The sequence below is a fragment of the Natroniella acetigena genome, assembly GCF_023227745.1.
GTDB lineage: Bacteria > Bacillota > Halanaerobiia > Halobacteroidales > Halobacteroidaceae > Natroniella > Natroniella acetigena.
The window spans coordinates 1-45,216 of record NZ_JALKBX010000017.1; the positions used below are offsets into that span (position 1 = coordinate 1).

The 45,216-nt window shown below is 34.6% G+C and carries 46 protein-coding genes and 1 pseudogene; 40 read left to right on the forward strand and 7 right to left on the reverse strand.

Annotated features, from left to right (window positions below; all coding sequences use genetic code 11):
* Window positions 1-418 precede the first annotated feature (418 nt).
* Window positions 419-1,345, forward strand: coding sequence for an ATP-binding cassette domain-containing protein (locus MWH25_RS05650; protein WP_248626664.1), 927 nt, complete (start codon window positions 419-421; stop codon window positions 1,343-1,345).
* Window positions 1,342-2,097, forward strand: coding sequence for an ABC transporter permease (locus MWH25_RS05655; protein ID WP_248626666.1), 756 nt, complete (start codon window positions 1,342-1,344; stop codon window positions 2,095-2,097). Before MWH25_RS05650 ends, MWH25_RS05655 begins: the two co-directional genes overlap by 4 nt.
* 185 nt (window positions 2,098-2,282) lie before the next feature.
* Here MWH25_RS05655 and MWH25_RS13120 read toward each other — a convergent pair whose 3' ends face one another.
* From MWH25_RS13120 to MWH25_RS05665, 3 genes and pseudogenes are all read right to left on the reverse strand, one after another.
* A complete protein-coding gene (locus MWH25_RS13120; protein WP_428832797.1) occupies window positions 2,283-2,621 on the reverse strand; it encodes a DDE-type integrase/transposase/recombinase in 339 nt (112 codons plus the stop codon).
* Between the two features lie 207 nt (window positions 2,622-2,828).
* Window positions 2,829-3,323, reverse strand: a pseudogene (locus tag MWH25_RS13125) (transposase); the annotation flags it as partial.
* Window positions 3,209-3,523: a hypothetical protein gene (locus MWH25_RS05665; protein WP_248626670.1), complete on the reverse strand. Its 315-nt coding sequence runs from the start codon at window positions 3,521-3,523 to the stop codon at window positions 3,209-3,211. The pseudogene MWH25_RS13125 and the gene MWH25_RS05665, both read right to left, overlap by 115 nt.
* 776 nt (window positions 3,524-4,299) lie before the next feature.
* On the opposite strand from MWH25_RS05665, the gene MWH25_RS05670 reads away from it, so the two are divergent.
* On the forward strand, window positions 4,300-4,494 hold the full coding sequence (locus MWH25_RS05670; protein ID WP_248626671.1) for a YwbE family protein: 195 nt from the start codon (window positions 4,300-4,302) through the stop codon (window positions 4,492-4,494).
* Window positions 4,495-4,623: 129 nt separating this feature from the next.
* On the opposite strand, the gene MWH25_RS05675 is transcribed toward MWH25_RS05670, so the two are convergent.
* Both MWH25_RS05675 and MWH25_RS05680 read right to left on the reverse strand, forming a co-directional pair.
* Complete coding sequence (locus MWH25_RS05675) at window positions 4,624-5,808, reverse strand: cation:proton antiporter (protein ID WP_248626672.1); 1,185 nt, start codon at window positions 5,806-5,808, stop codon at window positions 4,624-4,626.
* Window positions 5,809-7,015: 1,207 nt separating this feature from the next.
* Window positions 7,016-7,516, reverse strand: a complete 501-nt coding sequence (locus tag MWH25_RS05680; protein ID WP_248626673.1) for an ECF transporter S component — start codon at window positions 7,514-7,516, stop codon at window positions 7,016-7,018.
* A 778-nt stretch (window positions 7,517-8,294) separates the two neighbouring features.
* On the opposite strand from MWH25_RS05680, the gene nuoE reads away from it, so the two are divergent.
* The 7 genes from nuoE to MWH25_RS12900 all read left to right on the forward strand — a co-directional run bounded on the left by nuoE (window position 8,295) and on the right by MWH25_RS12900 (window position 14,600).
* Entirely contained in the window at window positions 8,295-8,789 is a 495-nt protein-coding gene (gene nuoE, locus MWH25_RS05685; RefSeq protein WP_248626674.1) for an NADH-quinone oxidoreductase subunit NuoE, read from the forward strand.
* A gap of 70 nt (window positions 8,790-8,859) precedes the next feature.
* Entirely contained in the window at window positions 8,860-9,216 is a 357-nt protein-coding gene (locus tag MWH25_RS05690; protein ID WP_248626675.1) for a (2Fe-2S) ferredoxin domain-containing protein, read from the forward strand.
* A gap of 294 nt (window positions 9,217-9,510) precedes the next feature.
* Window positions 9,511-11,310, forward strand: coding sequence for an NADH-quinone oxidoreductase subunit NuoF (gene nuoF / locus MWH25_RS05695; protein ID WP_248626676.1), 1,800 nt, complete (start codon window positions 9,511-9,513; stop codon window positions 11,308-11,310).
* A 22-nt stretch (window positions 11,311-11,332) separates the two neighbouring features.
* Complete coding sequence (locus tag MWH25_RS05700) at window positions 11,333-13,045, forward strand: NADH-dependent [FeFe] hydrogenase, group A6 (RefSeq protein ID WP_248626677.1); 1,713 nt, start codon at window positions 11,333-11,335, stop codon at window positions 13,043-13,045.
* Between the two features lie 201 nt (window positions 13,046-13,246).
* Entirely contained in the window at window positions 13,247-13,549 is a 303-nt protein-coding gene (locus MWH25_RS05705; protein WP_248626678.1) for an ArsR/SmtB family transcription factor, read from the forward strand.
* A 267-nt stretch (window positions 13,550-13,816) separates the two neighbouring features.
* On the forward strand, window positions 13,817-14,242 hold the full coding sequence (locus tag MWH25_RS12895; RefSeq protein WP_282706896.1) for an aminotransferase class V-fold PLP-dependent enzyme: 426 nt from the start codon (window positions 13,817-13,819) through the stop codon (window positions 14,240-14,242).
* A gap of 7 nt (window positions 14,243-14,249) precedes the next feature.
* The gene (locus tag MWH25_RS12900) at window positions 14,250-14,600 is read left to right on the forward strand and encodes an aminotransferase class V-fold PLP-dependent enzyme (protein ID WP_282706897.1); all 351 of its coding nucleotides are present in this window, start codon (window positions 14,250-14,252) and stop codon (window positions 14,598-14,600) included.
* A gap of 307 nt (window positions 14,601-14,907) precedes the next feature.
* Here the strand turns inward: MWH25_RS12900 and folD are convergent, their stop codons facing one another.
* Window positions 14,908-15,771, reverse strand: a complete 864-nt coding sequence (gene folD, locus MWH25_RS05715; RefSeq protein ID WP_248626680.1) for a bifunctional methylenetetrahydrofolate dehydrogenase/methenyltetrahydrofolate cyclohydrolase FolD — start codon at window positions 15,769-15,771, stop codon at window positions 14,908-14,910.
* A gap of 712 nt (window positions 15,772-16,483) precedes the next feature.
* Between folD and MWH25_RS05720 the strand changes: the two genes are divergently transcribed.
* The 6 genes from MWH25_RS05720 (at window position 16,484) to MWH25_RS05745 (ending at window position 22,024) form a co-directional block, all read left to right on the forward strand.
* Entirely contained in the window at window positions 16,484-17,878 is a 1,395-nt protein-coding gene (locus MWH25_RS05720; protein ID WP_248626681.1) for a CCA tRNA nucleotidyltransferase, read from the forward strand.
* A 308-nt stretch (window positions 17,879-18,186) separates the two neighbouring features.
* The gene (locus tag MWH25_RS05725) at window positions 18,187-18,702 is read left to right on the forward strand and encodes a chromate transporter (protein ID WP_248626682.1); all 516 of its coding nucleotides are present in this window, start codon (window positions 18,187-18,189) and stop codon (window positions 18,700-18,702) included.
* Between the two features lie 39 nt (window positions 18,703-18,741).
* Window positions 18,742-19,395, forward strand: coding sequence for a hypothetical protein (locus MWH25_RS05730; RefSeq protein ID WP_248626683.1), 654 nt, complete (start codon window positions 18,742-18,744; stop codon window positions 19,393-19,395).
* A gap of 276 nt (window positions 19,396-19,671) precedes the next feature.
* Window positions 19,672-19,836, forward strand: coding sequence for a DUF362 domain-containing protein (locus tag MWH25_RS05735; RefSeq protein ID WP_248626684.1), 165 nt, complete (start codon window positions 19,672-19,674; stop codon window positions 19,834-19,836).
* Window positions 19,837-20,232: 396 nt separating this feature from the next.
* On the forward strand, window positions 20,233-21,039 hold the full coding sequence (locus MWH25_RS05740) for a patatin-like phospholipase family protein (RefSeq protein ID WP_248626685.1): 807 nt from the start codon (window positions 20,233-20,235) through the stop codon (window positions 21,037-21,039).
* Entirely contained in the window at window positions 21,011-22,024 is a 1,014-nt protein-coding gene (locus tag MWH25_RS05745) for a YlbL family protein (RefSeq protein WP_248626686.1), read from the forward strand. The genes MWH25_RS05740 and MWH25_RS05745 overlap by 29 nt, the downstream gene beginning before the upstream one ends.
* On the opposite strand, the gene MWH25_RS05750 is transcribed toward MWH25_RS05745, so the two are convergent.
* Window positions 22,021-23,310 carry a nucleotidyltransferase gene (locus MWH25_RS05750; protein ID WP_248626688.1) on the reverse strand — a complete coding sequence of 430 codons (1,290 nt, stop codon included), beginning with the start codon at window positions 23,308-23,310 and terminating at the stop codon, window positions 22,021-22,023. The genes MWH25_RS05745 and MWH25_RS05750 overlap by 4 nt on opposite strands.
* Before the next feature lie 270 nt (window positions 23,311-23,580).
* On the opposite strand from MWH25_RS05750, the gene pta reads away from it, so the two are divergent.
* The 24 genes from pta to MWH25_RS05870 all read left to right on the forward strand — a co-directional run bounded on the left by pta (window position 23,581) and on the right by MWH25_RS05870 (window position 45,097).
* A complete protein-coding gene (pta, locus tag MWH25_RS05755) occupies window positions 23,581-24,579 on the forward strand; it encodes a phosphate acetyltransferase (RefSeq protein WP_248626689.1) in 999 nt (332 codons plus the stop codon).
* A 62-nt stretch (window positions 24,580-24,641) separates the two neighbouring features.
* Entirely contained in the window at window positions 24,642-25,835 is a 1,194-nt protein-coding gene (locus tag MWH25_RS05760) for an acetate/propionate family kinase (protein WP_282706898.1), read from the forward strand.
* Window positions 25,836-25,932: 97 nt separating this feature from the next.
* Complete coding sequence (locus tag MWH25_RS05765) at window positions 25,933-26,409, forward strand: YceD family protein (protein WP_248626690.1); 477 nt, start codon at window positions 25,933-25,935, stop codon at window positions 26,407-26,409.
* Between the two features lie 39 nt (window positions 26,410-26,448).
* The gene (gene rpmF / locus MWH25_RS05770; protein WP_248626691.1) at window positions 26,449-26,616 is read left to right on the forward strand and encodes a 50S ribosomal protein L32; all 168 of its coding nucleotides are present in this window, start codon (window positions 26,449-26,451) and stop codon (window positions 26,614-26,616) included.
* A 374-nt stretch (window positions 26,617-26,990) separates the two neighbouring features.
* On the forward strand, window positions 26,991-27,569 hold the full coding sequence (fapR, locus tag MWH25_RS05775) for a transcription factor FapR (RefSeq protein ID WP_248626692.1): 579 nt from the start codon (window positions 26,991-26,993) through the stop codon (window positions 27,567-27,569).
* Window positions 27,570-27,573: 4 nt separating this feature from the next.
* Window positions 27,574-28,572 carry a phosphate acyltransferase PlsX gene (plsX, locus tag MWH25_RS05780; protein ID WP_248626693.1) on the forward strand — a complete coding sequence of 333 codons (999 nt, stop codon included), beginning with the start codon at window positions 27,574-27,576 and terminating at the stop codon, window positions 28,570-28,572.
* A 5-nt stretch (window positions 28,573-28,577) separates the two neighbouring features.
* Complete coding sequence (locus MWH25_RS05785; protein ID WP_248626695.1) at window positions 28,578-29,573, forward strand: beta-ketoacyl-ACP synthase III; 996 nt, start codon at window positions 28,578-28,580, stop codon at window positions 29,571-29,573.
* A gap of 16 nt (window positions 29,574-29,589) precedes the next feature.
* Window positions 29,590-30,537 (forward strand): enoyl-[acyl-carrier-protein] reductase FabK, encoded by a 948-nt coding sequence (gene fabK, locus MWH25_RS05790; protein WP_248626696.1) that lies wholly within the window; start codon window positions 29,590-29,592, stop codon window positions 30,535-30,537.
* A 45-nt stretch (window positions 30,538-30,582) separates the two neighbouring features.
* Entirely contained in the window at window positions 30,583-31,512 is a 930-nt protein-coding gene (gene fabD / locus MWH25_RS05795; RefSeq protein ID WP_248626697.1) for an ACP S-malonyltransferase, read from the forward strand.
* 65 nt (window positions 31,513-31,577) lie between these two features.
* A complete protein-coding gene (fabG, locus tag MWH25_RS05800; RefSeq protein ID WP_248626698.1) occupies window positions 31,578-32,327 on the forward strand; it encodes a 3-oxoacyl-[acyl-carrier-protein] reductase in 750 nt (249 codons plus the stop codon).
* Window positions 32,328-32,505: 178 nt separating this feature from the next.
* The gene (locus MWH25_RS05805) at window positions 32,506-32,736 is read left to right on the forward strand and encodes an acyl carrier protein (RefSeq protein ID WP_248626699.1); all 231 of its coding nucleotides are present in this window, start codon (window positions 32,506-32,508) and stop codon (window positions 32,734-32,736) included.
* A gap of 91 nt (window positions 32,737-32,827) precedes the next feature.
* A complete protein-coding gene (locus MWH25_RS05810; protein ID WP_248626700.1) occupies window positions 32,828-33,799 on the forward strand; it encodes an NAD(P)H-dependent flavin oxidoreductase in 972 nt (323 codons plus the stop codon).
* Window positions 33,792-35,036: a beta-ketoacyl-ACP synthase II gene (gene fabF / locus MWH25_RS05815; RefSeq protein ID WP_248626701.1), complete on the forward strand. Its 1,245-nt coding sequence runs from the start codon at window positions 33,792-33,794 to the stop codon at window positions 35,034-35,036. Before MWH25_RS05810 ends, fabF begins: the two co-directional genes overlap by 8 nt.
* Window positions 35,037-35,053: 17 nt before the next feature.
* Entirely contained in the window at window positions 35,054-35,752 is a 699-nt protein-coding gene (gene rnc, locus MWH25_RS05820) for a ribonuclease III (protein WP_248626702.1), read from the forward strand.
* A gap of 65 nt (window positions 35,753-35,817) precedes the next feature.
* Window positions 35,818-37,041, forward strand: a complete 1,224-nt coding sequence (locus tag MWH25_RS05825) for a BaiN/RdsA family NAD(P)/FAD-dependent oxidoreductase (RefSeq protein ID WP_248626703.1) — start codon at window positions 35,818-35,820, stop codon at window positions 37,039-37,041.
* A gap of 240 nt (window positions 37,042-37,281) precedes the next feature.
* Window positions 37,282-37,452 carry a YgaP family membrane protein gene (locus tag MWH25_RS05830; protein WP_248626704.1) on the forward strand — a complete coding sequence of 57 codons (171 nt, stop codon included), beginning with the start codon at window positions 37,282-37,284 and terminating at the stop codon, window positions 37,450-37,452.
* A 139-nt stretch (window positions 37,453-37,591) separates the two neighbouring features.
* Window positions 37,592-38,101 (forward strand): hypothetical protein, encoded by a 510-nt coding sequence (locus tag MWH25_RS05835; protein WP_248626705.1) that lies wholly within the window; start codon window positions 37,592-37,594, stop codon window positions 38,099-38,101.
* A 222-nt stretch (window positions 38,102-38,323) separates the two neighbouring features.
* Window positions 38,324-38,743, forward strand: coding sequence for a HutP family protein (locus tag MWH25_RS05840; protein WP_248626706.1), 420 nt, complete (start codon window positions 38,324-38,326; stop codon window positions 38,741-38,743).
* Between the two features lie 35 nt (window positions 38,744-38,778).
* Window positions 38,779-39,150: a chorismate mutase gene (gene aroH / locus MWH25_RS05845; RefSeq protein ID WP_248626707.1), complete on the forward strand. Its 372-nt coding sequence runs from the start codon at window positions 38,779-38,781 to the stop codon at window positions 39,148-39,150.
* Window position 39,151: 1 nt separating this feature from the next.
* The gene (gene hisC, locus MWH25_RS05850; RefSeq protein WP_248626708.1) at window positions 39,152-40,249 is read left to right on the forward strand and encodes a histidinol-phosphate transaminase; all 1,098 of its coding nucleotides are present in this window, start codon (window positions 39,152-39,154) and stop codon (window positions 40,247-40,249) included.
* A 35-nt stretch (window positions 40,250-40,284) separates the two neighbouring features.
* Window positions 40,285-41,298: a 3-deoxy-7-phosphoheptulonate synthase gene (aroF, locus tag MWH25_RS05855; protein ID WP_248626709.1), complete on the forward strand. Its 1,014-nt coding sequence runs from the start codon at window positions 40,285-40,287 to the stop codon at window positions 41,296-41,298.
* Window positions 41,299-41,310: 12 nt separating this feature from the next.
* The gene (locus MWH25_RS05860) at window positions 41,311-42,405 is read left to right on the forward strand and encodes a prephenate dehydrogenase (RefSeq protein ID WP_248626710.1); all 1,095 of its coding nucleotides are present in this window, start codon (window positions 41,311-41,313) and stop codon (window positions 42,403-42,405) included.
* Window positions 42,406-42,422: 17 nt separating this feature from the next.
* The gene (gene aroA / locus MWH25_RS05865; protein ID WP_248626711.1) at window positions 42,423-43,709 is read left to right on the forward strand and encodes a 3-phosphoshikimate 1-carboxyvinyltransferase; all 1,287 of its coding nucleotides are present in this window, start codon (window positions 42,423-42,425) and stop codon (window positions 43,707-43,709) included.
* Window positions 43,710-44,266: 557 nt separating this feature from the next.
* Window positions 44,267-45,097: a sigma-70 family RNA polymerase sigma factor gene (locus tag MWH25_RS05870; RefSeq protein WP_248626712.1), complete on the forward strand. Its 831-nt coding sequence runs from the start codon at window positions 44,267-44,269 to the stop codon at window positions 45,095-45,097.
* The last annotated feature ends 119 nt before the right edge of the window (window positions 45,098-45,216 follow it).

Here is a 45,216-nt window from a genome sequence, read left to right on the forward strand (position 1 = left end):
CACTCACAGACGAAAGGGTGAGCAAACTGAGAACACAAACATCAACCTAAGTTAGAGCACCAGACTTCGACCCTACAGGCGAAATAGTGCTAGGATATTATGTATAAAAGTCAGAATTTTAATTTCAAATAGAATTATTTTTTTATCAATCAATTTAATAATTGACAAATTAATTTAATGTGTTATAATTTGATTAAGTAATTACTTAATCAAATTATCGGGAGGTGATTTTAAATGTGTGAGTCTAAATGCGAGCATCCTGAAAGGTTAAAAGGTAAGCCGAGTGAATGTTCTCCTGAACAGATAAAAAAGTGTCATGGTGAAGAAAAAGATCATTCTTGTAAGTCAGAGTAAAAATTCATTTAGGGTCTGCTTTATAAAGTAGACCCTAAATTATTATGTTAGGGAGGTTATAATTTTGCAAAATATAATAAGGGTAGAAAATTTGACAAAAAAATACGAAGAATTAATTGCTGTTAATGATATAAGTTTTTCAGTAGAAAAAGGAGATATTTTTGGTTTTTTAGGTCCCAATGGAGCTGGTAAGACAACTACAGTTAGAATGTTAACAGGTGTTTTCCCATCTGATAATGGAGAAATATATTTAGCTGGTTATAATTTAAAAGATAATCCATTTCAAGCAAAGCAAAAAATTGGGGTAGTTCCAGAACTAGCTAATGCTTATTTAGATCTTACTGCTTTAGAAAATATTTTATTTATGGCTAATTTATATGGGTTATTGGGAAGTAAGGTTGAAAAGAAAGCAGAGGAGTTATTAAATACTTTTAATTTAGAAGATAGAATGAATGATAAGGTGAAAAAGTTTTCTAAAGGAATGCAACAAAGAGTTATTATTTGTATGGCATTAATTAATGATCCAGAAATTATATTTTTAGATGAACCGACTAGTGGATTAGATGTAGAGAGTAGAAGATTAATAAAAAATATAATTTTAGAATTAAATGATAAGGGAAAGACAATATTTTTAACGACTCATAATATTAATGAAGCAAATAGTCTTTGTAATAAGATTGCTATAATCAATAAAGGAAAAATTGCTGCCATTAATACTCCTGAGAATTTAAAACGAACTATTAAAAGCAGTCAATCTATTAGAGTTAGCTTTGATAAAGATATTGCTTTTAAATTTAAAGACTGGGATGTGGTTAATAAAGTGAAAAAAGAAGGAGATAAATATAGAATTTATACAGATACTCCAGATGAACTAATATTTAAATTAACTAATTTAGCTCGAAATCACAAAACTAAAATTAGGTCAATCAACACTTTAGATCCTAGTTTAGAAGATGTATTTATAAAATTAACAGGAGGAGATAAAACATGAGAAGTAGAATAATTAAATTAAAGCTAAAACAAATTTTTGCTATAGCTAAAAAGAATATGAAAATCTATTATTTTGAACCACCTGTTTTGATTTTTGGGCTGTTATTTCCAGCTTTTTTATTTTTAGCTTTTTACCAAGGGCGTCAAATGCCGATTGACGATTTATTTCCAGGTTTATTAGGGATTATTTTCTTTTTTGGTGGTTCATCCGTTGGTCCTTTTATAGTTCCATGGGAAACTAGAACTAAAACTCTAGAAAGGGTTCTTTGTGCTCCTATTTCTGTTTCAGTTTTAATTTTAGGTGATATAGTTGGAGGTTTTATTTTTGGTGTCATATTCTCTTCTCTAATTTTGATAATAGGTATGTTATTTTTTGAAATTACTATTAAAAGTATGGTTTTATTATTATTAGCGATTTTTATTTCTGCATTTTGCTTTGCTTCGTTGGGTACGATTTTTTCTGCTTTACCAACTGATAAGCCATCTAATGTGATGATGCTTTCTAATTTAATTCGCTTACCAATTATATTTATAAGTGGTGTATTTGTTCCAATTAATCAACTTTCAAGTATGGCAAAGTTAGTTGCTCCTTTATCTCCGGTAACTTATGTAACAGATTTAATGCGTTATCTTTTAATGCAAGAAAGTTATTTTTCTGTTACGTTAAACTTTACTATATTATCAATATTTAGTATTATATTATTTAGCTTATCAGTTTATTTCCATAGAAAAACTTTATTAAAAAGAATATGAGAGAAAATATGAATAATAAGACTCAGAAATGAATGGAGGTGGATAATTTGGAGAAAATAGTTTCAGATTTGAAAGCAATAGCGGATACAAATAGATTAAAAATATTATCATTATTCACTAGCGTTGCATCGTTTTTTATAAAAAGTTCTTGAAAAAATAAAACTCCTTTGATTAAATGCGACAACTTACTTGACAAACACCGAAATCAAAGGACCTTTACAATGTAAAATATTATGATAGTGCTTTTGATAGACTTCTTCTCGTTTTAAGGTGTCATGAAAGCTTTCAATATGAGAGTTTTCTTCAGGAGTATTAACAGCAATTCTTTCATGATCAATACCTAACTCTGTAATGTATTTTTGAAACTCTCTACTTCTAAACTGTGTACCATTATCATTTCTTAAAATTAAGTTATCAATATCGCATGAATTTATTGCTTCTTTTAAAGCTTTAAGTGCTTCCTTAATACGACATCTAAGACTTACATGATGACCTACTATTTCTCTAGTATAAACATCGATAATATCAAACCACTCTCATCTATATACATCTGAACCATATCCATCTCCCATAATTGATATGGTTTTTATGGTTTTCACGGACAGTCTTTCTTTCAACCCCTCGCTAAACCTTAAGCGATCTGTTATCATTCTGTAGCCTGCAAAAGAATATTTAGCACAGTATTCTTTTACAAGTTCAACAACTTCTTTTTCTCTAAGCTCAGCATCTTTTTGAGATTCACTTTGATTTCGGGCTTTTCTTAGGTCTTCACCAAATTTCATAGGTTTATCTAGACCAATAGTACAAAATAAGTGGGTAAAAGATTGTAGTACCCAAATTCTTTCTATGCCTTTGATAGAACGAATCTGATACTTATCCAATCCTAAAACTTGATTTTCCATCTCGAAAGAGAATTTCAATAGGCCAGCGCTTACTATAATATTCTAGAATTGTTACTGTATCTAATGAAACATCAGTGCTTAAGAAAGCTTTAAGTGAATTCTTTTGCTTAAAAGAATCTTTAGGTCAAGTTAAAATAACAACGAGTCAAACAAAGCATAGGATTTATTTGGTGGTACAGGCATAGATTCTGCAATATCCATAACAGCATCTATTTTACTCTGTTTTTGCTTATTAGAACGATGAAAACTTGCCTGTTCAATAGGTGATTTTGCCTGTGACGAAGGCTTAGTCTTTTGACAGATAGTATCATCATGAATAATAAAAAGTGGTCAATAGTAGTTCGATGGTTATCACTATATTCTGTAATATCTGTTGTTTTAGCAGAAAATTCTTTTGAAAGAGATGCTAATAGAAATTCTTTTATATGCTTTAAAGCTAGTTTAAAATAGTAAAAATCTAAATTATATTTATTAAAGAACTTGTTTACTAATTCTTTATCTGGTAGAATTAAGTTATCAGGCATTTTCAACATCCTTTCTGGCGAGAATTTTGTTATGGTAACTTTATTCTACACCAGAATACTGGGAATGTCCTGTTTTATTTTGCGATTGTAAATTTATGGATTGAAATTTGCTCGTTTATTGATAACTAATTAAATAGGAAAATTCTTTTACATCTTTTTCTGTTAAAAAACTTGTATTATATTCATAATTCTGCTATTATTATTCACAAGGGACACCTCTTTTATAGTATTGGTTGTAGATACTATTTTAACAGAAAAGAGGGTCCCTTTCATTGCTTCTCATTTACTTTTTATGGTTAATTAACATAGAGCTGTTTTGTTTTATTAATTTTTTAACGATACCTTTGTGTTTAGGAGGCAACTTTTGATTTTCCTTAGGTTTCTTTTTAGGTCTGCTATTGAGAGTGTCAATTTAGTTAGTGATTTTATTATTACCAGATTGACACATTAACAGATATGAACGAAAAAGATAGACTGGATCAAATGTTTTTTTGCCTTTAGGCTCATAGGTATGAAAAAGTATTTCACGAACAAGAGTTAAATTAGATAAAAAACTTTAAAATTGTTCATGAGAACGTTGTGTTTTAAACATGAAATCATCTCAATTTAAAGCAGTTATACTTTTATTGTGGTGATTGAGAGATAAATGTTAATTGAAAATTAATGCTCATTTCAAAAAAATGAGGGTGAGTGTAAATAGGTGTTCTTATAAAGAGTTATACTGTAAGGGTTTAATTTAGCTGAGAGCACTAATTTAGTAAACGGAGGTGATGTTAATGGATGGAAAACGTCGCAAAGATATAAAGCCTGGACTTAATGTTTCAGTTGTACAAAAACAAGATCAGCGTTCAGGAAAACTAACTGATGGTATTGTTAAGGATATTTTGACTAATTCTGCTACTCATCCCCATGGGATTAAGGTGCGCCTTAAAAGTGGAGTAGTTGGCAGAGTAAAAGAGATTAAGTCTTAAGGTTTGACTAAATGATGTTAATATTTTAATTTATAGTTTGTTAAAATTAAATGAAAGAATAATGAGAGAGTCCTAGCTAATAGCTAGGACTCTCTTTAAAGAGACTGCTTTGTATACAAAAATCTGATTTTATGAAAGAGTATCATCGGTGACTAATAATTTGGGAGCAGAATATTCTATTCCAAAGGCTCCCAATGGAGCAGTTAAAATTATTGATAATACTGCTAAAGCTAAAATCAACTCTCCTTGAGGAACACCTTCTGTCAGTGGCACAGCTCCTATTGCTGCTTGAACTGTGGCTTTCGGTAAATAAGATATTCCACAAAAGAACCTTTCTTTAAAATTAAGATAACTATTCGTTGTTGCTAGTAAGACTCCGATAATTCTAGCGGATAATCCAATGAAGATAATTAATGCTCCTATAGCACCTGCATTGTAAGCTACTTCTATCTGCACAGCAGCTCCGATCAAAACAAAAAGGAATATTTCAGCAGGAACCCATAAATTATTTAATACTTTTGAAAATTCATCTGCTAAGCTTTCATTCTTTTCTAGTAAAATATAACCGATTGTCATAACTGCTAATAGGCTAGCTACTCCTAAATAATTACCCAATACATTTGCTAAAATGGAAACTCCAATTAAGATAATTGTTTTGTGAGGTATTTTTAACGTATTATAAAGATCAAACAATTTAACTAAAATAATTCCTAGAATAATCCCTAATAAGATTCCACCAATTATTTTAATGGGGATCTGTGATAGATTGGCAATAAGGGAGGCTTCACCACTTCTATAGATACCCAAAAAGATACTAAAAACTGTAATAGCCAAGACGTCATCAATTGAAGCACTGGCTAAAATTAAAGTAGGTATTTCTTTTTCTTTTCCATAGTCTTGCTCCTTTAATTTTAACATTGAAGGAACAACAACTGCTGGAGATACTGCTGCTATAATAAAGGCGAGCATTCCAGCTTCAATCCAGTTGAAATCAAGAATATAGATCGCTAAAAAGGTGATAGTAGCTCCTTCAAATAATACAGGGATAAAGCTTAATTTAAAAGCAGTATTGCCAATCTTTTTTATGGTATTCTTACTAATCCCTAACCCTGCTCTAAGTAGAATAATAATCAGTGCTATCTCCCTAATGTCTTGAGATATATTTAATAAGCTATCATCTAATAGATAAAAGCCTGATGGTCCCAATAATATCCCTGTCAATAACATACCTATTAAAGGTGGTAAATTAAGCTTCTCAAAGATAAATCCTAAAATTAAACCAATGATTAAAATTAGTGAAATGCTGAATAACAATAAAACCCCTCCTAAGCAATAGTTAATTATAATGTATATATAATAATAATTACTGCACATTATATGTAAAATATAGTAAAAAGACAAGCTTTTATATTTTGTTTCCTGTGATAGAAGTTAAAGTTCACTCGCAAACCATTGTGGCGAATTTATTGTAGCAAGGGTTTCCCTTGCTAATGCCCTGTGTAAGATTAGATGGTGTTGACTTTTTTAATAAATCCTTATTCACCTGAGTAGTAGTAATTCTTTTTTTAGTAGTTAAATCAGACATTATTAACACTTCCTAAATTAATTATAACAATTAAACATGATTGTTTCAACTTGTTTAATTTTATTATGAAAATTTCTATATAGTTATAGGCTATATCAAGCGTATAGGTCTAAGGGAGTTTAAATTGAAACATCAAATGAAGGAATTAAAAGAAGAAAAGAAAGAATTAGTAGCTTAGAATGAGAGATTAAAGCACGAAATTAATTCAACTAATGAGCGAAGTGGGTAAAATTCTCCAGCTAATTATTTATCTGTAATTTTTTAAACTATTTTAAATAAAAATGAATTTTTAATAAAATTTTGCATACAATTAATAATAGAAATGAAAAAAACATAAGCTAAGTAATGGCAGTGGAAAATAATAAAAATATTTTGATAAATATCATTTTATTACAAAAAAACTATTGAAATTATATAGAATTAATTGTATAATATTAGCATAAGGAGATGATAAATTTAGTAATTTTTAATATAATTTTCTATAACTTATATATATTCATCACTTTACAATAAAATCAAATAAAAAATGCGACCAATCTCCTTTTTGATATAATATCTTTTAGTAAGAAGAATCAAGAAAAGAAAGGAGAATCAGTCGCATGAATATTATGTCGAATAATTAAAATAGTATTTATTCTATCATCAAAAGATTTTCTAATCATTATCGTGATCTTTTCACTAAGAAGCCTTTTAAGATGTTTTTTTGATTATAATTTCAATCATAACTTCTAATATGGTATTTAATGGTGCATCAGATTGAGTACTTTCATAAATCCATTGAACATATTCTATTTTACTATGAATTCTAACTTTTAAGATACTTTTACCAAATTTCATAGGTTAATTTAAGCTAATAGTACAGAGTAAATGAACTAAAGTTTGTAATACCCAGATTCTTTCTATGCCTTTAATCGCTCTAAATTGATAAGATCATAATTAAAGATTGAAATCAAGATCAAGTTTATTTACAGCTTTTCTTAAAAACAAAGCCAATAGCCCTCCAGCAAGTGCAGTTAGTAATTGAGGCAATTGCATCATCTTGGCTACAGGTGGTGGCACATCAATTAAGAAGTTTACTGCACTGGCTAAAACGAAGAATTTAGAAATTGCAGCTAATCCGATAGAAAAATACCCATTCTTTTTCCTAAGGAAGTAATAAACTGTTACTAATGTGATATTTCCTGCGATAATAAAAGGGATCATTGACCCTAACGGGGCAGGTAAAATCCCTCTTATAAAAGCAATCCAGGGAGTCAAACCGCCAATTAAGCTTCCTGTCATCCATCCTAGTGATGAAGCAGAGAAAAATAGCATCATATTAATTAGCGGACCAGTTATAAATTGTGGAAAACCAATGAATTGAATTACTAATGTTAAAGCTAATAAGATACCTGATCTAGCAAGCCATTTCGTATAGTTCGAGTTATTTTTACTCATACTCTTGCTCCTTTCATAAAGATGTGTATTTTTGATTCTTCTTTATTTAATATGGGTCTCTGACTAATGTTGTGAAGAAAAATATGTAAATTTTAAAAAATGAAAATGTATTTGCTAGGTTTTTCTCTAATTATTTAAGTAACCAAACCTAAAAAAAAGAGAAAGGAACCTAATAAATATAATTTTATAATATCACAAAATTACTTGATTTACCAGATCTAATTTCTTTTACCAGTTATAATTGCTATTGATTTATTAATTCTAGATGATTATATGTCTTTATAGCAGAATCTAAAAAGAAAGAGTAGGAATGTTCTAACTGTGGTTCTAGCACTGATAAAGTTTACGATCGAAGGTGGCAAAATATAAAGAATATTCCCATTAGAGAAAATTAAGTTATGATCAGACTTGAAAAGAAAAGATATTTCTGTTATAATTGTAATAGTAATCCACAAATACATAATTATATGGAGTAACTAATTTAGAAAATCTAAGAGATAGAGTATTTCTAGTTTTTATGTAAAGTGAAGATGAAAATAAAGTTTAAAACCCATTATAATTATTTTGCAATAATCGTTAATTACAATGAACTAAATTTTTCACAACATTAATTAAAGGCTTTATCTTTTTAACTATTTTTTAAAAATCAAAAATTTCAGAATAATATGATTATTAGATATTTTCATTTTTAGAATGAGTTTTATTTTTTATTTAATGATACTAGGTGGTAGATAATAAAATTATTTTTTGAATTTTAAAGGCTAAAGGGGGGAAGTTAATGGATTGTTGTACATGTAATGAAAGTGATAAAAGCAGACAAGAGTATTTGGCTCCTTTACAGACAATCTTAGATGGTTATGAAGGGAAAGAAAAGGATTTAATTCCAATTTTACAGGAGAGCCAAGAAGAATATGGTTATTTAGCTGAAGAAGTACTAAAAGAGATTGCCAGTAATTTAGATCTTTCTTTTGGGCAGGTTTATGGAGTGGTAACCTTTTATTCTCAATTCCATTTAGAACCACGAGGTGAAAATGTTATTAGGATTTGTATGGGAACTGCTTGCCATGTTAAAGGTGGAGATAAAATTTTAGATAAACTCAAAGAAGAATTAGAAATTGATGATGGTGAAACAACTGATGATTTAAAGTTTACTTTAGAAGCAGTTGCTTGCATAGGTGCTTGTGGGTTAGCACCAGTAATTATGATTAATGATAATACACATGGGCGATTGGTGCCCAAGGATATACCAGAAATTCTGACTCAATATGAATAAAGAAGTTTCTTTTGTTAGTAATATATTAAAGTTTGCGGTTGGCTAAATGAAAAAAATGGGGGTGAATTAGGTGGAATCATTAGCTGAATTACGTGAGTTAAAAGAAGAGGTTAAGGATCAACAGGCCGATGGAGATAAACCCGAAATTATTATTGGAATGGGAACTTGTGGAATTGCTGCTGGAGCAAGGAAGGTTTTAAAGGAAATATTAAATGAGATTGATAAGCGTGAGTTGGATGTAACTGTAAATCAGACAGGTTGTATTGCGATGTGTGAAAAAGAGCCATTAGTAGATGTTAGGCTGCCAGGGAAGAGTAGAATCACTTACGGGAATGTTGGTATTGATAATATAAGTAAAATCATCGTTGGCCATGTTGTAAATGGTAATATTGTAAATGAATTAGCTATTGCTAAACTCAATGATTAATTAGTCTTAAAGAGTCTTCTCAGTTGAAAGAAGATATTGGAAAAGTGAATATTTAGTCTGAGGATGTTTTGTAACTATTGATGGTTTAATTGTTTGTGGTTTTATGATTTTGAATCTAATTGACAATTGTCCCTACAGGTCTTTATCAAGACCCTTCGTGAAAACCATAGAAACCATATCAACTGTCAATTGTCAATTAGACGGGGTGCAGAGAAATTCAGTTATCTGCGAAGTACTGTAGTAACAGGTTTTAATTTAGCTGAGAGTACTATTAAGTAATTAAGGGGGGGTAGAATGGAAGAATCAACTTATAGATCACATTTATTAATTTGTTGTGGAACTGATTGTGTTTCTTCTGGATGTGAAGAAATAAAAAGTGCTTTGGAAGAAGAATTGGCTAATAATGATCTTGCTGATGAAGTTAAAGTGATTGAGACTGGGTGCCATGGTTTCTGTGAAAAGGGGCCGGTTATAATTGCTTATCCAGAAGGGGTTTGTTATTGTGAACTGGAACCATTCGATATGGCTGTGATAGTAAAAGAGCATATTTTAAATGGAAGAATTATAGATGAATTATTGTATCAAGAGCCATTGACTGAAGAAAGCATTTCCTCGTATAAAGAGCTTGATTTTTATAGTAAGCAGCAGCGAATTGCTCTAGCAAATTGCGGCTATATTGACCCGGAAGAGATTGATGATTATATTGCCAATGATGGCTATGAAGCATTGGGCAGAGTCTTAACTGAAATGACTTCCCAAGAAGTGATAGAAGAAGTAAAGGATGCTGGTTTAAGAGGTCGTGGCGGGGGTGGATTCCCTACGGGTTTAAAGTGGCAATTTGCACATGATGCAGAGAGTGATAAGAAGTATATTATCTGTAATGCAGATGAGGGTGATCCAGGGGCTTTTATGGATCGAAGTTTATTAGAAGGAGATCCCCATAGAATTATTGAGGGAATGATTATTGGCGGCTATGCGATTGGAGCAGATGAAGGATATATCTATGTACGGGCGGAGTATCCTTTGGCTATTGAGCGTCTACAGAAGGCTATTGACCAGGCTGAGGAGTATGGATTATTAGGAGAAGATATCTTTAGTAGTAGTTTTGATTTCAAATTACAGATTAAAGAAGGTGCGGGTGCTTTTGTCTGTGGTGAAGAAACAGCTTTAATGGCTTCAATTGAAGGTAAAAGAGGAATGCCTAATCCTAGACCGCCGTACCCAGCTCAAAAGGGGTTATGGGGCCAACCTTCAAATATCAATAACGTGGAGACTTATGCTAATATTCCTTATATTATGCTTAATGGTGCTGAAGACTTCAGTTCAATCGGAACAGAAGGAAGTGCAGGAACTAAAGTATTTGCTTTGACTGGTAATATTAATAATACTGGTTTAGCTGAAGTTCCAATGGGAATTACTATGCGGGAAATTATTTATGACGTTGCTGGTGGAATCAGTGATGGAAAAGAGTTTAAGGCTGTTCAAATCGGTGGGCCATCAGGCGGTTGTCTGCCAAAAGATAAGTTAGATTTACCAGTTGATTATGACTCCTTGATTGATGCAGGAGTAATGATGGGTTCTGGTGGATTAGTAGTTATGGATGAAGATATTTGTATGGTTGATGTAGCTCGCTTCTTCTTGGACTTTACCCAGAGTGAATCCTGTGGAAAGTGTACCCCATGCCGAGAAGGAACTAAGCGGATGTTAGAGATACTAGAACGAATTACTTTTGGGGAAGGTGAAGAAGGGGATATTGAATTATTAAAAGAGTTAAGTCAAAATATTAAAGATACTTCTTTATGTGGCTTAGGTCAGACAGCACCAAATCCTGTATTGAGTACTCTAGAATACTTTGAGGATGAATATAAAGCTCATATTTATGAACAGACTTGCCCAGGGGGGATTTGTCAGAATTTATTAGGGGATTATATAATTAATCAAGATTGTATTGGTTGCACGACCTGTATTGATACTTGCCCAGTTGATGCAGTTACTGGTGAAAAAGGGGAAGTTCATGAGATAGCTCTGGACTTATGTATTGCCTGTGGAACTTGTGTAGATGACTGTCCAGTAGATGCAATTGTACAAGAATAGATGAAGGAGGAGTGAAAAAATAATGGGGACTGTTAGTATAATAATAGATGGTCAGCAAGTTGAAGTTGAGCAAGAGGCTACCTTGCTAGAAGCAGCTTCTAAATTGGGAATTGAAATTCCAACATTGTGTTATCATCCAGATTTAACTTTGCATGGTTCTTGTCGTGTTTGTGTAGTGGAGAATGAAGAAACTGGAGATTTATTAGCTTCGTGTGTAACTCCTGTTACTGATGGGATGAAGATTTTAACCCATACTGCTAAGGTAAGAAGTGCTAGAAGAATTAATGTGGAGTTGTTATTAGCTAATCATCCTAATGATTGCTTAGGATGTGATAGAAATGGAACTTGTGAATTACAAGATATTGCTTTTGATTTAGGAATTACGGAGATTAGATTTGCAGGAGAAATGAAGGATTATCCAGTTGATGATACAGGGCCTGCTTTGAAAAAAGAACCTAACAAGTGTATCCTCTGTGGACGTTGTGTAAGAGTTTGTGAAGAGATACAAGGGGTTTTTGCACTTGATTTTACTGATCGAGGTTTTCAATCTGTTATAACGACAGCTTTTGATCATTCACATGCTGAAGTTAATTGTGCTAATTGTGGTCAATGTGCTACTGTTTGTCCCACAGGAGCAATTACTGAATTGAGATATCGAGAAAAGGTTTGGCAGGCAATAGAAGATGAAAGCAAGCATGTTATTGTACAGACTGCTCCTTCTATCCAATCTGCTATTGGAGAAGAGTTTGGGCTGGAGCCTGGAACGGTAGCTACTGGGAAATTAGCAGCTGCATTGAGAAGATTAGGTTTTGATAAAGTCTTTTCGACTGATTTTGCTGCTGATTTAACAATTATGGAAGAGGGTAATGAATTTATTAAAAAGCTTAAAGGTGACAAAGAGTTACCCCATATTACTTCCTGTTGTCCAGGGTGGGTTAAGTTTTGTGAGCATAATTATCATGATTTATTGGATAACTTGTCAACTGCTAAATCCCCAATGTCGATGTTTTCTTCAATTACTAAAAGTTACTATGCAGAGAAGATGGGGCTTGATCCTGAAGATATATATACTGTTGCAGTTATGCCTTGTACTGCCAAGAAGTTTGAGATGGAGCGGGAAGAATTGAAAGAAAATAGAGTACAGTCGACAGATGGAGTATTAACTACTCGTGAGTTGGCAAGAATGATTAAAGAAATGGGAGTTGATTTTGTTTCTCTGGAAGAAGAAGAATATGATCAAATGCTTGGTACTTCTACTGGTGCTGCTACTATTTTTGGTGCTACTGGTGGAGTTACAGAGGCGGCATTGAGGACTGTCAAAGAAAAAATTACTGGCGAGCCTTTGGATAGACTTGATTTAGGTTTTGAAGGAATTAATGAGGAAACAGTTAAAATTGGTGATCGGAATATTAAAGTAGCTATTGCCAATGGATTAGCCAATGCTACTGAAATTCTAGAAGGTGTTCGTGCTGGCAAGAGTGAATATGATTTTATTGAGATTATGGCTTGTCCGATGGGTTGTGTTGGGGGAGGAGGTCAACCACTTCCTACTAGTACTGAAATTAAGTGCAAGCGGGCTGAAGGTTTAAAGAGCATTGATAAAAGTGAGGCTATTCGTAAGTCACATGAGAATCCAGAAGTTAAGAAATTATATAATGATTATTTAGGTGAACCGTTGAGTGGATATTCTCATCATTTACTCCATACTGACTATCAACCTAGAGATAGAAACTAAAAAGTTACTAGCTAGTATTATTTTTGACTAAAAAAATCCAACTAAGAGCTGCCTTTGAAGTGGTGGCTTTTAGTTGGATTTTTAAATTTTTTAATAAAAATATTTAAAGTACTTGAAAAAAGCTACTAATTAAGTTATAATATAAGTAAATATTTATATAGATGAATATTAATATACTAAGTTAATGGAGTGCTTATATAAATGGAAATCAACACTAATTTTGTAGAGGTATTAGCTGAATTTTTAAAAAAAACAGGGGAAAAGAACCGCTTAAAGATTCTGTTATCAATTGAGCAAGGGGCTAAATCTGTATCTGAAATTATAGCAGAAACCGAACTGTCTCAACCTTTAGTATCATTTCATTTAAAAGTTTTACGTGAGGCAAATATCATAGAAAGTCAACGGGAAGGTACATTTGTTTATTATTCGTTGGTTAATCCGGATTTAATTGAACATATTATGATATTAGCAGAGCATTTGGATTATTTTGAGCTAGAAGATTAGTTTTAATAACTAAGTCTACTAGTAAAGCGATAGAAATCGCTAGTTATGCAACTGCAGAGATAAGGACATTATTTGAAGATTGGCTTGGAGCTATAGAAGAAGAAATAGTTGAGATTATTGAGGCTGAAGAAGAGATTAAACCAGCTCAAATTGCTGAGGAATTACAGATTAATGAGTAAAGTGTAAATTTCTTTGTTACTAGATTGGCTCAGCAGGGAAGAGTAAAAATTATTAGTGTACAGTTAGCTAATAATAAGTAATCTTAAATTGGGAGGCGATATTATTTATTTAGATAATGCAGCTACTTCTTATCCCAAGCCTGAGAGTGTTTATCAGGCAATGAATAATTATTTGCGTGATGCGGGAGTGAGTCCGGGTCGTGGAAGTTATAATCGGGCTGAAGAAGCAGAAAAAATAGTTGAAATGACCCGGAGTTTATTAGGCCAACTCTTTAACATTGAGCAGGCAAAGCAAATTATCTTTACCTCTAATGTTACAGAAGCATTAAATTTAGCTTTAAAGGGTTTAATAGAAGAAGGAGATCACATAATTACCAGCCAAATGGAACATAATGCAATGTGGCGTCCTTTGAAAGCGTTAGAAGAAAAAAGGGATATTGATTTAACAGTTATTTCTTGTCCAGAAGGAAAGCCCTTGTCGGCTAAAGATCTTGAAGAGGCTATAACGATCTGATACAAAGTTGGTTGCTTTAACCCATGCTTCTAATGTGACCGGAAGTATTATGCTGTTAAAGAAGATAGGAATGATCTGCCAAAACCATCAAATTCCTTTTTTAGTTGACACTGCTCAGACAGCAGGGGTCTATCCTATAGATGTAGAGGAATTGAATATTGATTTATTAGGCTTTACTGGACATAAAGGATTACTAGGGCCTACTGGGACTGGAGGACTTTATATTGCTCCTGATCTCAAACTCAGTCCTTTAAAAGAAGGGGGAACAGGTAGAGATTCAGTTTTAGAACATCAACCTGATTATTTACCTGAGCGTTTTGAAGTAGGTACTCAAAATACAGTAGGAATTGCCGGGTAATGTGGCACTTTTGTGCCACAGGAATCAGGAATTTGGAACAAGGAATCAGTAAAAAATTATGTAAGGGTACGACGCGTCGTACCCTTACATAAAATATCGTTTTTCTTGTAGGGACAGATCCCTGTGCCTGCCCATGTTAAACCACGGGCGACCACGGAGAGTCGCCCCTACACAGAACCCTGATTTTGTCGTAGGGTTGCCCTTTATGGGTACCCCAAAAGCAAGAGCAACCACGAGGATTGTATTTAATTTAAGTAGGTAAAGAACAAAACCTCCCTTTGAAGGGAGGTTTATTAGTAATGTTTTGTTATTTATCTAACATATTTTTGCAAGATCTAACTGTATCCTTCAATAACATAGCGATAGTCATCGGGCCAGCTCCACCAGGAACAGGAGTGATTGCTGATGCTTTTTCTTTTACATTTTCAAAGTCGACATCGCCAACAATCTTTCCGTCCACTTCATTGATTCCAACATCAATCACAATTGCTCCCTCTTTAACCATATCTGCTGTGATTAGATTTGGTACTCCAGCCGCTACAACTACAATATCTGATTTCTTAGTGTAACTAGCAGTATCTTTAGTATCGATATGGCAGACAGAAACAGTAGCATTACGATTTAATAATAAAAGAGCCATCGGCTTACCAACAATATTGCTATGTCCAACAACTGTTACATCTTTACCCTTGACATCAATCTCATATTTATCAAGTAATGCCATAACTCCTTCTGGAGTACATGGAACATAAGCATCACCATCAATTACTAATTCTCCGATATTATAAGGATGGAATGCATCTAAGTCTTTATCAGGATTGATTGATCTGATTACTTTCTCATCATCGATATGATCTGGTAAAGGTAACTGAATTAAGATACCATTAACTGAGTCATCATTATTTACCTTATCTAATTCTGCTAATAAATCTTCTTGACTGATATCTTCTGGTAAATCAACGACTTCTGAATTAATTCCCACCTTTGAGCAGATTCTTTGCTGTAATTTAATATAAGATGCTGAAGCTGGGTTATCACCGACAAAGATGATAGATAGTCCTGGAACAACTCCGTCCTCTTCTTTTAGCTTTTTAACTTCTGTTTTAATTTCTTCTTGAATCTCTTTAGATTTAGCACTTCCGTCTAAGATCAATGTTTCTTTGTTAGTCATTTAAACCCCTCCGTTTAAAATTATTATAATTTAAAAAGCTCACTACTATAAATGTATTCACGAAAGAGATTAAAAGTCCTTTATAATTTTAAAAATACTTGACTATTTGCTAACTTTTGGTTTGAAAGCTGAACTTTTTACTTCGGTCTTTGACTGGAAATCAAGATGATATTAAGGCCAAAATAGTACTAGGGGATTTAGGGATAATCCCTCTAGTCGTTTAGGGTTAGCTGACTATGAAAATTGGTATCGCTTAGTAAATGTTTATGAATTAGTACATATTGCTCAGATAGCCAATACTTCTGGGGCAAGTAATCTGACTACTTCTATATTTAGAAATTTATTTTCGCTCAATCTTTATGCTCCATTATGGTTAATAGAAAGAATTGCTGTCTATGGCGAATCTCAAGCTAGTCTCTATGAGAGGAAGTTAAATTCTGCTTACTATGATGTAGCTATAGCTCCTAAGGCTAAAGCAGGAGAATTGCCATCGATGTTAGAAGTAACATATAACCATAATTATTTTTCTGCTGGATACTAATACTTATATGGAGCGAACTTCCTTTAGTATTTAGCAAGTACTTATGGTGAGGAGAAATTTACAATTCTTTTTTCAATTATGGGAATCTCTATCTCTGAAGCCGGGAGAAGCGTTTATTTTGGAGTTTATACAGCCTTTTAGAGCTTAATAAAATTAGAAAGGAAATCAGTTATGATTAAAGAGCTTGACAGATTGGTGAAAATATTAGCAGAAAATAACTTAGAAGGATTTTTAGTAGGAGGAGTAGTCCGTGATTATTTATTAGAGCGAAAGATTAAGGATGTTGATCTAGCAATTAAGGGCCAAGTGGAGCAAGTGGCCAAGGAGTTTGCAGCTAAAATTGATGGTAGCTTTGTAATTTTAGATCAAAAACATGATATCTATCGAGTCGTCAAAGAAGAATTAATTTATGATTTTGCTTTATTAGCTGGTGCTACGATTGAAGCTGATTTAAAGCGGCGTGATTTTACAATTAATGCATTAGCAATTAAGCTAACTGCTGATCTTTTAGCTGCCTTATTAAAGCAAGCTGATTTAACAGAATACTTGATTGATCCATTATCAGGTATAGATGATCTTAAGCAGCAGAGTATTAAGGCAGCTCAGGACAATACTTTTTGCTCAGATCCTATTCGATTATTTAGGGCGGTTAGATTTGCAGCTAGACTTAGTTTTGACTTAGAGCAGCAGACTAAAGAATTAATGAGAGAGGTTGAAGCTAAAGAGGTTAAAAAAGTAGCCAAAGAGCGGATTAGAGAAGAATTGATTAAGCTGTTAGCTTCTAATAGGGCAGCCCAACATCTAATCGAATTAGAAGAGGAGTTTTCTTTGTTATCACTATTAATTCCTGAAATTGAAAGATTGAAGGAGATTGGTCAATGTAAGTATCATCAAGAAGATGTTTGGACCCATTCAACTTATGCTTTGCAGAGGCTAGAAGAGCTATTAAGAGAAGAATTTTGGTCGGCTAGAATTGAGCAGAAAAGAGTTTCTTTACTTAAGTTGGCCCTGTTATTTCATGATTTAGGAAAGATTTGGACTGAGGAAATAATTGATGGGGAGGTTCATTTTTACGATCATCAACGAGTAGGGGCCAAACGTCTTGAACCGATTTTATCTGAGCTACGATTTAGTAAAGGAGAGACCTCTTATATCAGGACTTTGGTTAGATATCATATGCGACCTATGTCTTTATATTACGCACAAAATTTAACTGCTAAAGGGAAGTATCGCTTCTTTAGAGCGGGAGGAGAGTTTGTTTCTGATATCTGCTTAGTAGCTGCTGCTGACTTGATCAGTACTAAAGAATTAAACAATAAGACAGAAGAGATTGAAGGTTGTATCAGGTTTTTGCAACAATTAATTAAAGAGTTTGAGCAGAGTGAAGAGCGAACAAAGACTAGATTGGTAACTGGGGATGAGATTATAGATGTTTTTTCGATAACAGAAGGTCCTCAAGTTGGAGAATTACTTGAGCAGGTAAGGGAGGCTCAAGCTATTGGGAAGGTTGAGACTAAAGAAGAAGCAATTGAATATTTAAAGAAGGAAGTTGCCAATTTTGATTAATTGTAAATCAAGATTGATGATTGCAGGGGATTTAATTTAAAGCTAGAAGTAATTATAATATTGTGGCACTTTCGTGCCACAATATAGTTTACAGTTGACAGTGTACAGTGTACAGTTATAAGATCAAGACCTTAAGAACTTAAGCACCCTAAAAGCTTTATATTTAGAAGTTTAGAGTGATTTTGAATTTGGGGTTTTAACTGTCAACTGTAAACCGTAAACTGTACACTGATATAAAGTGGCACTTTGCCACTTTATATCAATTAAGCGTTAGAATTGAAATTTTTTAGAGAGGATAGGAAAATAAAATGATATTTTTTGAACTATTCATCACCTTTATGAAGATAGGCGTCTTTACTTTTGGTAGCGGATATGCAATGTTAGCATTGGCTGAAGTAGAAGTTGTAGAAGTAAATAGTTGGTTAAGCATTGAGGAGTTTACGGATGCAGTTGCTTTGGCAGAAGTTACTCCCGGACCAATCATGGTCAATCTAGCAACTTTTGTAGGAACTAAAATCGGTGGAGTTGCAGGGGCTATAATAGCTACTTTAGGTTTGATTATTCCTCCGATGACTGCTTTGATAATAGTGACTAAATTATATTTAGATTTTAAGGATAATCAGCTAATAGATAAGATTTTCAAAGGATTAAGACCAGCAGTGATAGGTCTGATTATTACTGTAATTATTAATTTAGGTCGTTCAACGTTTGTAGACGTTAAGAGTGTTGTGATTACGGTCAGTGTTGTAATCAGCATCTCTTTAGGCTTACATCCTATTTTAGCTGTGGTTGGAGGGGGAGTTGCAGGGTTGATGATTTTTTAAGGTGAAGAGTTAAAACTAAAGATTGAAAGAGGGATTAGGATGAAAAAGTGGATTGGTTTATTTGTATTAATGGTTATTTTTTTAGTAGGTTGTAATTCTGATCAAATTCAGATTAAAGATGGAGAAATAACTAGAGAAGATGGACAAGTTGCTGTTGATATAGAATTAGATGTTCAATTGAGTGCTAATAACTATTATAGGTTATCTGCTAGTCAAAATGCAGTACTAACTGATGCAGCAGAAAATCAGTTAAGACCAATTAAGAGGCTATCTAGCACTGCCTTAGATGGAACGATCGATCAATCGGGAGTTTATAGTACTACTTTATTCTTTCCGTTACCAGAGGAACTATCTGAGCAATTAGTATTACAAATTAAAAATATTAGACGTTATAAAAGGGTCAACTCTTCTCCAGCTAGAAATTTGCTTGCTGGTGGCTCTGGTGGCAATATTGCTGTTTCACAAGAGGTAAGTCGCTCTGGGACTTATAGTGATCTATTGGGTGAATATACGATTGAATTTCAATTTGAATTGGATGAGCAAGAAGCAGATAAAGATGAAATTAATAATCTCAGTCAAGAATCTGAACTTGATTTAGCTAGGGAGAGAAATATTACTGAAATTTATCGTTTAGAGCGGGTTGATTTAATTAGAAATGGGCAGCAAAAGGTTAATATATTTAGAGAGAAATAAAAGGATAACTATAATAAGGTTATTTTTTTATCACTTTTAGAGAAAGTTATTTTGTTTTTTGCTGTTTCAGTAATTTAACTTGTCAATGAGAAAACATTTAATAAGGTAGTAGATAATCTACTATTGACAAATTAAATAACCTATGCTATTCTATATTAGAGGATTGTTGAAAGTTACTTTTAATTATTACTCTATTTTGGTTACATAAGGCTAAATTTATAATACTAAAGGGTTCAACAAATTAAATAAACCTATAGCTGAAGTGGAGGTGAAAACATGTATACAATTACTGATGAATGTGTTGCTTGTGGAGTATGTGTAGATGAATGTCCAGTAGAGGCTATCGCTGAAGGAGATGACAAGTATGAAGTCTCCGATGAATGTGTTGATTGTGGAGTGTGTGTAGATAGCTGTCCAGTAGAAGCTATTGAAGAAGAGTAATATTGTTGCTAATCAGAAAGAGTTCTAGGAGGTTACCTAGGACTCTTTTTTATATTAATGATACAATAAAGCTTCAGTTTATAGTTGATAATTGAGAGTTGAAGATCAAGTCCATAAATTCAAAGGTTTTTATCTATCAATTTTAAACTATCAATTATCAATTGAAGTTAAGCTGTATATCAATTCTAGGATTTGATGTTTCTAAGAGAGGATAATTATTATGATTGTTGAATATCATAATAAAGGTATTGTATATTTTTAAGGTTGGAATTAGAATTAACTTTAAAGGGATGGTTATTTTCTAGTTTTTAAATATTAATGTTTTCAGTATTTTGAATTTAATTGTCAATTGAAACAGGAGGTGAGGATTGCCGTAAATAAGGAGGCAATTAATTTATGAGACCTAGTATTGGATTGGCTTTAGGAGCGGGTTCAGCGAGAGGGTTGGCCCATTTGGGTGTTTTGAAGGTTTTTGAAGAAGAAGGAGTTGCGATTGATTATTTAGCTGGAACAAGTATTGGAAGTGTTGTAGGTGGTTTTTATGCTACTGGATTGGATTTACATATGTTAGAACGATTAGCAAAACATTTGACGTGGGATCACTTGACTGATTTAACAGTACCAAGAAGGGGTTTGATAGCTGGTAATAAGGCTAAAGAGTTTTTTGAGTTATTAACCAAAAAAAAGACCTTTAATCAATTAGAGCTGCCTTTTGTAACGGTAGCTGTAGATGTTGAACGTGGTGAAGAGGTTATAATTGATAGTGGCTTGGTAGCTGATGGAATTAGGGCCAGCATGTCTATCCCAGGGGTTTATGTGCCTTATCAATTAGATGGGAAAAAGCTGGTAGATGGAGCAGTTCTTAATCGGGTTCCAGTATCTCCTGTTAGGGGATTGGGAGCAGATATTGTAATTGGAGTAGATGTAAGCCATAAAGTAAATTATAAATCTGAAGTCAGTACTATTTTTGATGTAATTATGAATTCAATTGATATTATGCAACAAGAGATTACTAAGCATAAAAATCATGGTGCGGATTTATTAATTAGACCGCCGGTAGGTCATATTAAAGCTACTGACCTAGATCAAGCTCGAGAGTGTATTGATTTAGGTTATCAGGCAGCTAAAGAAGCAATCCCAAAGGTTAAAAATTTAATTGAGGAGTGGACTATGGATGAAGAAGAAAGGATTAATCAAGAATAAACGATTATTAAGTTTAATAGTTATTGGTCTTTTGATAGCTATTTTATTTTTTTGGCCCAGTAATTATTATCTTGTTTCTCCTGGCAAGGCAGAGAGATTAGCCCCAATGATTGAGATAGAAGAAGGGGCAACTACTCATCCGGTGCAAGGTGATATAATGTTAACATCTGTTTCGATGAAAAGGGCCAGTTTGATAGAATCTATTCATGTGCGATTATTTAATCCTGATTTGGTAGAGTTGAGATCCAGGAATTTTTTGCCACCTGGAGTAGATATGGATGAATACTTTGAACTAATGCAAGAGATGATGCAAGAAAGTCAGATGAAAGCCAAAGCAGTAGCTTTAGAAAAAGCCGGGTATGAGACTAAGATTACTGGTGAAGGTGCTCGTATAGTCAAGGTTTTAGAGGAAAGTGATGCTTATAATAAATTACAGACTGATGATATTATTATAGCGATTGATGATCAACCAGTTGAATTATTGACAGAAGTGATTAATAAGGTTCAAGCACGAGAAGTAGGTGCTGATGTAAAAGTAACAGTTAAGCGTAATGGAGAGGAAAAGGATTTTGTAATTGAGACTAGAGTTCTTGAAGAAGGTTCAACTCAACCATCAATCGGTGTCTTAATCAGTCCTTATCAACGAGAATATGAGCTACCAATTGAGGTTAATATTGAAGCAGGTCAGATTGGTGGACCATCAGCTGGAAGTATGTTTACTTTAGAAATTTATAATCGATTGACTGAAGAGGACTTAACTAAAAATGTACAGATAGCTGGGACTGGAACAATTAGTTTGGATGGTAAAATAGGAAAGATCGATGGAGTACAACAAAAGATAGCAGCTGCTAAAGAAGAAGGAGCAGACATCTTTTTTGTACCAGTAGGAAATCAGGAAGAAGTAGAGAGGGTAGAAAAAGAGGGGATTGAAATTGTTATTGTTGAAGATATAGATCAAATTATTTCATATTTAGAGGGAATTTAGGTTAAAATGACTGGTTGGCGATAAAAATCAACTCCCCCTTGGCGGGCTGTTAATTTAGGATAAGTCAGTGAATAGATATTATTAGCTTTAATATCAGATAAGAGCATCTTTTGTCTGATATCTTTAGGTTGCTGATTAGAACGGAAGTGATTTGATAACTTAGTGATGATTGGCAACTCAGCCCTTTCTTTTAATAACTTAAGTAATTTTCTACCTTGTTGATTAAAACCTAATATTCTAAAGTATTGTGGTCCTCCTGCTAATTCAAATTTGTTTAATTGTTTTTGGTTTAAACCTAATAATAATTGAGTTAAAATACGTTGGATTCTGGTTTGGGTAAAACGTTTAGTTTTAATCAATTCTATTAACTCTGACAGAGATGTTGCCTTTGTAGCAGCATCTTTAAATCTATTCTCTAACCCTCCGGTTACCCCTTCATAATTTCTTAAATGGTGATGAGTAGTTCTTCTTAATAAAGTTAAGATTTGCAAAGTGAAATTTTCGTAAAAAATAGGGCCAACCCCCTCTTTAAATGCCGTTTCTAAAAGTTTAAAGGTTGAATCAGGCATTGTCTTTTTTAGTTTAGTATCTAGTAGGGATTGCTGGGAGTTATGATTTTCCTTAATCTTCTGTCTGATTGCCGATGCACTAGCTATTTTTTCTAATTTAGATGAATGATAATTACTTCCCTCTCGTTTGATAGTTAAGGGAATAATTGAGCTATTTAAGTTATTTAAAGCTCTAATATATTCTAAGCCTAAAATGTTATTGGCATTGGTTAGAATAGACTTTAGTTTAGCTACTGAAATATCAATTGAATTAAAGTTAGATTGTAGGAGTTTGATTAAAGCTTTACTACGGGCTAATGGATAAGAAACTCCTGTTGCTAACTCTTGTTTGATTAATTGGTCAAGCTGTTTAGGTTGATCTGCTAATAACCTGCCAATGAATTTTAGGGGAGTAATCTCTCCTATTTCGCTTCCAAAACAGAGATAATCTACAATATTTGTTGCGGTTAGTAGTTTGACTGCTCCATGAGCAAAGTATTGAGCACTGCGAGTAGTATATGCAATAGGTAGTTGAATTACCAAATCAACCCCCGCTTGGAGGGCCATTTTTGTGCGAACCCATTGGTTAACGATAGCAGGTGTTCCTCGCTGTAAGAAGGCACCACTCATAATGCAAATTGTTCTATCTGCGTTACTTTTTATTAATGATTTATTAAGATGAATTTTGTGTCCATGATGAAACGGATTATATTCAGTAATAATGCCGAGTGTTTTCAATAATATCCCTCCTTGAACTTATATTATAGAGCTCTAGAGATTAAATATCAATAGCTTGTTATTTTATTAATATTCAAAATTATAATATAATTTTGAATATTATGAATATATAAAATATTATGATTATTTAAACTTTGAACTTTTTGGGTTATTAACAAGGATATTACTTATAACATCTAGTAGTTTAAAAGATGAATGCAATGAATAATTTTATTTATAAGAATATAACCTATTTACTGCATTGTAGATAAATAATAAGGAGGGGGACAAATGGAATTTATTGAGGAGATTTATCAGCAAGCTAGAAGTGAAAAGAAGCGAATTGTTCTTCCGGAGGGCACGGATTCTAGAATGGTTAAAGCTACTCCTATTATTCTAGAAGAAGAAATTGCAGAAGTTATTTTGCTTGGAGAGGAGGATGTAATTAAGCAGGTTGCTGCAGACAATGATGTTGACTTATCTGGAGCGGAGATTATCGATCCTTCACAGTCAGAAAAGATTGAAGAGTATGCTCAAACTTATTATGAGTTAAGAGAGCATAAAGGAATTAGTTTAGAAGAAGCTAAAGAGCAGGTAACTGATCCTTTATACTTTGGCTCATTAATGGTTGAAAATGGGGATGCAGATGGGAAGGTAGCAGGTGCTGAAAATAGTACTGGTAATGTATTAAGAGCAGCTATTAGGGTAATTGGTACTGCTGAAGGTATTTCAGTAATCTCTGGTTCCTTTATTATGATTGTTCCTGATGATGATTTCGGTGAGGATGGTTTATTTGTCTTTGCTGATTGTGCTGTTAATCCTGATCCAACAACTGAGCAATTAGCTGAAATTGCAGTTTCATCTGCTAAAACTGCTGCTGACTTGGCTAAAATTGATCCTAAAGTAGGAATGCTATCATTCTCTACTAATGGTAGTGCTCAACATGAATTGGTCGATAAGGTTAAGGAGGCTACCAAGATGGCTAAGGAGATTAATCCTGAGCTGCAAATTGATGGTGAAATGCAGGCAGATACTGCTATTGTACAAGCAGTTGCTCAAAAGAAATGGCCTGAAAGTGATCTTGCAGGGGAAGCAAATGTCTTAGTTTTCCCAGATTTACAAGCAGGAAATATTGCTTATAAACTGGTTCAAAGATTGGCACAAGCGGAAGCAATTGGCCCTGTATTACAAGGGATTGCTAAGCCAGTAAATGACTTATCACGAGGTTGTAGTGTAGAGGATATTGTAAATGTAACATCAATTACTGCTGTTCAAGCACAAAACTGTTAAATAATTAAATTTATAATTGTAAATAAAAAATAAACTTCACTAAAAATAGGGAGGATTAAATTATGAAAATCTTAGTAATTAATAGTGGAAGTTCTTCAATCAAGTATCAGTTATTCAATATGGAAAATGAGGAAGTATTAGCGAAAGGTCTAGTAGAAAGAATTGGGATTGATGGTTCTTGCTTAGAGCAGGAAACAAATGAAGGTGAAGTAATTGAAATAGAGACTGAAATTGAGAATCACTCTGTAGGAATGGAGTTAGTAATTGATTCATTATCTGATGACGAGAATGGTGTTATTACTGAAGTAAAAGAAATAGCTGCAGTAGGTCATCGAGTAGTTCAGGGAGGAGATTCCTTTTCTGAATCAGTAGTAATTGACGATGATGTTAAGGATGAGATTGAAAGGTGGGCTAGCTTAGCTCCTTTGCATAATCCACCTAATTTAATGGGAATTGAGGTTTGTGAAAAGTTAATGCCTCATGCATCACAAGTTGCTGTTTTTGATACGGCTTTCCATCAAACAATGCCTGAAGAGGCGTATATGTATGCTTTGCCTTATGAGCTTTATGAAAAGTATGGAATTCGTCGTTATGGATTCCATGGAACATCACATAAGTTCGTTGCAGAGTCTGTTGCAGAGGAATTGGGAGAGGATCTAGAAGATTTAAAGGTAATTACTTGCCACTTAGGAAACGGTGCTAGTGTGACTGCTGTAAATGATGGAAAATCTCACGATACAAGTATGGGTCTTACTCCTTTAGAAGGTTTAATAATGGGAACAAGATGTGGGGATATAGATCCAGCAGCGGTTCCATTTATTATGGAAAAGGAGGACTTATCACCAGAAGAGGTTGATAGTCTAATGAATAAGGAGAGTGGTTTATTAGGTCTATCTGGAGTTAGTAGTGATATGAGAGATATTGGAGAAGCTGCTAATAATGGAAACGAAAGAGCAGAGTTAGCACTGAAAGCCTTTAATTATCGGGTTAAGAAGTATATTGGTTCCTATGCAGCTACAATGAATGGAGTAGATGCAATTGTCTTTACAGCAGGAATTGGAGAGAATGCAATTGGACTTAGAGAAGCAGTCTGTGAAGAGCTAGATTATTTAGGAGTTAAGATTGATAAAGAAAAGAATGATGTAAGAGGAGAGATTGCAGAAATAAGTGCTGATGATTCAGAAGTTAAGGTGTTTGTAATTCCAACAAATGAAGAGCTAGTTATAGCCCAAGACACTGAAAAATTAGTAGGCTAATTTTATAAAACTTCTTGACAAGGACTTAGTTTCTATATTATAATGAATTTGTTATTCTATTGATGATGGGATAGAGGCAATTAGTAGAGGTGATTAAATGAAAGTAAATATTGCAGAAATCAAGGATGACCTTGGAGCAATGATGACAGTCGAAATGCCAATAGCTTTAAACAATAAGCTAATTGAAGAACAAAAAATTACAGTTGTTGATCCCAGTAGCCTTGAGTTAAAGATTATCAACTCTGAAGGTGAGTATGTTGTTGTTGGGACTGCCTCTTTATCATTACAAGCAATTTGTAGTCGCTGTCTAGAGAAGTTTAAGCGGAGTTTGGAATTTGAAATTAAAGGAGAAGTTCCAGAAGAAGAAGTTGAGGATGTGGAACTTGATATTAGTAATATTTTAGTTGAACATATTAGGTTAGCTACTCCAATGAAATATATCTGCGATGAGGATTGCCAAGGGCTATGTCCAAATTGTGGAAAGAATTTAAATGAGGAAGACTGTGATTGTATAATGCATAAGGTTGATCCTAGATTAGCAAAACTAGAAAAATTACTACCTGATAAAGAATAAACATCATAGTAGTTCAATTTAGTAGAGGAGGTGTTTTTTATGGCAGTACCTAAGAGGAGGACTTCTAAAACGCGCAAAAGAAAGAGGAGAACTCATTGGAAATTAAATGCTCCTAACTTGGTTGAATGTCCTCAATGCCATGATTTCAAGTTATCACATCGTGTTTGTCCAGAGTGTGGATATTACAAAGGTAAGAAGGTTAAGTAAATATAGTGAATAGATGAAAAGAGTAGGGGAGATAAAGCCTTACTCTTTTTTTATTTTGTAACATATGTTAGAAGATAGTTGACAATTTACGGTTTACAGTTTATAGTTAAAAGTCAAGAGATTAAAAATTTAAGATTTCTGAAAAGCGATATATCAAAATGGCTAGACTGGTTTTAGATTTAATGTTTTAATGTTCTTTCTTTGTCAACCGTTAACTGTACACTGATATTTAGTGGCTCTTGCCACTAAATATCATATATTAATAAAAATAACCTAATTTCTCTTGCACTTAGGGATAAAATTATATATAATACTAAGTGGAAGAAAATTAGTACCTGGTCTTAATATAAGGTTTCAATAGGTGGTAATAATAAATGGGTAGATTGAGAAAAGCTGAGCGCCAGAATAAATTACGGGATAAATTAAAGGAGAATCCATTTTTAGTCGATAAAGAGTTGGCTGAAATGTTTGAGGTCAGTATTCAAACTATTCGCCTAGATAGAATGGAATTGGGAATACCTGAAGTACGTAAGAGAACTAAAATGGTAGCTAAACAGGCTTATTCTAAAGTTAAGTCTGTACAAAGTGGAGAAATTATTGGTGAACTAGTAGATATTGAGCTTGATCAAAATGGTCTTTCTATTTTAGAGGTTACTGAAGAGCTTTGTTTGGAAAAGACAAAAATTATGCGGGGACATCATATTTTTGCTCAAGCTAATTCACTAGCTGTAGCGATAATTGATACTGATGTAGCTTTGACGGGTTCAGCAGATGTTAGATATAATAGACCGGTTTATATTGGAGAAAGATTGAAGGCTAAGGCTAGAGTAGATAAAGCAAAAGAGAATAAATTTTATGTTAACGTAGAAACTAAGGCAAGCGAAGATATAGTTTTTAGGGGAGAGTTTATAATTTTTTCAGTTGACGATGACCCTGATCGTAAGGAGGTTTAGAGTATTGAGGATTGCTGTTGATGCAATGGGTGGAGATTATGCACCACAGGAGATAGTTAAAGGTGTCATGGAAATTATTAATGAGTGTAATGGTCAAATAATTTTAGTTGGCCCAGAGGATAGATTGGAGGAAGAACTTAAGCAATATTCTTTTTCGAAAGAAAAAATAGAAATTCATCATGCCTCAGAAATGATTGGGATGAATGAATCTCCTGCTAAAGCATTACGGAAGAAGAAAGATTCAACTATTGCAATAGGTACGAGATTGGTTAAAGAAGGAGAAGTTGATGGTTTTGTATCTGCAGGAAATACTGGAGCAGTAATGGCAGGTGGTCTATTTAATATTGGTCGAATAGAAGGGGTTAAAAGACCAGCAATTGGTGCTGTATTTCCAACACTTAAAGAGCGAACTTTAGTCTTAGATGCAGGGGCCAATGTAGATAGCAAGCCTGAACATTTATTTCAACAAGCAGTAATGGGTCAAATTTATGCTGCTGAAATCTTACATAAATCGAATCCTAAAGTTGGCTTATTGAGTATTGGTGAAGAGGAAAAGAAAGGTAATGAATTGATTTTGAATGTTCATCAAATGCTAAAAGAGAGAGATGATATAAATTTTGCTGGGAATATTGAAGGAAGAGACATCTTTACTGGAGAATATGATGTAGTGTTAACTGATGGATTTGTGGGTAATATAGTACTAAAGACATCGGAAGGCTTAGTTAAGAGTTTATTTAAAATTATTAAGCAGGAGATTGAAGCAAGTTGGTTGACTAAATTAGGTGGTTTATTATTAAAACCTGCTTTTAGTAGAGTTAAAAAGAAGATGGATTATACAGAGTATGGTGGTGCTCCTTTATTAGGAATTAATGGAATAGTAATTATTAGTCATGGTAGTTCGAATGCCAAAGCAATTAAGAATGCAATAAAAATTGCCCAAGAATCGATCGAAGCTAGATTGATTGATTCAATAAAAGCTAATATTGATGGAAGGACTGATTAATAGTTATGAAGCAGGAATTAAGAAGGGCCAAGATTGCAGGGATTGGTTCATTTGTACCAGAAAATGTAATGACAAATATTGATTTAGAAGGAATAGTTGATACTGATGCTGAATGGATTATAACCAGAACAGGAATTGAAGAGAGAAGAATAGTCGAGGAGGAAGTTACTACTTCTGATTTGGCTTATCAGGCAGCAACAGCTGCATTACAGGATGCTGATTTAGATGTAGAGGATTTAGATCTGATCTTAGTAGCTACTTCAACTCCTGATTATCTTGGATTTCCTTCAACAGCCTGCATATTACAAGATAAGCTAGGGGCTGAAGGAATTCCAGCTTTTGATTTGGCTGCTGCGTGTACAGGCTTTATTTATGGTATATCAGTAGCAACTCAGTATATAGAAACAGGTGCTTATGATAATATTTTAGTCGTTGGTGCTGAAACTTTTTCTAAGATAATTGATTGGGAAGATAGAGGAACATGTATCTTATTTGGCGATGGTGCTGGAGCTGTGGTCTTACAACCGACTGATTCTGCTGGAATCTTATCTAACTCTTTAGGTGCTGATGGTTCTAAAGGTGAAGTTTTAAAGATTCCAGGTGGTGGTTCAAAGCGACCTTTTTCTCAAGGAGTACTTGAAGAACGGGCACATTATGTTGAAATGGATGGTAATCCTGTCTTCAAATTTGCTGTTAGAATTTTAGGTAAAGCGGCTAAGGAAGCATTACAGCAAGTAGGGTTGAGTAGTGAAGATATTGATTATTTAATTCCACATCAGGCCAATATTAGAATTATTGATGCTGCTAGAAAAAGACTTGATTTAACTGAAGAACAGATTTATGTTAATCTTGATAGGTACGGAAATACTTCTGCTGCTTCAGTTCCACTGGCCTTGGATGAAGCTGTGCGAGAAGGAAAGATAAAAGAAGGCGATATTATTGTGTTAGTTGGATTTGGAGCTGGATTAACTTGGGGAGCAACAGTCATAGAATGGTCATAAAGGGGGAAATATAAAAATGATAAGGACAGAATTATGCGAACTATTAGACATCGAATATCCTATTATCCAAGGAGGAATGGCTTGGGTTGCAACCGGAGAGTTAGCGGCTGCTGTTTCGGAAGCTGGTGGGTTAGGTATTATTGGAGCAGGAAATGCACCGGCTGATGCAGTTAGGGAGGAGATTCAAAAGGTTAAACAGACAACAGACAAACCATTTGGAGTTAATGTTATGTTACTATCACCTCATGTTGATCAGGTGATGGAAGTTATTGTAGAAGAAGAAGTGGCTGTTGTAACTACTGGTGCTGGTAATCCTGGTAAATATATTAAAGATTTAAAGACAGTTGGGGCCAAAGTTATTCCGGTAGTTCCTTCGGTAGCTTTAGCTAAGAGAATAACTCGGTTTGACGTTGATGCTGTAATTGCTGAAGGTAATGAATCAGGAGGTCATATTGGTCAGTTGACAACGACGGCTTTAATACCTCAGATTGTTGATGCTATTGATATTCCTGTTATTGCAGCAGGAGGAGTCGCAGATGGTCGTGGTTTAGCAGCAGTGTTATCATTAGGTGCTGTTGGAGCTCAAATAGGAACTCGATTTGTTTGTGCTACAGAATGTATTGCTCATGATAATTATAAGGAAGCTATCATTAAAGCTAAAGATAGAGATGCAATCGTAACGGCTCGTTCTACTGGACATCCTGTTCGGAATTTAAAGAATAAATTGACTCGTCAGATTGAAAAGATGGAGCGTGAAGATGCTTCTAAGGATAAGATTGAAGAATTGGGAATAGGTCGTTTAAAGCGAGCTGTGATTGAAGGAGATGTTGAAGAAGGAACTGTGATGGCTGGACAGGTGGCAGGAATGATTGCTAAAGAAGAATCGGCTGCAGATATTATTGCTGATGTTGTGGCTGTTGCGGAAGAAGTTTTAGAGAAAAGTTGTGAGTTAATTAGTAATTAGTAACTGGTGATTAGTAATTAGTAATCGGTTTTGGAGGGATATATGATGGGAAAAATGGCATTTATTTTTCCTGGGCAAGGTTCACAAAAAGTAGGAATGGGAGCAGAATTGGCCCAGGAGTTTGAAGTAACTAAAGAAGTTTTTGAAGAAGCTGATCAAGCCTTAGATATAGATATATCAGAATTATGCTTTTCAGGGCCAGCAGATGAGTTAAAGGAGACAAGTAATACTCAACCGGCTATTTTGGCTACCAGCATTGGAGTTTATAAATTATTGTTAGAAAAAGGGCTTGAACCTGATTTAGTTGCAGGACATAGCCTTGGTGAATATTCTGCTTTAGTTGCTGCAGGAGTATTGGATTTATCTGATGCTGTTCAATTGGTCAGAAAGAGAGGGCAGTTGATGGCAGCAGCAGACCCTTCTGGAGAAGGAACAATGGCTGCAATTATTGGTCTGGCAGCAGATGAGGTGCAGGAAGTTTGTACTGCCGGAAGTAAGTATGGTATAGTTGAAGTAGCTAATTTTAACTGTCCAGGTCAAGTCGTTATTTCTGGCGAGAAGAAAGCGGTTGAACAGACAGCTGAATTAGCCAAGGAAACTGGGGCCAAAAGAGCAATTATGTTAGATGTTAGTGGACCTTTCCATTCTAGGTTGATGAAATCGGCTGGGGAGAAGTTGGCCCAAGAATTTGAAAGAATCGAGTTTAAGGAACCTAACTTACCCCTTGTAACTAATGTTAAAGCAGAGATTACAACTGAAGTAGATGAGATTAAAGCTGCTTTAATTGAGCAGATTAGTGGTTCAGTACGCTGGGAAGAATCTATTCGTCAAATGATTGATGTTGGTGTAGATACCTTCATTGAAGTTGGCCCAGGTAGAGTTTTAAAAGGGTTTATGAGAAGGATTGATCGTAGTGTAACAGCATTAAATGTTCAAGATCAACGTTCTTTAGAAAAAACATTTAAAAAGCTGTAATTTTTAGTTATACAAGATGGTTGATTAGGGAAAATATATAATTAAAGAGCAGGAGAGTGAAAGAAATGTCATTAAAGGGGAAGGTAGCACTTGTTACCGGTAGTTCACAAGGGATTGGAAAGGTAATTGCTTTAAAATTGGCTCAAGAGGGTGCTAAATTAGTAATTAATTATCCAGTTGCTAGTGAAGCTGAAAGTGCTCAGCAGGTAGTAGAAGAGATTGAAGATTTAGGTGCAGAAGCAATTGCTTTGCAAGCAGATGTAACTGCCATGGAAGAAGTGAAGGATATGGTTAAAGAAGGAAAGAAGAAATTTGATACGGTTGATATCTTAGTCAATAATGCTGGAATTACTAAAGATAAATTATTACTTAGAATGAAAGAAGAAGATTGGGATGCTGTATTAGATGTTAATTTAAAGGGAGCGTTCAATGTCACTAAGGCTGTCAGTAGAACGATGATGAAGCAACGTAGTGGTAGAATTATTAATATAGCGTCTGTTGTTGGCTTAATGGGTAATGCTGGGCAATCTAATTATGCGGCTTCTAAAGCAGGCTTGATTGGATTTACTAAATCTGTTGCTAAGGAGTTGGCAGCTAGAGGAGTAACTGTCAATGCAATTGCCCCTGGATTTATTGAAACTGCAATGACAGATCAATTATCTGATAAGGTAGTTGAACAGATGCTCAGTGTGATTCCTGCTAATAGTTTTGGACAGCCAGAAGATGTTGCTGATACAGCTTTATTTTTAGCAAGTGAAGGTGCAAAATATATCACCGGTGAAGTTATTAGAGTCGACGGTGGAATGACTATGTAAGAAAAGCAATGAATAGTGAATATTTAATAGTTAATAGTTGCAGACCTTAAAAAATAAAAAACAAAATAGTCTATAGTTAAATTTATATAGTTTCTAATGTTAGGTTTTGAAGTTTGTTTTTAACTATTCATTATTCATTATTAAATATTAACTGATCTTTTGAAAGGAGGTGACAGGAATGGATACATTAGAAAAAATTCAAGAGATTGTTGTTATAGAGTTAGGCGTAGATGCTGATGAAGTAACTCCAGAGGCTTCATTCATTGATGATTTAGGAGCTGATTCTTTAGATATTGTTGAGGTTGTTATGGCATTTGAAGAGGAATTTGATATTGAGATTCCTGATGAGGATGCAGAAGATATTGGAACTGTACAAGATGCAGTAGATTATATTGAAAACGCTTTATAATTTATAATCTGTTTGGATGGATGGTGCCCCGTTTATAATTTTATAAACGGGGGCTTTATCCATTAATAAATTAAAAACTGGGGGAATAATCTTGGAATTACCTAAATTAAGAATAGGCGATTTAGTAGCTAAGGTGCCCATTATTCAAGGTGGTATGGCTGTTAAAGTTTCTACTGCTCCTTTAGCTGCAGCTGTAGCTAAAGAAGGTGGGATAGGATTAATAGCTGGTTCTGGCTTAACAGTAAAAGAGATTAAAGAAGAGATTAAACGGGCGCGTGAGTTATCTACAGGAATTATTGGTGTAAATATTATGGTGGCAATTAATGAATTTAAGGATTTGGTTAATGCATCTATTAGTGAAGGGATTGATTTAATAGTAGCAGGAGCAGGATTTTCTCGTGATTTATTCTCCTTAGGTCAAGAAAGCGATGTTGAAATTGTTCCAATTGTATCATCGGTTAAATTAGCAAAAATTTCTGAGAGATTAGGAGCTTCTGCTATTGTAGTAGAAGGAAAAGAAGCTGGTGGACATTTAGGTACTGATCAACCAATGAAATCATTAATTGATAAAATTGTTGACGTAGTTGAAATTCCAGTTATTGCTGCTGGGGGAATTATAAATGGTCAAGATATAGCTGAAGTATTAGAAATGGGAGCAGATGGAGTTCAAATGGGCTCTAGATTTGTAGCTAGTGAAGAGTGTGAAGTCGAAGATGAATTTAAAGAATTATATATGAATGCTACTCCAGAAGATGGAGTTGTTATAGATAGTCCAGTTGGCTTACCAGGAAGAGTTTTACGAAATGAATTTTTAAACAAGGTGGAGGATGACGAATTGGATACAGGAAAATCATGTAACTATCTCTGTTTAAAAAAGTGTTCTCGTAGATTCTGCATTATGAAGTCCTTGCTAGAAGCTCAAGGTGGCGATATGGCTAATGGTTTAGTATTTGCCGGTGAGAAAGCATATCAATTAAATGAAATATTACCTGTCAAAGAAATATTCGAAAATCTAATTAAAGAAGCTAAAGAGTACTTAGGAGGGAATACAAAAGATGACTAATCGTGTAGTGATAACTGGAATGGGGGTCATTTCTCCTATCGGAAATGGAATTGAGAATTATTGGTCCTCATTAACAGCAGGAAAATCAGGGGTTGACACTATTACTCATTTTGATGCTAGTGAATATAAAACTCAAATTGCTGCTGAAGTCAAAGATTTTGATGTTAAGAATTTTGGTATAGAGCATAAGGAAGCTAAAAGAATGGATCGTTATGCGCAATTTGCTGTAGCTGGGGCAAAATTGGCCCTTGAAGATGCAGAGTTAGAGATTGATGAAGAGAATGAGAATGAAATTGGAGTCTTGATCGGTTCAGGAATTGGAGGGGTAGAGACTTTTGAAAAGCAGTATAATCGATTGTTAAAGAGAGGACCAAATCGAGTCAGCCCGTTTTTTATTCCGATGATGATTGCTAATATGGCTGCTGGGCAGGTTTCTATCCATACTGGTGCCAAAGGGCCAAATGTAACAGCAGTAACTGCTTGTGCTTCAGGAACTAATGCTTTAGGGGATGCTTTTGAGATTATTAAGCGTGGAGATGCTAAGATGATGATTGCTGGTGGAACTGAAGCAGCAATTACTCCTGCTTCTTGTGCTGGATTTTGTGCTATGAAAGCAATGAGTACTAATAATGATAATCCACAAGCAGCCAGTCGACCTTTTGATGCAGAACGTGATGGATTTGTAATGGGCGAAGGTTCTGGAGTCTTGATTTTGGAATCCCTAGAAAGTGCTCAAGCTAGAGGTGCTAAGATTTATGCTGAAGTAGCTGGGTATGGTATGTCTGCTGACGCTCATCATATTACTGCTCCAGCTCCTGGTGGTGAAGGTGCTGCTAGAGCGATGGAGATGGCCCTTGAAGAAGGTAATCTTGAGCCAGAAGAGATGGACTATATTAATGCTCATGGTACTTCTACACCTGCCAATGATAAGTTGGAAACAGCAGCTATTAAAAAGGTTTTTGGCGAACATGCTGAGCAGTTAATAGTAAGCTCGACTAAATCAATGACTGGACACTTGTTGGGAGGAGCAGGAGGAATAGAAGCTATTGCTTTAGCTTTAGCTATTCAAAATAATATCGTTCCACCGACAATCAATTATGAAAATGTAGATCCAGAGTGTGATCTTGATTATGCAGCAAATGAAGCTAAAGAAAGAGAGGTAAGCGTAGCTTTATCTAATTCACTAGGTTTTGGAGGTCAGAATGCTACTATTATCTTAAAGGAGTATAATGCTTAATATAAGGTGTTGATAACATGGAGTTTGATAAGCAAAAAGTTGATAAATTAGAGCAGGAGATTGAGGTTGAGTTTCAAGATGAAGAATTAGTAAAGAGAGCTATCACTCACAAATCTTATTCTAATGAAAATAGAGAACGAGGTTTGAAGAATAATGAGCGATTGGAATTTTTAGGAGATGCTATTTTAGATTTAGTAATCAGTGAATATATTTTCACTAAATATCCTGATCATCCTGAAGGAGAATTGGCTAAGATTAGATCGGTAGTAGTCAGTGCTCCAGTCTTGGCTGAAAAGTCTAAAGAGATTAATCTAGGTGATTATCTGTTATTAGGAAAAGGTGAAGAGATTACAGGGGGAAGAAAGCGAGATTCAATTTTGGCAGATGCTTTTGAAGCATTAGTGGGAAGCATTTATTTAGATCAAGGTTTGGAAACTGTCAGGAAATTTATTTTAGAGTTATTAACAGCTGATATTATGACGGTTGAAGCAGGAGAGCATATTCAAGATTATAAAACTTTATTACAAGAGTTGATTCAACAAAGTTCTAATTCTCGTCCTGAATACTCTGTAGTCAAGGAAGAAGGACCAGATCATAATAAGGAATTTACTGTGCAAGTTGTCTTTGAGGATGAGGTATTAGGTGTTGGTATTGGATCTAGTAAAAAAGAAGCACAACAACAAGCAGCTAAAAATGCAATCAAGAAAATCCAGTAGCTCGTATTTGCGGGCTGCTTTTTCGTTTTTTAAATTGTTAATTTTAGAAAGGAGAGATTTTTTAAATGTACGATCTAATCGTAGCTGGAGGTGGAGCAGCGGGAATGATGGCGGCAGGTTTTGCTGCTCAAAGAGGAAAGAAGGTATTATTGCTAGAGAAGAATGAGCAATTAGGGAAGAAATTATTAATTACTGGAAAGGGAAGGTGTAATTTGACCAATGATTGTGAGATAGAAGAGATAATTAAAAACTTTCCTGGGAATGGTAAGTTTTTATATAGTAGTCTCTACTCATTTTCTAACTGGCAATTACGAGAGTTTTTTTCTGAGTGGGGGGTTGAGACTAAAGTGGAGCGAGGTGGTAGGGTCTTTCCTACTTCAGATTCAGCCCGTGATGTAGTAGAAGCATTAAAGAAGTTTATTAAGAATAATGGAGTTGAAATCAGATTAAAAGAAGCAGTTGAGCAATTAATAGTTACTGAGGGAGAGATTAAAGGGGCTAAGACTAAAAAGAATAGCTATAGTGGTAATAATTTATTATTAGCAGTAGGTGGAGCTGCTTATCCAACTACCGGTTCTGCGGGAGATGGGTATCGGTTGGCCCGACAAACAGGTCACAATATTATCAAAACTGGCCCTTCTTTAGTTCCCCTAGAAGTTGCAGAAGGATGGATTACGAAGCTACAAGGGCTAAAGTTAAAGAATGTAACTGCAACTTTAACTATTGCTGGTGAGGAAGTTGTAGAAGAGTTTGGAGAGATGTTATTTACTCACTTTGGGGTCAGCGGGCCAATTATTTTAACCTTAAGTCGTCAGGTAGCAAATAATTTAAATCAAGAATTGAAGTTAAAGATTAATCTAAAACCTGCTCTTTCGATTGAGCAGTTAGATGAGCGGTTACAGAGAGATTTTTCTAAATATTCACGGAAACAGTTTAAAAATAGTTTAGGTGATCTATTGCCTAAGGGATTGATTCCGATCATTATTAATTTATCATCTATTCCTGAAGATAAATTTGTTAATCAGATTACTCGTGAAGAGAGAAGGGAATTATTAAAGTTATTAACCGAGTTAGAGTTGACGATAACTGGAACGAGAGGATTTAGGCGAGCAATTGTTACTGCTGGAGGGGTTGATACAGAGGAGATTGATCCCAGTACTTTAGAATCAAAGTTAGTAGAAGGATTATACTTTGCTGGTGAGCTAGTAGATGTTGATGCTTATACAGGTGGGTTTAATTTACAAGCTGCCTTTTCGATGGGTTATGTAGTAGGTAATCAAGTTACATAATTGAGTTGACAGTGTACGGTTTACAGTTTACAGTTAAGATTAAAACCTTAAAAGCTTAAGAGCCTAAGAACTCTAAAATGCTTGATACTTAAAGGTTTAGAATGGTTTTGATTTGAATGTTTTAATGTTCTTAACTGTCCACTGTACACTGATATAAAGTGGCAAAGTGCCACTTTATATCAATAAACGATTACATAATTAGATTTAAGTTAGGATATTTTAATACTGAGGTGACGGGAATTGGAACTTGATTTTGAAAAGAATTTAGGTAGAAGGGATAGAATTGTTAGAGTAGTTATTGGTTTTTTATTGCTCTTTTTAGTTTATTATTGGAATTTAATAGGTTGGTTGGCAATTGTCATTGTTATAGCTGCCATTTCTCAATTTATTGAAGCAGCTTTTTCCTATTGAATTGTCTATGACTTAATGGGTTGGTCAACCTTAAAGGGAATAGTTGAATAATTTAAATAAAATTATAGTTTATTTGGCATAGATTAACTTCCTGCAAACATATTAATATAGCAAAAGAGCTATATTTAGGGGGGGGACTATGCCTAATCGTTTTTTTCGGTTGGTTAGTGATTTAATTAAAGTAATTGAAAGAATATTATTGAAAATAGTAGCGATAGGGTTTGTATTATTAGTTGCAGTTCAAATAATCCTAGTTAATCCGGATTTTGATAGAGCTTTAATTGCCAATTTACCAGTGGTCAGTCTTCTGTTGGGGGAAGAAGAGTACCAGTTTGGTGAGCCAGTTCAAGAAGTTTTTTCAGTACCTGAAGAAGAGTTAAGGATTACTATTCAAGGTCAGTTAGATTTACCAGAAGCTAAATTAATAGTCAATGGAGAAGTTAGAGATGATTTTGCTGGAGGATTTGCTCAGATAAGGGTTAGAAATGGTGATAGAGTAATTATTGATACTAGAGGGGTTGAAAGAGGACTATGGGTTAGAATTGATGAACTTTCTGGTCTGTTATACCCATTTGAGAAAGATCAACAATTTTGGGTGCAAGATGAATATAAAACTTTAGGACGAGTGAGAATTGATAGCCAATTTTAAATTGCTCCTTGTATTAAAATTAGAAGTATGTTAAGATAATAGTCAACGTAGAAAAGTAGTATGGTAGTAGATTAAAACTGTAGGATATAATTGTTTAATTAATAAAATTGAATATACTAGTAGGATGGTAGTGAGGTAGGGGTGATGGGATTAGTCTAAGTACTCCTAGTGGTAGGAGTGCTTTTTGATATTATAGAGTAAAAAAATGGAAGGAGGAATACTATGGCGAATAAAGATCAAGCAAGTAAAGTAGTGGCTACTGCGGCAATTAAGATGGCATTAAGTGATCGTAAGGAAGAAGATCGATTAAAAAGTGTTTATCAACAAGAAACTTTGCAAGTAGCTGCTGTTGATTTTGGGGGAGAGTTTAATTCCTCAATCAAAAAGATTATTGAAAGAGCAATTGTTGCTGCTAAAAGAGAAAATGTTATTAAGGATACACATGCTGATCAAGGAGCAGTTGCTGGAGCAACCCATGAAGCTTTAAAACAAATCCATTCTAAGGCGATTGGTTTTGATGTAGGAGGAAAGATAGGGATTGCTCGTAAGAATGATCATATTAGCGTGGCTATCTTCTTTGGAATAGGATTATTACATTTAAATGAGATGGCAATAGGGTTGGGGCATCGTGCAACTACTTAATGTGAGTATAATGTTTCTCTAAAAGGAGGGAGAAGATGAAAGTTAGAGGAGTTAGAGGAGCAACTACAGTAAAAGAGAATACTGAACAAGAGGTTTTAGAAGCAACTAGAGAGTTATTAGAAGAGATGCTCAAGCTCAATGAAATTAAAGAAGAGGATATCGCATCTATCTTCTTGTCAATGACCTCTGATCTTGATCAGGTCTTTCCAGCGGTTGCTGCTAGAGAAATAGGCTTAACAGATACACCATTATTATGTACTCAGGAGTTAGAGGTTAAAGGAGCTTTAGAGAAGTGTATTAGAATTTTAATTCACTATAATACTATCAAATCATTAACTGAAATTAACCATATTTATTTAAGAGAAGCAGAGAGCTTAAGGTTAGATTTAGTAGAGGAGGAAGAATAATATGATTGATGAAAGTACAGTACGTCAAGAAATTTTGAAGATTGAGCCTTATGTACCGGGAAAACCGATTGAAGATGTTAAAAGGGAATTAGGATTGGAGAAAGTAATTAAATTAGCTTCTAATGAAAATCCTTTAGGGCCAGCTCCTCAAGCAATTGAGAAGATGAAGGAGACAGTGGAGCAGGTTAATATCTATCCTGATGGGAATGTTCATTACTTGCGCCAAAAATTAGCTACTAAATTGGGGGTAAGAGAGGATGAGTTGATCTTTGGTAATGGTTCTGATGAATTATTGGCTTTATTAGGTCAGACATTCATTACTGATGAAGCAGAAGTAATTATAGCAGGAACTACTTTCAGTGAATATCGATTTGCTACTAATATTATGGGGGGCAAGATAGTTAGTGTGTCTTTAAAAGATTATGCTCATGATTTAGAAGCGATGGCTGCAGCTATAACACCTAACACTAAATTGATCTTCATTTGTAATCCTAACAATCCAACCGGAACAATTGTAACTGAGGAAGAAGTAAAAGATTTTTTAACTCAAGTCCCTGATGATGTATTAGTTATCTTTGATGAGGCATATTATGAATATGTTGATCATTCAGCGTATCCTGAAACTATAGATTATTTGGCTGATTATGAGAATGTGATTATTTTGCGAACTTTCTCTAAAGCTTATGCCTTAGCAGGATTGAGGATTGGCTATGGAATTGCCAATCAAAAGTTGATTGATTACATAGATAGAGTAAGACAACCTTTTAATGTTAATCTGATGGCTCAGAAGGCAGCAATAGCTAGCTTGGGTGCTGAGGATCATCTAGCTAAAGCTGTGGAGCTTAATCAAGCTGGGAAAGAATATTTATATCAAGAATTCGATAAATTAGAATTAGACTATGTGCCTACTAGTTCGAATTTTATTTTAGTTGATTTAGCACAAGATTCAACACAAGTCTTTCAGGAGTTGATGAAACGAGGAATTATTATTCGTAATATGGAATCCTTTGGCTATCAAACTAAGATTAGAGTTACAGTTGGTCTGCCTGAGGAAAATCAAGCTTTTATCAAGCAGTTAAAAGCGGTTTTAAATGATTAATTTGTGAGTAGTGAGTATAAAAGGAGGAGATAATAATGATTGTAGTCATGGAAAATGGTGCAAGTAAAGATATGGTAAAACGGGTATTAGATCGCATTGAAGATTTAGGATTTGAAGCTCATTTATCTGAAGGAGAAGTCAAAACTATTATTGGAGTAATTGGAGAAGGAAAGATGGAACTCAAAGATAACTTTACTATCTTACCTGGAGTAGAGGATGTGGTAGAGATAACTAAACCATATAAATTATCTGGGAAGCAGTTTAAATCTGGTAGATCGGTAATTGAGATTGATGATGTTAAAGTAGGCGGAGATAACTTTACGATTATGGCTGGGCCGTGTGCGATTGAAAGTAAAGAACAGTTATTACAAGCAGCTCAGCAAGTAAAAGATGGTGGTGCTCAGATTTTACGTGGTGGTGCTTTTAAGCCGAGAACTTCTCCGTATAGCTTTCAAGGACTGGAAGAAGAGGGTTTGAGGATGTTAGCTGAAGCTAGAGAAGAAACAGGATTAAAAGTAGTGACAGAGGTAATGGATACACGAGATGTAGGATTGGTAGCAGAGTATGCAGATATTTTACAGATTGGTGCTCGTAATATGCAAAATTATCCATTGTTACGAGAGGTAGGAAAAACTAATCGACCAGTTTTGTTAAAACGAGCTATGACTGCTACGTATAAAGAGCTTTTAATGGCGGCCGAGTATATTATGGCTGGTGGTAATCATGATGTTATTTTGTGTGAGAGAGGAATTAGAACTTTTGTAGATCAGACTAGAAATACGGTCGATTTAACAGTAGTTCCTGTGATTAGGGAATTGAGCCATTTACCGATTATCATCGATCCTAGCCACGGGACAGGAAGATGGAAGTATGTTGCTCCGTTAGCTAGGGCTGCCTTAGCAGTGGGAGCAGATGGATTGATGATTGAGGTTCATCCTGATCCAACGAATGCGTTATGTGATGGGCCACAATCCTTACGTCCTGATAAGTTCAAATGCTTAGTAGAGCAGATGAAACCAATAGCTGAAGCAGTTAACCGTAATTTATGATGAGGTGAAAATATGATCAGTAAGATAGCAGTTGTTGGGGTTGGTTTGATTGGTTCATCTTTAGGTTTAGCTTTTCAGGATTTAGAGCAGGTTGAAGAGGTGGTGGGGATTGATCAAAATCCCTCCCATCTACAACAAGCTTTGGAGTTGGGAGCAATTAATAGTACAGCTAGCTTAAAAGAGGGAGTACAGGGTGTTGATCTGGTTATAGTAGCAACCCCTGTAGGAACTATTATTGATTTGATTGAAGAGATAATTTTATATCTTGATCAAGAAACGATTATTACTGATGTAGGAAGTACTAAATCAAGTTTGGTTGAACAATTGGAAGCAACAGTGGCTGGTAAAGATCAAATTTATATTGCTGGTCATCCAATGACCGGTTCTGAAGTTGTAGGACCTGGGGGAGCAGATAAGTACTTATTTGAGAATGCTATTTATGTTTTAGCAGAGACTGAGCAGACAGATCAGACAGCTTTGATTGCCCTTAAAGCGTTACTTGAAAAGTTAGGAGCCCAAGTACTTGTGTTAGATCCTAAGCGCCACGATCAGGTAGTAGCTTTAACAAGTCATCTGCCTCATCTAGTCGCAGTTAATTTGATGCAGGTGATTGATCAGTTTGCTCAAAGTGATAAGTTGATTACTTCTTTAACAGCAGGAGGTTTTAGAGATACTACTCGGATAGCTGCTGGAGATCCTACAATGTGGAAAGATATTTTTGTTTATAACCAGGCAGAAGTATTGACAGCGATTGAGGCTTTTGAAGCTAAATTAAAGCAACTTAAAGAATTAATTGTTGAGCAATCGGAAGAAGAGCTATTAGAACAACTCAGCCAAGCCCGAAAATCTAGATTGCAGCTTCCGATGAAGAAGAAAGGATTATTGCCGACCAATTATGAGTTGATTATTACTTTAAAAGATGAACCGAATGCTATTGGTCGGGTAGCTTCTATATTAGGAGAAGAAGGAATCAATATTCAAGATATAGAGGTACTAAAAGTAAGAGAAGATGGTGGGACATTACGACTTAGCCTTAGTCAGGAAGAAGAACAAATAAAAGCTTGTCGTCTCTTACAAGAAGCGGGATATAAAGTCTTTAAAAAGTAGCGATAAGGAGTGATGAGATGCAGCTTAAGATAGAATCTAAGTCCAACTTAACTGGTGAAGTAACTGTACCTGGAGATAAATCAATTTCCCATCGGGCTGTGATGTTGGGAGCGTTGGCCCGAGGTAAGACGGAGGTAGAAGGGTTTTTAACTGGGGAAGATTGCTTAAGTACAGTGAAGGCTTTTCAGAGTTTAGGAATTGAAATTGATGGTGTAGGAACAGAGAAAATGACGATTCATGGCAAAGGATTACAAGGATTGGAAGAAGCTGATGATGTATTAGATTTAGGTAATTCAGGAACAACAATGAGGTTAATATTAGGGATTCTGGCTGGGCAGGATTTTTATTCTGTGGTAACAGGTGATGATTCTTTGCGAAGTCGACCAATGGCTAGAGTTACTAAACCACTAGCTGAAATGCAGGCTCAATTTTATGGTAGGGACAATGCTAATTTAGCTCCGATTACTGTGGTTGGTGGTCAAGATTTAGCAGCGATACAATATCGATCACCGGTAGCTAGTGCTCAGGTGAAATCGTCAATTCTGTTAGCTGGTCTATATGCTGAAGGAGTTACTGAAGTAATAGAACCTGCCAAATCTCGAGATCATACAGAGCGGATGCTTGATTATTTTGGGGCCAATGTTGAAGTAGATGGCTTAGCTGTTAAGGTAGAAGGTAACCCTGAGTTAACAGGGCAGAAAGTAATAGTACCCGGGGATATCTCTTCAGCTGCTTTTTTAATGGTAGCTGGGTTGATTACTGCTGATTCTGAACTTTTAATTAAGAATGTAGGGCTAAATCCAACGCGTTCAGGAGTAATTGATGCTTTAGAGAAGATGAATGCTGATTTAGAGTTACTTAATCAACGAGAAGTTAATGGGGAGCCGATTACTGATATTGTAGTTAGGAGTAGTCAATTGCAGGGAACTGTGATTGATGGTGAATTGATTCCTCTATTGATCGATGAAATTCCAATTTTAGCAGTAGCTGCTAGTCAAGCAGAAGGAAAAACAGTAATCAAAGATGCTGAAGAGTTACGGGTTAAAGAAACTGATCGAATTGATGCAATGGTAAAGGAGTTAGCTAAATTAGGAGTTGAGGTAATAGAGCGAGAAGATGGAATGGAGATAGTAGGAAAGCAAGCTATTCAAGGGGGAGTTAAGTGTCTTAGTTATGATGATCATCGAGTTGCAATGTCTTTAGCAATAGCGGGGTTGATCGCAGAAGAGCCTATTATTATTGAAGATGCTGAATGTATTAATATTTCTTTCCCGAGTTTTGAACAATTATTAACTGAGTTATAATCAAAAAAACCACTTAACTCTAAATAGAGTTAAGTGGTTTTTTAGTTTAAGTCCAAGTCTAAGGTTAAGCTTTATTACAATAATGTGGCACTTTTGTGCCACATTATTGAGTTGACAGTGTACAGTGAACAGTTTACAGTTAAGATCAAAACCTTAAAAAATTAAGACCTCTGAAATGCCTTATGTTCGCAGGTTTAGAGTGATTTTGATTTAAGGTTTTCCTTCGGGTTCTTTGAACCCTTCGTGATGAAAAAATCTGCTCTTAGATTTTTTCTATCTACTGTCAACTGTCCCTACAGGTCTTTGTCAAGACCTTTCGTGAAAACCATAGAAACCATATCAACTGTAAAATGTACACTGATATTTAGTGGCAAAGTGCCACTAAATATCGATATTCTGTAATATTCACCTAGTTGCTTCTAGTAAATATAAATAGAAACTAAATTAAGTAATTATTTGATATATGCAGGAAAATAACTTTTTAATTAGAAATTAATCATAAAGGGTGGATTTTATTGTAGAGAATTGAGATGGTTCTTTAAAAAGGAGGGCAGAATATGGGAAGTAGGCAAAGTAATGGAATCAAAGTCTATTTAAACCAGTCAGCTCATGATTTATTATCAGCTAAAGAAGAAAAAGAATTAGCTAAAAGGGTTCAACAAGGGGATGAAGAAGCAAAACAGACTTTAATTGAGTCTAATTTACGTTTGGTTATTAGTGTTGCTAAGAAGTATATAGGTCAAGGACTTGACTTCTTAGATTTAATTCAGGAAGGAAATTTAGGTTTAATGCAAGCAATTAAGAAATTTGATTATACGAAAGGATATCGTTTTAGTACTTATGCAACTTGGTGGATTAAGCAGCGGATTAATCGAGCTTTAGCTGATAAATCACGTACAATTAGAATACCAGCTCATATTTGGGAGACGATGAATAAGTATATTAAGGTTTATAATAGATTGTCAAGCAAGTTAGGTAGAGAACCTAAAATAGAAGAAGTGGCAGAAGAGATGAATATTTCTGAAGAAAAGGTTAAAAAGATTATGGAGCTTATTCAAGAGCCTGCTTCATTAGATAGTCCTATTGGTGAAGAGAATGACTTTTTTTTAGGGGATATGATTGAAGATTCGACGGTATTGACTCCAGATAAGGCAACTTATAATACGTTATTACAAGAGGAGCTAGATAATATCTTGGATACATTATCGGATAGAGAAAAGAGAATTCTGCAGTTGAGATTTGGACTGTTAGATGATAGACCAAGGACATTAAATGAGATTGGGCAAGATTATGATCTGTCACGAGAGAGGATTAGACAGATTGAGAAGAAGGCTTTACAGAGGTTAAGGCATCCTAATCGCAGTAAAAAGTTAAGAGATTACCTGTAATCATAAACAGCAACCGAAATGGTTGCTGTTTATGATTGTAGATAATTACAATAATGTGGCACTTTTGTGCCACATTATTGAGTTGACAGTGTACAGTGAACAGTTTACAGTTAAGATCA

Coding starts and splice junctions, on each gene's coding strand:
- fapR (WP_248626692.1), top strand. CDS start 26,991: ATGGGTAGATTGAGAAAAGCTGAGCGCCAGAATAAATTACGGGATAAA.
- MWH25_RS05680 (WP_248626673.1), bottom strand. CDS start 7,516: ATGAGTAAAAATAACTCGAACTATACGAAATGGCTTGCTAGATCAGGT.
- MWH25_RS05720 (WP_248626681.1), top strand. CDS start 16,484: ATGATTAAAGAGCTTGACAGATTGGTGAAAATATTAGCAGAAAATAAC.
- MWH25_RS05870 (WP_248626712.1), top strand. CDS start 44,267: ATGGGAAGTAGGCAAAGTAATGGAATCAAAGTCTATTTAAACCAGTCA.
- fabD (WP_248626697.1), top strand. CDS start 30,583: ATGGGAAAAATGGCATTTATTTTTCCTGGGCAAGGTTCACAAAAAGTA.
- MWH25_RS05735 (WP_248626684.1), top strand. CDS start 19,672: ATGTATACAATTACTGATGAATGTGTTGCTTGTGGAGTATGTGTAGAT.
- fabK (WP_248626696.1), top strand. CDS start 29,590: ATGATAAGGACAGAATTATGCGAACTATTAGACATCGAATATCCTATT.
- folD (WP_248626680.1), bottom strand. CDS start 15,771: ATGACTAACAAAGAAACATTGATCTTAGACGGAAGTGCTAAATCTAAA.
- MWH25_RS05745 (WP_248626686.1), top strand. CDS start 21,011: ATGAAGAAGAAAGGATTAATCAAGAATAAACGATTATTAAGTTTAATA.
- MWH25_RS05665 (WP_248626670.1), bottom strand. CDS start 3,523: ATGCCTGATAACTTAATTCTACCAGATAAAGAATTAGTAAACAAGTTC.
- aroA (WP_248626711.1), top strand. CDS start 42,423: ATGCAGCTTAAGATAGAATCTAAGTCCAACTTAACTGGTGAAGTAACT.
- MWH25_RS05835 (WP_248626705.1), top strand. CDS start 37,592: ATGCCTAATCGTTTTTTTCGGTTGGTTAGTGATTTAATTAAAGTAATT.
- MWH25_RS05760 (WP_282706898.1), top strand. CDS start 24,642: ATGAAAATCTTAGTAATTAATAGTGGAAGTTCTTCAATCAAGTATCAG.
- nuoE (WP_248626674.1), top strand. CDS start 8,295: ATGGATTGTTGTACATGTAATGAAAGTGATAAAAGCAGACAAGAGTAT.
- MWH25_RS05785 (WP_248626695.1), top strand. CDS start 28,578: ATGAAGCAGGAATTAAGAAGGGCCAAGATTGCAGGGATTGGTTCATTT.
- MWH25_RS05765 (WP_248626690.1), top strand. CDS start 25,933: ATGAAAGTAAATATTGCAGAAATCAAGGATGACCTTGGAGCAATGATG.
- MWH25_RS05805 (WP_248626699.1), top strand. CDS start 32,506: ATGGATACATTAGAAAAAATTCAAGAGATTGTTGTTATAGAGTTAGGC.
- MWH25_RS05725 (WP_248626682.1), top strand. CDS start 18,187: ATGATATTTTTTGAACTATTCATCACCTTTATGAAGATAGGCGTCTTT.
- MWH25_RS05730 (WP_248626683.1), top strand. CDS start 18,742: ATGAAAAAGTGGATTGGTTTATTTGTATTAATGGTTATTTTTTTAGTA.
- MWH25_RS05705 (WP_248626678.1), top strand. CDS start 13,247: ATGGAAATCAACACTAATTTTGTAGAGGTATTAGCTGAATTTTTAAAA.
- MWH25_RS05655 (WP_248626666.1), top strand. CDS start 1,342: ATGAGAAGTAGAATAATTAAATTAAAGCTAAAACAAATTTTTGCTATA.
- MWH25_RS05700 (WP_248626677.1), top strand. CDS start 11,333: ATGGGGACTGTTAGTATAATAATAGATGGTCAGCAAGTTGAAGTTGAG.
- aroF (WP_248626709.1), top strand. CDS start 40,285: ATGATTGTAGTCATGGAAAATGGTGCAAGTAAAGATATGGTAAAACGG.
- nuoF (WP_248626676.1), top strand. CDS start 9,511: ATGGAAGAATCAACTTATAGATCACATTTATTAATTTGTTGTGGAACT.
- MWH25_RS05860 (WP_248626710.1), top strand. CDS start 41,311: ATGATCAGTAAGATAGCAGTTGTTGGGGTTGGTTTGATTGGTTCATCT.
- hisC (WP_248626708.1), top strand. CDS start 39,152: ATGATTGATGAAAGTACAGTACGTCAAGAAATTTTGAAGATTGAGCCT.
- aroH (WP_248626707.1), top strand. CDS start 38,779: ATGAAAGTTAGAGGAGTTAGAGGAGCAACTACAGTAAAAGAGAATACT.
- pta (WP_248626689.1), top strand. CDS start 23,581: ATGGAATTTATTGAGGAGATTTATCAGCAAGCTAGAAGTGAAAAGAAG.
- MWH25_RS05670 (WP_248626671.1), top strand. CDS start 4,300: ATGGATGGAAAACGTCGCAAAGATATAAAGCCTGGACTTAATGTTTCA.
- MWH25_RS05840 (WP_248626706.1), top strand. CDS start 38,324: ATGGCGAATAAAGATCAAGCAAGTAAAGTAGTGGCTACTGCGGCAATT.
- fabG (WP_248626698.1), top strand. CDS start 31,578: ATGTCATTAAAGGGGAAGGTAGCACTTGTTACCGGTAGTTCACAAGGG.
- MWH25_RS05825 (WP_248626703.1), top strand. CDS start 35,818: ATGTACGATCTAATCGTAGCTGGAGGTGGAGCAGCGGGAATGATGGCG.
- rnc (WP_248626702.1), top strand. CDS start 35,054: ATGGAGTTTGATAAGCAAAAAGTTGATAAATTAGAGCAGGAGATTGAG.
- rpmF (WP_248626691.1), top strand. CDS start 26,449: ATGGCAGTACCTAAGAGGAGGACTTCTAAAACGCGCAAAAGAAAGAGG.
- MWH25_RS05740 (WP_248626685.1), top strand. CDS start 20,233: ATGAGACCTAGTATTGGATTGGCTTTAGGAGCGGGTTCAGCGAGAGGG.
- fabF (WP_248626701.1), top strand. CDS start 33,792: ATGACTAATCGTGTAGTGATAACTGGAATGGGGGTCATTTCTCCTATC.